At 59.6% G+C, this 45,596-nt stretch carries 39 protein-coding genes (1 of these 39 only partly in view); 23 read left to right on the forward strand and 16 right to left on the reverse strand.

Annotation, left to right across the window (positions count from 1 at the left end; translation table 11 throughout):
* From VF672_RS15900 to VF672_RS15925, 6 genes are all read left to right on the forward strand, one after another.
* On the forward strand, positions 1–253 hold the 3' end of the coding sequence (locus VF672_RS15900; RefSeq protein WP_331105519.1) for an OprD family porin. 1,127 nt of this gene lie to the left of the window's left edge; 253 of the gene's 1,380 nt are visible here — the last part of the coding sequence; its start codon lies beyond the left edge, outside the window; the stop codon is at positions 251–253.
* Between the two features lie 96 nt (positions 254–349).
* Positions 350–1,957, forward strand: coding sequence for an ABC transporter substrate-binding protein (locus VF672_RS15905; RefSeq protein WP_331105520.1), 1,608 nt, complete (start codon positions 350–352; stop codon positions 1,955–1,957).
* A 76-nt stretch (positions 1,958–2,033) separates the two neighbouring features.
* Positions 2,034–3,044: an ABC transporter permease subunit gene (locus VF672_RS15910; protein ID WP_065990182.1), complete on the forward strand. Its 1,011-nt coding sequence runs from the start codon at positions 2,034–2,036 to the stop codon at positions 3,042–3,044.
* An 11-nt stretch (positions 3,045–3,055) separates the two neighbouring features.
* The gene (locus VF672_RS15915) at positions 3,056–3,967 is read left to right on the forward strand and encodes an ABC transporter permease subunit (RefSeq protein ID WP_331105521.1); all 912 of its coding nucleotides are present in this window, start codon (positions 3,056–3,058) and stop codon (positions 3,965–3,967) included.
* A 10-nt stretch (positions 3,968–3,977) separates the two neighbouring features.
* Entirely contained in the window at positions 3,978–4,946 is a 969-nt protein-coding gene (locus tag VF672_RS15920) for an ABC transporter ATP-binding protein (RefSeq protein ID WP_331105522.1), read from the forward strand.
* Positions 4,946–5,920, forward strand: a complete 975-nt coding sequence (locus VF672_RS15925) for a peptide ABC transporter ATP-binding protein (protein WP_331105523.1) — start codon at positions 4,946–4,948, stop codon at positions 5,918–5,920. The genes VF672_RS15920 and VF672_RS15925 overlap by 1 nt, the downstream gene beginning before the upstream one ends.
* A gap of 81 nt (positions 5,921–6,001) precedes the next feature.
* On the opposite strand, the gene VF672_RS15930 is transcribed toward VF672_RS15925, so the two are convergent.
* Together VF672_RS15930 and VF672_RS15935 are read right to left on the reverse strand one after the other, a co-directional pair.
* On the reverse strand, positions 6,002–8,551 hold the full coding sequence (locus VF672_RS15930; RefSeq protein ID WP_331105559.1) for a sulfite reductase flavoprotein subunit alpha: 2,550 nt from the start codon (positions 8,549–8,551) through the stop codon (positions 6,002–6,004).
* A gap of 266 nt (positions 8,552–8,817) precedes the next feature.
* Positions 8,818–11,070: a TonB-dependent siderophore receptor gene (locus tag VF672_RS15935; protein ID WP_331105524.1), complete on the reverse strand. Its 2,253-nt coding sequence runs from the start codon at positions 11,068–11,070 to the stop codon at positions 8,818–8,820.
* 195 nt (positions 11,071–11,265) lie between these two features.
* On the opposite strand from VF672_RS15935, the gene VF672_RS15940 reads away from it, so the two are divergent.
* The 6 genes from VF672_RS15940 (at position 11,266) to VF672_RS15965 (ending at position 17,341) form a co-directional block, all read left to right on the forward strand.
* Positions 11,266–11,946 carry a Fe2+-dependent dioxygenase gene (locus VF672_RS15940; RefSeq protein ID WP_331105525.1) on the forward strand — a complete coding sequence of 227 codons (681 nt, stop codon included), beginning with the start codon at positions 11,266–11,268 and terminating at the stop codon, positions 11,944–11,946.
* A 3-nt stretch (positions 11,947–11,949) separates the two neighbouring features.
* Positions 11,950–12,756 (forward strand): tetratricopeptide repeat protein, encoded by an 807-nt coding sequence (locus tag VF672_RS15945; protein ID WP_331105526.1) that lies wholly within the window; start codon positions 11,950–11,952, stop codon positions 12,754–12,756.
* Between the two features lie 246 nt (positions 12,757–13,002).
* On the forward strand, positions 13,003–14,190 hold the full coding sequence (locus VF672_RS15950) for an alpha-xenorhabdolysin family binary toxin subunit A (RefSeq protein WP_331105527.1): 1,188 nt from the start codon (positions 13,003–13,005) through the stop codon (positions 14,188–14,190).
* Between the two features lie 2 nt (positions 14,191–14,192).
* Positions 14,193–15,191 carry an alpha-xenorhabdolysin family binary toxin subunit B gene (locus VF672_RS15955; protein ID WP_331105528.1) on the forward strand — a complete coding sequence of 333 codons (999 nt, stop codon included), beginning with the start codon at positions 14,193–14,195 and terminating at the stop codon, positions 15,189–15,191.
* 131 nt (positions 15,192–15,322) lie between these two features.
* On the forward strand, positions 15,323–16,468 hold the full coding sequence (locus VF672_RS15960) for an alpha-xenorhabdolysin family binary toxin subunit A (protein ID WP_331105529.1): 1,146 nt from the start codon (positions 15,323–15,325) through the stop codon (positions 16,466–16,468).
* A 96-nt stretch (positions 16,469–16,564) separates the two neighbouring features.
* Positions 16,565–17,341 carry a hypothetical protein gene (locus tag VF672_RS15965; protein ID WP_331105530.1) on the forward strand — a complete coding sequence of 259 codons (777 nt, stop codon included), beginning with the start codon at positions 16,565–16,567 and terminating at the stop codon, positions 17,339–17,341.
* A 54-nt stretch (positions 17,342–17,395) separates the two neighbouring features.
* Here VF672_RS15965 and VF672_RS15970 read toward each other — a convergent pair whose 3' ends face one another.
* Positions 17,396–18,559 carry a type III PLP-dependent enzyme gene (locus VF672_RS15970; protein WP_331105531.1) on the reverse strand — a complete coding sequence of 388 codons (1,164 nt, stop codon included), beginning with the start codon at positions 18,557–18,559 and terminating at the stop codon, positions 17,396–17,398.
* A 691-nt stretch (positions 18,560–19,250) separates the two neighbouring features.
* Here VF672_RS15970 and VF672_RS15975 point away from each other — a divergent pair.
* The 3 genes from VF672_RS15975 to VF672_RS15985 are packed head-to-tail and all read left to right on the forward strand — an operon-like array spanning position 19,251 to position 20,614.
* Positions 19,251–19,751 carry a type VI secretion system tube protein Hcp gene (locus VF672_RS15975; RefSeq protein WP_331105532.1) on the forward strand — a complete coding sequence of 167 codons (501 nt, stop codon included), beginning with the start codon at positions 19,251–19,253 and terminating at the stop codon, positions 19,749–19,751.
* 28 nt (positions 19,752–19,779) lie between these two features.
* Positions 19,780–20,175 (forward strand): polymorphic toxin type 44 domain-containing protein, encoded by a 396-nt coding sequence (locus VF672_RS15980; protein ID WP_331105533.1) that lies wholly within the window; start codon positions 19,780–19,782, stop codon positions 20,173–20,175.
* Positions 20,153–20,614, forward strand: coding sequence for a hypothetical protein (locus tag VF672_RS15985; RefSeq protein WP_331105534.1), 462 nt, complete (start codon positions 20,153–20,155; stop codon positions 20,612–20,614). The genes VF672_RS15980 and VF672_RS15985 overlap by 23 nt, the downstream gene beginning before the upstream one ends.
* A 200-nt stretch (positions 20,615–20,814) precedes the next feature.
* On the opposite strand, the gene VF672_RS15990 is transcribed toward VF672_RS15985, so the two are convergent.
* The 4 genes from VF672_RS15990 to VF672_RS16005 are packed head-to-tail and all read right to left on the reverse strand — an operon-like array spanning position 20,815 to position 24,356.
* Positions 20,815–21,984: an ABC transporter ATP-binding protein gene (locus VF672_RS15990; RefSeq protein ID WP_331105560.1), complete on the reverse strand. Its 1,170-nt coding sequence runs from the start codon at positions 21,982–21,984 to the stop codon at positions 20,815–20,817.
* An 11-nt stretch (positions 21,985–21,995) separates the two neighbouring features.
* Positions 21,996–22,649 (reverse strand): ABC transporter permease, encoded by a 654-nt coding sequence (locus tag VF672_RS15995; RefSeq protein ID WP_331105535.1) that lies wholly within the window; start codon positions 22,647–22,649, stop codon positions 21,996–21,998.
* Positions 22,646–23,614, reverse strand: coding sequence for a glycine betaine ABC transporter substrate-binding protein (locus VF672_RS16000; RefSeq protein ID WP_331105536.1), 969 nt, complete (start codon positions 23,612–23,614; stop codon positions 22,646–22,648). The genes VF672_RS15995 and VF672_RS16000 overlap by 4 nt, the downstream gene beginning before the upstream one ends.
* Before the next feature lie 28 nt (positions 23,615–23,642).
* On the reverse strand, positions 23,643–24,356 hold the full coding sequence (locus VF672_RS16005; RefSeq protein ID WP_331105537.1) for an ABC transporter permease: 714 nt from the start codon (positions 24,354–24,356) through the stop codon (positions 23,643–23,645).
* 333 nt (positions 24,357–24,689) lie between these two features.
* Between VF672_RS16005 and VF672_RS16010 the strand changes: the two genes are divergently transcribed.
* Complete coding sequence (locus VF672_RS16010) at positions 24,690–26,273, forward strand: peptide chain release factor 3 (RefSeq protein WP_331105538.1); 1,584 nt, start codon at positions 24,690–24,692, stop codon at positions 26,271–26,273.
* 190 nt (positions 26,274–26,463) lie between these two features.
* On the opposite strand, the gene ggt is transcribed toward VF672_RS16010, so the two are convergent.
* The 3 genes from ggt to VF672_RS16025 form a co-directional block, all read right to left on the reverse strand.
* Positions 26,464–28,131 (reverse strand): gamma-glutamyltransferase, encoded by a 1,668-nt coding sequence (ggt, locus tag VF672_RS16015; protein ID WP_331105539.1) that lies wholly within the window; start codon positions 28,129–28,131, stop codon positions 26,464–26,466.
* 167 nt (positions 28,132–28,298) lie between these two features.
* A complete protein-coding gene (locus VF672_RS16020; RefSeq protein WP_331105540.1) occupies positions 28,299–29,198 on the reverse strand; it encodes an NAD-dependent epimerase/dehydratase family protein in 900 nt (299 codons plus the stop codon).
* Positions 29,199–29,294: 96 nt separating this feature from the next.
* On the reverse strand, positions 29,295–30,251 hold the full coding sequence (locus VF672_RS16025) for a DMT family transporter (RefSeq protein ID WP_331105541.1): 957 nt from the start codon (positions 30,249–30,251) through the stop codon (positions 29,295–29,297).
* 113 nt (positions 30,252–30,364) lie between these two features.
* On the opposite strand from VF672_RS16025, the gene VF672_RS16030 reads away from it, so the two are divergent.
* A complete protein-coding gene (locus VF672_RS16030; protein ID WP_331105542.1) occupies positions 30,365–31,243 on the forward strand; it encodes a LysR family transcriptional regulator in 879 nt (292 codons plus the stop codon).
* 3 nt (positions 31,244–31,246) lie between these two features.
* Here the strand turns inward: VF672_RS16030 and VF672_RS16035 are convergent, their stop codons facing one another.
* The 3 genes from VF672_RS16035 to VF672_RS16045 all read right to left on the reverse strand — a co-directional run bounded on the left by VF672_RS16035 (position 31,247) and on the right by VF672_RS16045 (position 33,779).
* The gene (locus VF672_RS16035; protein ID WP_331105543.1) at positions 31,247–32,143 is read right to left on the reverse strand and encodes a LysR family transcriptional regulator; all 897 of its coding nucleotides are present in this window, start codon (positions 32,141–32,143) and stop codon (positions 31,247–31,249) included.
* A gap of 81 nt (positions 32,144–32,224) precedes the next feature.
* Positions 32,225–32,809, reverse strand: a complete 585-nt coding sequence (locus tag VF672_RS16040; RefSeq protein WP_331105544.1) for an NAD(P)H-dependent oxidoreductase — start codon at positions 32,807–32,809, stop codon at positions 32,225–32,227.
* Between the two features lie 205 nt (positions 32,810–33,014).
* Positions 33,015–33,779, reverse strand: a complete 765-nt coding sequence (locus VF672_RS16045; RefSeq protein WP_331105545.1) for a sulfite exporter TauE/SafE family protein — start codon at positions 33,777–33,779, stop codon at positions 33,015–33,017.
* Positions 33,780–34,035: 256 nt separating this feature from the next.
* Here VF672_RS16045 and argH point away from each other — a divergent pair, with 256 nt between their 5' ends.
* Positions 34,036–35,463, forward strand: coding sequence for an argininosuccinate lyase (gene argH, locus VF672_RS16050; protein ID WP_331105546.1), 1,428 nt, complete (start codon positions 34,036–34,038; stop codon positions 35,461–35,463).
* Between the two features lie 563 nt (positions 35,464–36,026).
* Here the strand turns inward: argH and mmsB are convergent.
* From mmsB to VF672_RS16065, 3 genes are all read right to left on the reverse strand, one after another.
* On the reverse strand, positions 36,027–36,914 hold the full coding sequence (gene mmsB / locus VF672_RS16055) for a 3-hydroxyisobutyrate dehydrogenase (RefSeq protein WP_331105547.1): 888 nt from the start codon (positions 36,912–36,914) through the stop codon (positions 36,027–36,029).
* A 64-nt stretch (positions 36,915–36,978) separates the two neighbouring features.
* Complete coding sequence (locus tag VF672_RS16060) at positions 36,979–38,505, reverse strand: CoA-acylating methylmalonate-semialdehyde dehydrogenase (RefSeq protein WP_331105548.1); 1,527 nt, start codon at positions 38,503–38,505, stop codon at positions 36,979–36,981.
* 56 nt (positions 38,506–38,561) lie between these two features.
* Positions 38,562–39,890: an MFS transporter gene (locus VF672_RS16065; RefSeq protein WP_331105549.1), complete on the reverse strand. Its 1,329-nt coding sequence runs from the start codon at positions 39,888–39,890 to the stop codon at positions 38,562–38,564.
* Positions 39,891–40,175: 285 nt separating this feature from the next.
* Between VF672_RS16065 and VF672_RS16070 the strand changes: the two genes are divergently transcribed.
* From VF672_RS16070 to VF672_RS16090, 5 genes are all read left to right on the forward strand, one after another.
* Positions 40,176–41,123: a LysR family transcriptional regulator gene (locus VF672_RS16070; RefSeq protein WP_331105550.1), complete on the forward strand. Its 948-nt coding sequence runs from the start codon at positions 40,176–40,178 to the stop codon at positions 41,121–41,123.
* A gap of 413 nt (positions 41,124–41,536) precedes the next feature.
* Positions 41,537–42,388, forward strand: a complete 852-nt coding sequence (locus VF672_RS16075; protein ID WP_331105551.1) for a sugar phosphate isomerase/epimerase family protein — start codon at positions 41,537–41,539, stop codon at positions 42,386–42,388.
* A 13-nt stretch (positions 42,389–42,401) separates the two neighbouring features.
* Positions 42,402–43,466, forward strand: a complete 1,065-nt coding sequence (locus VF672_RS16080; protein ID WP_331105552.1) for an isopenicillin N synthase family dioxygenase — start codon at positions 42,402–42,404, stop codon at positions 43,464–43,466.
* A gap of 74 nt (positions 43,467–43,540) precedes the next feature.
* Positions 43,541–44,359 carry an ABC transporter substrate-binding protein gene (locus VF672_RS16085; protein ID WP_331105553.1) on the forward strand — a complete coding sequence of 273 codons (819 nt, stop codon included), beginning with the start codon at positions 43,541–43,543 and terminating at the stop codon, positions 44,357–44,359.
* 164 nt (positions 44,360–44,523) lie between these two features.
* A partial coding sequence (locus VF672_RS16090; RefSeq protein ID WP_331105554.1) for an ABC transporter permease subunit occupies positions 44,524–45,596 on the forward strand: 1,073 nt, incomplete at its 3' end.

Below are 45,596 nucleotides of genomic sequence, written 5' to 3' on the forward strand. Positions count from 1 at the left end.
CAACATCTACCAGGCTCGCGGTTTCGACATCGACGGCACGCACTACAAAGGCACCGCCTACGACGTCTCGAAAATGGACGGTGAGACTCACTACGAATACGGTGTCGGCTCTTCGTACACGTTGCAGTCCGGCCCGCTGAAGGCTTCGACCATGCGTGCGACTTACACCACCCACCGCGCGAGCGCCAACCAGGCTGATGGCAACATCAACGAGTTCCGTCTGGTGACCACCATCCCGTTCAACATTATGTAATCAGCACCACAAATCGGCCTCGGGCTGCGCTTCTTACCGAACTTAGCGGCCCGATACCGACTCATTTATGGCTTCATCACTTGCGGAGTGCGTTACTTGAAATCGACATTCAAACTCGCCACATTGCGCAACGCGGTCGCACTGGCACTGTTCAGCGTCGCGATCGGCGTTTCGGCCAAGCCTCTGGTGGTCTGCACCGAAGCCAGCCCGGAAGGTTTCGACCCGGCGCTCTACACGACGGCCGTGACCGCCGACGCTTCGGCGGAAACCATCTACAACCGTCTGGTGGACTTCAAGCCGGGCTCGACCGAGATCGTTCCCGCGCTGGCCGATACGTGGGAGATCAGCGATGACGGCCTGACCTACACGTTCCACCTGCGCAAGGGCGTCAAGTTTCACACCACCGAATACTTCAAACCGACCCGCGACATGAATGCCGATGACGTGGTCTGGAGCTTCCAGCGTCAACTGGACCCCAACCACCCGTGGCATAAACAGTCGCAGGTCGGTTACCCCTATTTCGAGAGCATGGGTTTCAAAGAGCTGCTGAAGAACGTTGAGAAGGTCGACGACAGCACCGTCAAGTTCACCCTGACCCGCCGCGAAGCGCCATTCCTGGCCGACGTCGCCATGGCGTTTGCCTCAGTGTACTCGGCGGAATACGCCGATCAGTTGCTCAAGGCCAACAAGACCGAAAACCTCAACAGCCAGCCCATCGGCACCGGTCCGTTCGTCTTCCAGCGCTACGCCAAGGATGCTCAAGTGCGCTTCAAGGCCAACCCGGATTACTTCCGTGGCAAGCCACCCGCTGACACCCTGATCTTCGCCATCGCTACTGACAACAACGTGCGGCTGCAGAAGCTCAAGGCCAATGAGTGTCAGGTTGCGCTGTACCCCAAGCCTGACGATATTCCGAGCATCAAGAAAGACACCAACCTCAAGGTTGATGAGCTGAACGCGATGACCACGGCGTACATCGCGATGAACACCACGCACAAGTACATGAGCGACGTGCGCGTGCGCAAAGCGATTGAAATCGCGTTCGATAAAGAAGCCTACGTCAATGCCCTGTTCGGCAAAGGCAACGCTACTGTCGCAGTCAATCCGTATCCGGACACGCTGCTGGGCTACAACGAAGACCTGAAAAATCCTGCCCATGATTTGGACAAGGCGCGCGCCTTGCTCAAGGAAGCGGGTGTTCCCGAAGGCACCGTATTGACCCTGTTCACGCGCAACGGCGGCGGCCCGACCAACCCGAACCCGATGCTCGGCGCACAAATGATGCAGGCCGATCTGGCCAAAGTCGGCATTAAGTTAGATATACGCGTCATGGAATGGGGCGAAATGCTCAAACGGGCCAAAAACGGCGAACACGACATGGTGTCGGCCGGCTGGGCAGGCGACAATGGCGACCCTGATAACTTCCTGACCCCAAACCTCAGTTGCGAGGCCGCCAAAAACGGCGAAAACTACGCGCGCTGGTGTAATCAGAAGTTCCAGACGTTGATCGATCAGGCACGGGAAAAAACCGACCCGGCCGAACGTGCCGCGCTCTACGAGCAGGCTCAAGTGATCTTCAATCAGGACCTGCCATGGATCAGCATGGCCCACACCAAGATGTTCACTGCCATGCGCAACAACGTAGAGGGCTATCACATCAGCCCTCTCACCACTAATAACTTCGCTACCACCCAAGTGAAGTAGAAGAAGAATCCGGCGGGCTCTATTACCCAGAGACCCGCCGGTACACGCCTAACCGGCTGATGAGGTACACGAGAAGATGTTTAGTTTTATCGCTCGCCGAGTGGGGTTGCTCATACCCACCTTCTTCGGCATCACCTTGCTGACCTTCGCCCTGATTCGCCTGATTCCGGGCGACCCAGTCGAAGTCATGATGGGTGAACGCCGGGTCGATCCGGAAATGCACGCCCAAGCCATGGAACGTCTTGGCCTGAACAAACCCCTTTATGCGCAATACATCGATTACGTCGGCAAGCTCGCCCATGGCGATCTCGGCGAATCGCTGCGTACGCGCACGAGCGTGTGGTCCGAATTCACTTCGCTGTTCCCGGCAACACTGGAACTGTCGATTGCGGCGCTGATCTTCGCAGGCATTCTCGGGCTGCTGGCCGGTGTCATTGCCGCATTGAAGCGAGGGTCCCTTTTCGACCATGGGGTCATGGGTATCTCGCTGGCGGGTTACTCGATGCCGATCTTCTGGTGGGGCCTGATCCTGATCATGTTCTTCTCGGTCTCGCTGGGGTGGACCCCGGTGTCGGGTCGTATTGATCTGCTGTACGACATTCCCCCCAAAACCGGCTTCATGCTGATCGATACCCTGCTCAGCGATGAAGAAGGCTCGTTCATGGACGCCCTGCGTCACCTGATTCTGCCGGCCATCGTGCTGGGTACCATTCCGCTGGCGGTGATCGCCCGGATGACGCGCTCCTCGATGCTTGAAGTGCTGCGTGAAGACTACGTGCGCACGGCACGCGCCAAGGGCCTTTCGCCGGCTCGCGTGGTATTCGTTCACGGCCTGCGCAACGCGCTGATCCCGGTGCTGACCGTGTTCGGTCTGCAAGTGGGCACGCTGCTCGCCGGTGCGGTTCTGACCGAAACGATCTTCTCCTGGCCGGGCATCGGCAAGTGGCTGATCGAAGCCATCGGCGCCCGTGACTACCCTGTCGTGCAGAACGGCATCCTGCTAATTGCCTGCCTGGTGATTCTGGTCAACTTCGTGGTGGACATCCTCTACGGCTTTGCCAATCCACGCATTCGTCACCAGCGCTGAGATCCCTTTTTATGAGCACACCTACTCCCGTAGCAGCAGTCGATCAAAGCCTGCTCTACCCGTCTGTTTACAAAGAGTTCTGGCACCACTTCTCCAAGAACAAAGGCGCTGTGGCCGGCCTTGCGTTCATGCTGGTGATCGTGTTCTGCGCCCTGTTTGCGCCGTGGGTTGCCCCCCATGACCCGAGCGAGCAATACCGCGATTTCCTGCTGACCCCGCCGGTCTGGCTTGAAGGCGGCCAATGGCAATTCCTGCTGGGCACCGACGAACTGGGCCGCGACCTGCTGTCGCGCCTGATTCAAGGCTCGCGCCTTTCGCTGCTGATCGGTTTGTCGTCGGTGGTCATGTCCCTGATTCCGGGCATTTTCATGGGACTGATCGCCGGCTTCTTCCCGAGGGTTCTCGGCCCGACCATCATGCGTCTGATGGACATCATGCTGGCGCTGCCCTCGCTGCTGCTGGCTGTTGCCATCGTCGCGATCCTCGGCCCTGGGCTGATCAACACCGTCATCGCCATCGCCATCGTTTCGCTGCCTTCGTACGTGCGTCTGACCCGTGCAGCGGTCATGGGCGAACTCAACCGTGACTACGTGACTGCCGCGCGTCTGGCCGGCGCCACGCTGCCTCGCCTGATGTTCATCACCGTGTTGCCCAACTGCATGGCGCCGCTGATCGTTCAGGCAACACTGAGCTTCTCTTCGGCGATCCTCGATGCCGCGGCGCTGGGCTTCCTGGGTCTGGGCGTACAACCGCCAACGCCTGAGTGGGGCACCATGCTCGCTTCGGCCCGTGATTACATCGAACGCGCCTGGTGGGTGGTGAGCCTCCCGGGTCTGACCATTTTGCTCAGCGTGCTGGCAATCAACCTGATGGGCGACGGTCTGCGCGATGCGCTGGACCCGAAACTCAAGAACGCCGCCTGAGGAGGTTCGAATGTCACTCTTGGAAATGAAGAATCTAAACGTCCGCTTCGGCGACGCCACCGCTACCCCGGTCGTCGAAGGCCTGGATCTGCGTGTGGAAAAAGGTGAAGTGCTGGCCATCGTCGGCGAGTCGGGCTCGGGTAAATCCGTGACCATGATGGCGCTGATGGGACTGATCGATCACCCTGGCATCGTCACCGCCGACTCGTTGATCTTTGACGGCAAGGACATGCTCAAGCTGAATGCACGCCAGCGTCGGCAAGTGATCGGCAAAGACCTGTCGATGGTCTTTCAGGACCCGATGACCGCCCTGAACCCTAGCTACACCGTCGGCTTCCAGATCAAGGAAGTGCTGCGCCAGCACCTCGGCCTGTCGGGCAAAGCCGGGCATCAACGCGCGCTTGAATTGCTGAAAAAAGTGGAAATTCCGGGCGCTGAACAGCGCATGGACGCCTATCCGCACCAGCTTTCCGGCGGCATGAGCCAACGTGTTGCGATCGCCATGGCGATCGCGGGCGAACCGAAACTGCTGATCGCCGACGAGCCGACCACAGCACTGGACGTCACCATTCAGGCGCAGATCATGGACCTCCTCCTGGCCCTGCAAAAAGAGCAGGACATGGGGCTCGTACTGATCACGCACGACCTTGCAGTCGTCGCCGAAACCGCACAGCGCGTTTGCGTGATGTACGCCGGCCAAGCGGTTGAAGTGGGTCATGTTCCCCAGCTGTTTGTCGCTCCTGCGCATCCTTACAGTGAAGCGCTGCTGGCCGCGATTCCTGAACACAGCATGGGCGCCGAGCGGCTCGCGACGTTGCCCGGCATCGTGCCGGGCCGTTATGACCGCCCTCATGGCTGCCTGCTCTCGCCGCGCTGCCCGTACGTGCAGGAAAACTGCCGTCAGCAGCGTCCAGCGCTGGACCCTAAAGCGCAGAGCCTTGCGCGCTGCTTCTATCCGCGAAATCAGGAGGTCGCATAATGAGCGAAATCGTACTGACCGCTCGTGACCTTCACCGTCACTACGATGTGTCCCGCGGGCTGTTTAAACCACACGCCACCGTGCGCGCACTTAACGGTGTCTCCTTTGAACTGGAAGCTGGCAAGACGCTGGCCGTGGTCGGCGAGTCCGGGTGTGGCAAGTCCACCCTGGCGCGGGCGCTCACGCTGATCGAAGAGCCGTCTTCCGGCTCGCTTAAAATTGCCGGCCAGGAAGTCACCGGTGCGACCAAGGCCCAGCGTAAACAGCTGCGCAAAGACGTTCAGATGGTGTTCCAGAGCCCGTACGCGTCACTCAATCCGCGGCAGAAGGTGGGTGATCAACTGGGCGAGCCGCTGCTGATCAACACTCAGCTGTCCGCCGCAGATCGTCGCGACAAAGTGCAGGCGATGATGAAGCAGGTGGGTCTGCGTCCGGAGCACTATCAGCGCTACCCGCACATGTTCTCCGGCGGTCAGCGTCAGCGTATCGCGCTGGCTCGGGCCATGATGCTGCAGCCCAAGGTACTGGTCGCGGACGAACCGACTTCAGCGCTGGACGTGTCGATTCAGGCACAGGTGCTGAACCTGTTCATGGACATGCAGCAGGAGTTCAATACCGGCTACGTGTTCATCTCCCACAACCTGTCGGTGGTGCGTCATGTCGCTGACACGGTCATGGTGATGTACCTGGGTCGTGCTGCGGAGATGGGGCCAAAGGAATTCATCTACAGCCGCCCCCTGCACCCTTACACCCAGGCATTGCTTTCTGCGACGCCGACGATCCATCCGGATCCGCTGAAGCCGAAGATCAAGATTGTCGGTGAACTCCCTAACCCGCTGAGCCCGCCAAGCGGTTGCGCGTTCCACACGCGCTGCCCTTACGCGACAGAGCGCTGCATTACCGAAGAGCCGATGCTGCGTGACGTCGACCACCGCAAGGTGGCCTGCCACTACGCGGAGCAGTTTGTGGCCTGATGGCCGGTTGAGGGACTGAACGAAGAAAGCCGTTGTGCGTGAGCACAGCGGCTTTTTTTTGGCGTGCGGCGAACAGGCCCGCTAGTACACGTCCCGCCGATAACGCCCTTGCTCGATCAGGGTCTGCACGCGTTCTTCGCCGAGCAAAGCCTTGAGCGCCCCGTCAACGCCCGCCGCCATCCCGTCGAGGCTTCCGCAGACATAGATCACGGCGCCTTCTGCAAGCCACTGATGAAGCTCATCGGCCGCTTCGCGCAGAAGGTCCTGCACGTAAATCTTTTCTGTCTGATCTCGCGAAAACGCCAGGTCCAGGCGAGCTAGGTCGCCGCTCGCCGACCAGCTGTTCAATTCATCAGCGCAGTGGAAGTCGTGGGCCTGATTGCGCTCACCGAACAATAACCAGTTGCGTTGCTCATGGTGCTGGATTCGGGCTTTGAGCAAGCTGCGCAGCCCGGCCAGGCCCGTACCGTTCCCGATCAAGATAATCGGGGACGATTCGCTCGGCAGGTGGAAACTGCTGTTGCGGCGAATCCGCAGGTTGATCGCGGCACCTGGCGATGCGTGCTCGGTCAGCCAACCCGAACCCAAGCCCAGAGTGCCGTCGGGGTGCAGCTCCTGACGCACGATCAATTCCAGCACGCCGTCCTCGGGAATCGACGCGATCGAATACTCGCGCACCGCCAACGGCACCAACGCATCGACCAGTGCCTGCGCATGCAAGCCAACCAGATGGCTGCGATTGAGCGGCAACTGACGCGTGGACAAGGCTTGGCCGAGGGGCTCGCCCAAGCCGTCAACGATGACCTGCGTGTCAGCAGTGATGCCCAATCCGGACAGGAACTGCTGGACCGAGTCTGCCGGGTTGCGCGGCAAAACCTCGACCAGATCGCCGGCCTCCCAACCGGTAGCCGACTCACACGTCAGCCCCAGCAGGAACACTTTCGAACCTGCGCTCCCGGGGTTGAGCCACTGCCGAGCCACCAGTGTCCAGTTCTGATAATCCGGCGCTTGCCAGACGGTCGTGGGCGTGGTGCCCGTCAACTGGCCCAGTTGCTGTTGCCAGTGTTGCAGCGCCGCACCGTCGCCACTGTCTACTTCAACCGGCGCGAACAGCGTGCGTCCGCCCCGCTCCGCCAACCAGCCGTTCAGCCGCTGAGCGAACCCGCAGAACTGTTGGTACTGGCGATCACCCAGCCCAAGCACCGCGTAGTTGAGGTTCTCCAGCGCCAGCGGCCGGCCCAGCACTTTGCGCTCGAAACCACGGGCGCTGTCCGGGGCTTCGCCGTCCCCAAAGGTGCTGACCACGAACAGGGCGTTGCGGCTTTGATGCAGGTCCTGTTCGGTGATCTCCGCCAGGCGCTGCACCTTGACGGGCATGCCGGCGGTTTGCAACTGGCCTGCCGTTTGCCATGCAAGCTGCTCGGCGAACCCGCTTTGACTGGCGAAGCCGATCAACCAGGGCGTGCCCTGCCCGGCTGCCGACATCACCACGTCGCCGCGTGCGCTGCGAATGTCGCGCTTCTTGCGGCGACGGTCCAGATACAGCAGCCAGCCGGTGATAAAAAACAACGGCATCATCAGTGCGGCAACGGTCACGACGATGCGACCCGTGAGGCCAAAATAGCTGCCGGTGTGCAGCGCATAATTGCTGATCAACAGCTGACCGCCGAGGCTCTTGTCTGTGTAGCGCGACACTGCCTTTAGGGCGCCGCTGGCAGGATCCAGGGTGATCTGGTTCAGCGCCCGGGGGTGCGGCGCGGTTTTCAGGAGGTAGAACACAGTGGCCATCTGGCCGGGGGCCGCTGGCATGCGCAGGTTGTACGTTTTCAGGTCCGGGCCTGCGGCAGTCTTGATGGTCTGCCAGATGGCGTCGTAGTCCGGTGCAACAGCCGCCACTGACGAGGCGTCCTGCTGGGCCGCAGCTGGGCGCGGTCCGCCGCCTCGGCGTTGCTCGCCTGCCACAGGCGGGTCGCCGATGAGTTTGGTCACTCCGTTGCTGAACCAGTCGTAGGACCACATCAGCCCGGTGACCGCCAGCAGCAGATAAATGATCAGGCACCAGGTGCCGAACACCGAATGCAGGTCCCAGTTGAAACTGCGTCCCTTCTTCGCCCAGTCCAGGGTGAGCCAGACGCGCCAGTTCAACGGTTTGCGCGGCCAGCGCAAATAGAGGCCGGACAAACAGAAGAAAACCAGGATCAGTGTGCACGCAGCGGTGACCTGCTTGCCGTATTCCCCGGCAGCAAGGAACCGATGCAAATTGAGGATGAACCCGAACACATCCTGGCCGACGGCGTCTTCGGTGAACGCTCCGGTGTAAGGGTTGAAGTTGTGCATTTCGCCCCGACGCTGGCCGGGCGCAGGCTTGAACCAGACTTGGGCGATCCGGTCGCCGTCGACGTCGATGCGGAACATCGCCGCGGTGTCCTTGCCCTGCTCCTCGACCTTGGTGACCATCTCCGCCAGCGAAAGCCGCTGCGCCTGAGGCTGAACGAACAACACGTCAGGGTTGATCGCGTCGAGTATCTCGTCTTCGAAGGAATACAGCGCGCCCGTGACTCCCATCAAGGCAAGGACAAGGCCCGCCGTGATCCCGAAGAACCAGTGAATTTGAAACAGGACTTTCTTCAACACCCTCGACACCTCGTTAACCCGCCACGGCGCGCATTATGCGCAGAAACGGAATGCATTCTCATCTGTGGCTGATTCTTGATGCAAACCCTCCTGGAGGGACCGGGAGTGGGTGTTTCCATTTGCTCAGGCAGACCTTGTTTCAGGCGCTGAGGGTTTCAGCGCCTGTAGCGGCCATTCGCGAGCAAGCTCGCTCCCACGGAATCGGTGGATGTGCCGGTGCTGGCGAGCAAGCTTGGCCCATAGCGTCAGGGCATCACGCTGGATCAGAAGTGGAAGCTGGCACTCATCAGCGCCGTGCGGCCGGCGGCCATGTGGGCGTAGTGTGTGGTGAACACCTGATCGTAATAACGCTTGTCGGTGAGGTTCTGCACATTTAGTTGAAGGTCGACGTTCTTGGTCAGCGCGTACGTGGCCATTGCGTCGTAGCGCCAGTAGGACGGCACTTCCACTGAGTTGGCTTCGTTGCCAAAACGCGAATCGACGAAGGTCGCGCCGCCGCCCACGGTCAGCTTCGGCACCAGCTCGTAAGTGGTCCAGAAGGTGAAGCTGTTGCGCGGTGTGCTCGGCATGTGATTGCCCTCGTCCGCCTTGCTGGTCGCCTTGACGATCTCGCTCTCCATGTAGGTGTAGCCGCCGTAGACTTTCCACTTGCCGGTGATGTTGCCGCTGTAGGTCAGCTCAAGGCCATCGACACGCTGCTCGCCGTCCAGGACCTGAAACGTCGCGTTGTCAGGATCGTTCACCCGGGCGTTGGTCTTCTCCGTGCGGAACAGCGCTGCGGTCAGCGACAGGTTGTCGTCGAAGAAGTCCCACTTGGTGCCCAGTTCGTAGTTGCGGTTCTTTTCCGGGTCGAGGTTGGCATTGTTTGCCGCGATTTCCAGACCGCCATTGCCGCTCGTCTCACCCGACGGGTTGCTGGAGGTCGACCACGCGGCGTAGATGCTGCCATTGGGCAGCGGCTTGTAGGTCACGCCGACCTGGTAATTCCACAGCTGGCTGGTGTTTTCGCGTTTGAAGCTGCCCGCGACCGAGCCACGGCCTCCGGTGCTGTAGCCACTTGAGCGCACGTCGTAATCGTCATAACGCAGACCGAGGTTCAGCGACCATTGCTCGTTGAATTTCAGCGTGTCGAAAACGTAGGCTGCACTGGTTTTGGTGTCGGTATCGGTGTACGCCTGGCTGTCGGTAATGGTGCCGTTCCAGTCGTCCTTCGGCGAAGGATTGGACAGGCTCGTGCAATCGCCAGACGCCAACAGCGCTGCGTTGCACGTTGAGCCAATGGTGCCGCCGCTCGCGGAAAGCACGTTGTAGGCGCGGTTATGGGTGTCCTGATACGAAAATTCGAGGCCGGTCACCATGCTGTGCTCGACGAAGCCGGTATTGAATTTCGCTTGCAGGTCAGTCTGGTTGACGAAGCCGCTGGAGGTGGAGTTGCGGCTCTTGGCAGAGCGTGAAACCAGGCCGTTGGCGACGTTGCCGCGACTGTCGTCCGGGTTGGTGACGATGTAATCCAGCGTCGACCGCGACATGCGGAAGCTGTTGGAGATCGTCAGGTTTTCGTTGAGATCGTGCTCGATGCGGATCGTGCCGCTGTCGTTGACGCTCTTGCGATAGTCGCGGTCGGTCAGGCCGTAGAAATTGTTTTCGTTGACGTGCGCCGGCTTGTCGACCACGTACTTGCTGCGCCCGGTGCTGTTGGTCAGCGGGATGCCGTAGTCGGGCATGTCGTCCGTTGACAGGTGATAGTAATCGACCTTGACCCGCGTATCGGTGCCCAGACCGAACGCGAACGAAGGCGCGACGCCCCAGCGGCTGTTGTCGACATCATTGCGGCCGGCCACGTTGGAGTCATGCTTCATGAGGTTCAGGCGGAAAGCGGACGTGTCAGTCATCTGCTTGTTCACGTCCAGCGTGTAGCGCTGAGTCTGGTCCGAGCCAAAGGTGTAGCCGCCATTGAACGCATCGCCCAGGTGAGCGCCTTTGGTGATGAGGTTCAGACTGCCGCCTGTGGAGCCTGCGCCGGTGAAGGCAGAACCTGGGCCCTTGCTGACCTCGACCGATTCGACGTTGAAAATTTCCCGGCTCTGCGCCGCGACATCGCGCATGCCGTCGATGAAGACGTCACTTTCTGCGTTGAAACCGCGAATGATCGGGCGATCCGCGTTCGGATTACCGCCCTCGCCTGCACCAAAGGTGATGCCGGGGGTCGTGCGCAATGCGTCAGCCAGGCTCGTAGCGGCCGTGTCGCGGATGACTTGCTGCGGTATCACCGTGACGCTTTTCGGTGTTTCGCGAAGCGGGGCAGTGTACTTTTTCGAGGCCGACTCCTCGGTCTTGTAAGCGGTGTCGGCCCGCTCCCCGTCAATATTGGTGGCACCCAGATTCAGCGCGTTGTCCGATCCAGGCTCAGCAGCCTGCGCCATGTGGGCGACTGACATCGCTGCAAGGGCGACGCCGACTGCGCTGGCGATGGATCGCTGGGAATGTGCAATAACGGGTTGTGCGTGGCGCGGCATTTTCCTTCCCCAAGGCATCAGTAAGGCGGCGGAATATAGTTGAGACTGTTTCGCATTCGCACAAAACTTACATTCTTTACACTTTTCCATTACTCAATTTTCACATCGATCCATTCACGCGCGCAGGTGACGTTTTACAGGACCAATAAGAATCACTATCATCCGCCGCTTCATTCTGCTCACAGGTTGCGATTCATGCTCCTACATATCCCCGGTCTTTTTTCCCCCGAGGAAGTGCATCGCATCCGACAGGCCTTGGAAGAAACCCACTGGGCCGACGGCAAGATCACCGCCGGGCATCAGTCGGCCAAAGCCAAGCACAACCTGCAATTACCCGAAGGCCATCCGCTGGCGGTGGAGATCGGCGCGGCCATGCTTGATCGCCTGTGGCAAAACCCGCTGTTCATGTCCGCCGCCCTGCCCCACAAGGTCTTTGCACCGCTGGTGAATTGCTACACCGCCGGTGGCAGTTTCGATTTCCATATCGACAACGCTGTCCGTCAGGCGAAGGGCAGTCCAGAGCGCGTGCGCACGGATCTGTCATCGACGCTGTTCTTCAGCGACCCCGACGACTACGACGGCGGCGAACTGGTGATTCAGGACACCTTCGGGACGCGTCAGGTGAAGTTGCCCGCTGGAGACCTGCTTCTTTATCCGGCGAGCAGCCTGCACAAGGTCAACGCGGTGACACGGGGCGCGCGGTACGCTTCGTTCTTCTGGACCCAAAGTCTGGTGCGGGACGATGGTCACCGCACGCTGCTCTTCGAGATGGACGCGGCCATCCAGCAACTGAGCCGTGACGTGCCGGATCACCCCTCGCTGCTTCAACTCACAGGCACGTATCACAACCTGCTGCGTCAATGGGTCGAGGTCTGATTGATGACGTGGAATCTACGGCGTCATGAAGTGCTCGACGGCGAGCAGTTGCAGGCCATGCTGCACGCTGATCCCTCGAGCGCGGCAAAGGCAATCCTCCTCGCGGCGCAGGAAAACATCCTCGACGCTCAGGCCTTGCTGGGGCAGATCCTGCTCGACGGCAACGGCATCGAGCAGGACCCGGTGCTCGCGCTGACATGGTTCCAGATTGCCGCCCGCAAAGGTCATCCGATGGCACTCAACATGGTCGGTCGTTGCCATGAGCATGGCTGGGGCTGCGAGGCGGACGTCACCAGGGCCGCCGAACACTACCGGCTTGCCGCCGAGTCCGGGCTCGATTGGGGCTTTTATAACTTCGGTAATTTGCTGGCGACGGGCCGCGGTGTGAACAAAGACCAGGCGCGCGCGCTCGCCTGCTATCGCAAGGCAGCGCAGATAGGCCACGCCAAATCCATGAACCTGCTGGGTCGGTATCTGGAAGAAGGGCTGTGCTGCGAACGGGATCTCGCTGCAGCCCACGAGTGGTATCAACGTTCGGCGCAGGCAGGTGATTTTCGTGGGCAATTCAGTCATGCCGCAGTGCTGGCAGATCAGGGGCGCATCGAGGAAGCGGTGTCCTGGCTGAAAACCGCGCTCGCCAACGGCAATCTCAACTTCCTGCGAGTCAGTCGCAACACGCTGTTGCAAGCGGTTCATCCTCAGCTTCGAGCGCTGGCGCTGGATTACCATGAGCGAGCGTCGCAGTTGGGAAATGAGGCAGACGCGGCGCAATACCGTGCACTATTGAGGCTTCATAACCGCCAATTGTAAGATGCATTTTCCAAACACAGTTTCACAAGCAGCCCCCAATCATGTTTGAGTCCACCGTTTACGGGGACAACTCCCACAGTGTGACTGTGCGGGTGGAATCCTCCTACACACTCAGACTGCCTTTCTATTTTGACCGCTCCAAAAACACAACATACTCTCCCTCTCGTGCAGACCATTTAACCATTCTGCATCTGGCGTTTTAATGAATCCCAGATAATCACCACACGTCATTAAAGGATTAATGATATGTCTCAACTTATGGAAAACCTCGTCACCGACGCAGCGAGTGATCCTGCAAGCCTTTTCGGTTCATCGGTCGCAACAACCGAAAGCGATACCCGGGACACCGGGCTGATCCTAACCAAAGAGCAAGTCGTAAACCTCAAGAAGTATGAAATTGCCGGACTCGCGCTTCCCACTGAGCTGGATAAAATTATCGCTTATCTGGGCTATGAGACGGGCGCAGGTCTCGGCCTTGAGGCCGTTGACTTTCAGCAGACGTTCAAGATCATCAACGGCCACGCCAGATTGTGGAATCCGCTGCGGACTGACCTGCTGACCGTTAATACCAAGCTCGTGGTATTCGCCGGTTCCATCCAGGTCTATGGCGAAAGCATGAAAGAAGTCTTCAATGATATCGCGGCATTAGGCCTGATCGAAAAATACAACATCAAAACGCTTGAAGACCTGCGCAAGGTCGAGCGCCAGCAGGGAATAAAATTCCCTGACATCGAAGCGGAAGACCGCAACGATCTGGGTTATTTCCTGGATCAGATACTCAACAAAGTAAAAGAGCAAGAGACCGAAGCGCTTGCAATTAAACAGCGCCTGGATTCATTCGGCCGACAATTGGCTCAGCAGGTCGGCCCGGCCATCAAGCTCAAATTGTCGCTCATCGACAACAACGGTCTGAGCAGCGAAATCAAAGCGCTTCAATTAAAAATCGATAACCGCGCATTGGCTATTGAAGAAAAAAACAAAGAATACAAAGAGATGGTCAAGCAGGCCATCAGTGCAGTCATTGGCAATCTGGTCATGATGATTTACTCGAGCGTCCAGGCCGAAAAAATTCGCAAGGAGCGCAATAAGCTCACCGAACAGCAGGAAGCTGATATCGCACTGATGACGAAGAAAGACCAGATTCTGGCCTCGTTGGGCCGTATACGGATGGACTTCCAGAACCTGGATCTGATTGTGATCGATGCCGACATCGCCACCAAAAACCTGATCACTGTCTGGAATTCGCTTGGCACATTCATCGCCGCTTCTGCCACCGAGGTTGACGGCATCCACGACGGTCTGACCATGCGCAGGTTCCGCAACCAATTCAATCTGGTGGTTACACCTTGGGAAACCATCGAAGCGGACGCGAAGAAATTACAACACGTGTTCGCAGAAGCGGACCGCGAATTCAGAGAAGACTACGGAGTTTAAACATGAATAACATTTCCCGATTTCCAGGCAGCCCAGACTACCCGGAGCTGAACGTTCAAGCGTTCAAACAGGCGAAAGCCAATGCTAACGACGCAACCATTGAAATGAAGAGGCTTTTCATTCAGACACAGTATCTGCCGTCGTTGCACAGCCGAGTCTCTGACCAGGACAAGGCGATGCGTGATGCTGACTTCAGACTTCGGGACGCTGCTCAATCGCTGGATACCGTTCTAGGTATCCAGGTCGGCACCCTCAGAGAGCTTCAAGAGGAGCTCCAGAATGCGCCTGAGTCTGACAAAGAAGAAATCATTGAAGACATCGTCCTTCGGGTTCAGACCATCATGGACACCGTGGGTAAGAAAGAGCTCACGCTCCACAACCTGATCCCGGCCATGGCAAGCCCGATCGATCGAGCGGCCACTGGCAAGTACATCACACAGCTTGAAGCCGATCAGGCGCGATTGCCGGCAGAAGTGCTGGAGATCAAAGCACGGCAGGATGCGCTGGAAGAAAAACGCAAAGCGCTGACCGACGCAATGGCATTGATCGAAGCCGGGGGATTCACCGAGCTGGCCAAAGACACCGCGTTAACTGCTCAGGAACTGGTCAAAATGGGTATGACCCCGCCCCAGTTGATCGCCGTCGAAGCCGCAATCGGTCTTGCGCAACAGGTGCTGCAACGGGCCGAAAGCCTGATCAACTACCTGGGTATGGTTGAAGCCCGTAACGTCCTCCGCAAACAGATCGATGACCTGATCAACAGCACTTACGCAAAGACCAGTGAGTTGCGTCTGGTCACGTTGAAGAAAGAGCTGATATCGGAGTGCCATAACTTCGACGACCATCGTGCACAGTACATCGCCGAGTTCAAGAAATGCGTCGTGTCCAAACGTGCCTTCCTGACCACTCACAACAATGTAAACGGTGGCGATCAGGACGCGGTCGCTCAGTTCACCGTTGACGCACTGTCGTTGGCAAAACACTTGAAAGTCATGGCCTGACTTCATCTGCCAACGCGCAACAACGCAGGCCGGGAAGTACAAGGGATGTTCTTTCCGGCCCCATACCGGAGTGCCTGGCTCAAGCCAGGCCTCCCCGCCCAGGCGATTCATTTCATTAAAGGATTAACGATATGAAATCATCCGGAGCAATGGATGACGCACCCGTTCGCGATGAGAAACTTGACCTGGCAGAGCGCCTGCCCGGCATTTTGATTTCCGCTGCAGCGCGCACGGCAAAAGACGCCATTCGCACGCCAGGCCTCTTCCTGACCAAAGCACAACTGATTGATTTATTGCGGTATGCAACCCACGCTCTCGCGCTTCCCATCGCCCTCAAGGATGTTGTCTGGTATCTCGGCTATGAAACAGGCGCCGGCCAGAATCTTGAAGCCAGGGATTTTCAGGCGAGTTTCAACCGTATTCATCTTCACGCCGCACAATGGAATCCACTTCGTACCGACCTGATGAACGTCGGCAGCGAGTTGTGGGTATTCGCCGATCAGATGCAAGTTTACGGAAACGGCGTACGACAGCTTTATAACGAGATCAAGGCAAAAGCTGCAGAGACGCTTGACCCGGCGGATCACGACGATTTTCTGCATTACGTTGAGCAGGTCGCAGCGCTGGTTTTGCATCGTCGCAACGCAACCGAAACACTCAAGCGTCGGCTCGATGCGTTTGCGCAGGAGTTGTCGACACGGGTAATGCCCGACGTCCAGCTCAAGTTGAGGAGTATCGACAGCAACAGTGTGCCGACCGACATCAAAACGCTACACGACGCCATCAACAGACGTGCCGCAGACATCGAAGAAACACAGCGGGAATACAAGGCGCTGATCAAGAAGTCGGTGGGGGCCAGTTTTGCCCTGATCGGTCTGGGTATATACCACGGCGTTGAACCAGACAAAGTGCGCAAAAAGATCAATGCATTGCGTCTGGAACAAGAGAACAGCATTCGTCTACTGGAGCAGAAAAACAGGATTCACGCCTCGCTGCAGCGCGTTCGTCAAGATCTGCATGATCTCGGCCTGATCATTCTGGATGCCGACATTGCCACTCAGAACATGGTTGTAGTGTGGAACGGTCTGCATATCTACCTGACTCACTCGGTTCAAGAAGCGGGCAAAATCGACAGCGCGCTGTCACTGCGCCGCCTCATGAACGCTTTCAATCTGGTGGCTGAACCCTGGACCCGGATAAAACGGGAGGCGGACACGTTGCTCAACGTGTTCAAAGAGGCAGACCGTGAGTTCCGCAAGAACTATGGACATCAATGACAGAGCGGATTCGACGTTTGGACATCAGGCGAAACGCTAGGCGACTTCGCAGTGGCGACGCATCGAGTTCGGGCTGTAACGCCATGGAGGCGAAAAATGACAACACATCTCATCCAATACGACGACGTGGCTTATCTTGGATTCAACATCGGCTATCTGGAAAAGCTTCCGCAATACATTGAAGCCTTCAAGATCAAGCTCGATTTGGTGCCTGAAGCCGAATACGGTAAATACAGGGAGCCAGCGATGGATCAGGCTGTCATCACCGCTCGGCGAGGCAGCACGCTCTGGAGCAGCAGCGTGAAGCAAATTCGTGCGCTCCATCAGGACACGAAAAAGACGCTGACGGACATGATTGCACTGCTGGACAGCAAACCGTTTAACAGCCGAATCGCGCAGCTCACCCAGGAGCTGCTGCGCCACGAGGCAGAGTTCAAGCGGCAACAGGCGGAATGCGACCGCATCATCGAATGCGCCAGCCAGACCGTTCCACGATTCATGGATTTCATGAACGTGAGGACATATGAATACGCAAAACGAAAAGGACTGCTGGTCAAGGCCAAGTCCAGAAAAGTTCTGGAGACACTGGGCAGCGCGGTGACAGACGAGGGCAGTCTGGCTTCGGCAAGGAGCACACTGGAATGGCATCGTCGCGCCTACAACACGGCGATCCTCTCGGCAGGGAACATGGGGGCCTATTGTTCGCGTTTGTCCGGCCTCTTGAGCGCCACCCTCCGGGAGATCCAAGCGCTCAAGGCCGATCAGCCCGCTCGCCGCATGGCCGTCTCGTGCCAATCAGCAGCAAGTTCAGCACGCGAGTCCCTGCGCCTGATCAACCACACCTTCGACAATATTCTTCGATTCAGTATTTGAACCGCAAGAAAAACGGCACCTTACTGGGTGCCGTTTTCTCGTTACCACTGACGTTTACACGTAGAAAGACTTCAGCGGCGGGAAGCCGTTGAACTCAACCGCGCTGTAACTGGTGGTGTACGCGCCGGTGGACAGCCAATACAAGCGGTCGCCGATCGCCAGGTTCAGCGGCAGGCCGTATTTGTAGTTCTCGTACATGATGTCAGCGCTGTCGCAGGTAGGACCGGCAATGACGACTTCTTCCATTTCGCCTTTCTTCTCGGTCCAGATCGGAAACTTGATGGCTTCGTCCATGGTTTCGATCAGGCCGGAGAATTTGCCCACGTCGGTGTACACCCAACGCTCGACGGCCGTGCGGGATTTACGCGAAACCAGCACCACTTCGCTGACCAGGATACCGGCATTGGCGATCAACGAACGGCCCGGCTCCAGAATGATTTCCGGTAGGTCATCACCGAAATCTTCTTTCAGATAGCGAATGATTTCTTCAGCGTAGGTTTCCAGACTGTTGGTGCGGGTAATGTAGTTGGCCGGAAAGCCACCGCCCATGTTGATCAGCTTGAGGACGATGCCGTCTTCTTCTTTCAGACGCTCGAAGATCACTTTCACCTTGGCGATCGCGGCGTCCCAGACGCTGATGTCACGCTGCTGCGAACCGACGTGGAACGAAATGCCGTAAGGCACCAGGCCCAGCTCACGGGCAAGAATCAGAAGGTCCATGGCCATGTCGGTCTGGCAACCGAACTTGCGAGACAGTGGCCAGTCAGCGGTGGTCGAACCCTCAGTGAGGATGCGCACGTACACTTTGGCGCCCGGCGCAGCCTTGGCGATGTTGCGCAGGTCAGCTTCGGAATCGGTGGAAAACAGGCGCACGCCCTTCTCGTAGAAGTAGCGAATGTCTCTGGATTTCTTGATGGTGTTGCCGTAGCTGATGCGATCCGGGCTGACGCCGCGGTCCATCACCTTATCCAGCTCGTAAATCGAGGCGATGTCGAAACTGGAGCCCTTCTCCTTCAGCAGATCGATGATTTCGACCGCCGGGTTGGCCTTCACGGCGTAGTAAATGCTCGCGAATTCGAAGCCTGCACGCAGGTCGTCGTAGGCCTTGCTGATCATCGCGGTGTCGATGACCACGAACGGGGTTTCTTGCGTGTCGGCAAACGCCTTCATTTTTGCGAAGGTGTTTTTCTCGAAATAGTCTTCGACCTGGATCGACATGCGGGGACTCCTGTTGGCAAACGGTAAAAAACAATGGGTGTGAGCGCGTGGCTCCTGAACGTCCTCCGTATCCCCACTTTGGTTCGCCTACTTCCCAAGGCTGCTCGGCCGAAAGCAAAAAGGCCACCCGGTGATACGCCACGGTTGGCCTTGCTGTCTCGTCGTCAGTACTTGAGCCGGATGGATCGTTTCCAGCATGGACGTTCGGCGCGAACTGTAGGACCTGAGGGACCGGAGATCAACTAAAAATGTCGCGTTTCTGCCCGTTTTTGCCAGACGGGAATCCACGCCCATTCAATCAACCCGTAGTAACCGACCGATGTGACAGGGTGATGTTCCCCCAGCAGGGCAAATGCGCATTTGGGATGAGGGCTACCGCTCTGTCAGACGCCGGCTACGCGATCTTCAGAAACACCCTTCGCGGCGTGCTTCCCTCCTTCCAGATCAGCAACAGCCCCCGGCCGTTAGGCTCGACATCATTCGGCCTCGCTACGAACACGGCACGTCGCGAAGCACCTACTTGGGACTCGGGTCATGGATGATTTGTGCCAGCACTACAGCAGCTACGTCACTTCCGGTACGTCCCTAATCTGAAGCGCGACCGAATCGTCGACTGCATTCAGTGTGCGGTCGCCGCAATGAAGTAAATGCCCTCAACCATCAAAGATCTAAACTTATCGAGGAATTGACCATGTCACTAGATGCCTATTTACAGATTGAGGGTGTTCCAGGCGAAACGCTCTCCGAGGGGTATGAAAACTGGATAGAACTTCAAGATTTCGATCTCTCTGCCAGCCAAACGGCTTCCGCAACATCGACCTCAGCTGGCGGTGCGACTTCAGGCCGGGCTTATATGAGCGATATGCTTGTTCGAAAAGCGGTTGACAATGCAACGCCTAAACTTCATGAGGCGTGCTGTAGCGGAAAGCACTTTAAACAGGTATCCGTGCATCTATTCCGTGCGGGAGATCCAAAAGTCAAATACCTCGAAATAAAACTAGAAGAGGTCATCATCAGTTCTTTCACAATACTAGGCAACGGTGATCATGAAAGCAGCTTTCCGAGCGAACTCGTTGCGCTAAACTATGGAAGAATTCAGCTTATTTATGCAAAGCAAAGTCGACAGACGGGACAGACCGCGGGCCAGATTGCCGGCGGCTGGGATGCCATCAGCAACAAGATATTTTCGTAATTCGCAAGCCAACTTGCAGGAGCAAAAAATGAATTACGAAATGCCCGATATCATTCCTCCGGGTGTAAATGTGGACGTCAACATGAAGATCGCGAATGAGCAATGGAACCGAGATCCTGCCACGGGGGCATTCATGAGTTGGTTTTACTACAAGGTTCGTAATCGCAGCCCGTGGGATTACAAGCAGCAAAATCCTGCTTGGGAAGATTTCGGAAACTTTCACTACGGTGCCGTCGGTACAGCCGGGCAGCTGAGCGAGCAGCTTTTACTAAGAGCGGCCGGATATGCCCAAAAGCAAGCGAAGACACAAAAGATTGATCACAATTGGGGCTATTGGTTCTGGCTTCCTCCATACGGGGATGACCCTAAAGACCAGAGGTGGATAAAAATGGGGATCTTGTATGCAAAATCCAAAGGATACTAAACTCAAACTCACCTACAAACATGCATTCTGGATGCTTGTAGCGATTTTGATTTTCAATGCTTCATTCGGCGATTTCTTTGAATTCGGAAGCGACGCTGACGAGATAGTTTTGAAACGACAGCTCCCGCAGGGGGACTGGCTGTACATTACCCGTTATGGCGCGATGGCTACTGACGCGGACACCTTGCGTTTTTTTATCAGCAAACCGCTAAAAGGCGATGATTCAGACGTACTCGAACAACTCAACAACGCGAGCGAATTCATGATTACGGACAGCACGTTGGAAAATGTTCACATCCAAGACACATCCAATGGAGTAGGCATAAAAGTGAAGGGAGCAATCTATCGCTATTTCAGTAAGGAGTATGTCGCTGAAGGTAATGAATTAAGAAACTATCGAATCACATTGACCCAACTGGACGACAGTTCAACAAACTGACGCATGACCGGACCCTCCTTCCAGTTTGGAAAAACCTGAACGACACACATCTAAACGGAAGATCGAGGTTTTGAAGGAGTCTGGACAAGAACCCTAATTTTTTAAACAGGTTGGTAGGAAGCTGACTTGTCCCCGCTTACGAATCAACGACGCTACCGTCAACAGCGGCCCAGGCACCCAGCGCACCCGGGCCATCCACGTTAGTTGGCGGCCGCCTGCTCCACCAACTCCGCCGGCGAAACGATGCTGGTCTTCATCCCGCGCGACTGGCCGGAGCTCAGGTAAGCCGCAATCGACTCCTGCGTCACTTCACCCAGGAACACATTCTCGGCGTCCAGCACCGGCAGCCACGAGCGGTTGAACTCGTACATGCGCGACAGCAGAATGCGCAGGTGCTCATCAAAGGCTGCGGTGGCATTGAACGGACGCAAGAATTGCTCGCATGTGCCGGTCTGACGGTGCAGGTCGCGGCGACGGACGTAGCCCATCGCTTTGTTCTCGGCGTCGGTGACGACCACGTAGCGGCGGTCGTTTTCGTCCATGATTTCCAGTGCATCGGCGACCGGGGTTTCCGGACTGACGGACGGCGCGTTGTCCGCCGCGTCCTCTGCCTTGACCAGCAAAAGTCGCTTGAGGGTGCTGTCCTGACCCACGAAGTTGCTGACGAAATCGTCCGCCGGGTGCGCCAGCAGCGTGTCCGGGTGGTCGATCTGCAGCAGCTTGCCAGCGCGGAAGATAGCGATCTTGTCACCCAGCTTGATGGCTTCATCGATGTCGTGGCTGACCATGATCACGGTCTTGTTCAGCGCGCGCTGCATTTCAAAGAATTCGTTCTGGATCATCTCCCGGTTGATCGGGTCGACCGCCCCAAACGGTTCATCCATCAACAGCAGAGGCGCGTCTGCGGCGAGCGCACGAATCACCCCGATCCGCTGCTGCTGCCCACCCGACAACTCGCGTGGGTAGCGATGCAGATACTGCTTGGGTTCCAGCTTGATCATGCTCATGAGTTCGCGGGCGCGGTCGTGGCATTTCTGCTTGTCCCAGCCCAGCAGCTTGGGCACCACGACGATGTTTTCTTCGATGGTCATGTTGGGGAACAGACCGATCTGCTGAATCACGTAGCCGATGTTGCGGCGCAGGGTGACTTCGTCCAGCCCGGTCGTGTCCTCGCCATTGATCAGCACTTTGCCGGAGGTCGGCATGATCAGCCGGTTGATCATTTTCAGCGTTGTACTTTTGCCGCAACCCGACGGGCCCAGGAACACGCAGATCTCGCCTTCGTTGACGGTCAGGCTCACTGAATCGACAGCCTTCACTTCCTTGCCGTTGCTCTGGAAAGTCTTGGTGAGGTTCTGCAGCTCAATCATTTGTTTGGCGATCATTTCAGGAGTCCTTTTGGAGTCAGCGAGCGTTGCAGCCATTGCAGAAGCAGGTCGGCGAAGATGGCCAGGATGCTGACCAGTACGGCGCCGACGACCAGCATCGACATGTCGCTGCGGCTGATGGAAGCGAGGATAAGTACGCCCAGACCGCCGGCGCCGATGGTGGCGGCGATGGTCATGACACCGATGTTCATGACCACGGCGGTGCGTACGCCGGCGAGGATCACCGGGACGGCGATCGGCAGCTCGACCATGCGCAGGCGCTGGCCGAAGGTCATACCGATGCCCTTGGCGGCTTCGCGAATGCCGGGCTCGACGCCGGTCAGCGCCAGGTAGGTATTACGCATGATCGGCAGCAGCGAATAGAGAAACACTGCGGTGATCGCCGGCATCGGGCCCAGGCCCTGACCGAATCTGGAGTAGAACGGCAGCAGCAAGCCAAACAGGGCGATTGACGGGATGGTCAGCAGCACCGTGGCGCTGGCTTGCAACGGCCCGGCAAGGGTCGGGAAGCGCGTCATCAACACGCCCAGCGGCACGCCGACGAGGATAGCCAGCGTCACCGCAATGCCGACGAGGGTGATGTGTTGCAGAGTCAGGTGCATGACCTGATTCCAGTCCAGATGGGAGAAAGCGCTGAGGAAACTCATGGTTTCTCCTCCTGTTTTGCGGCCGGCGCCGGCGGGACCGGTACGCTGTCGGCGGAAGGATTGATCGGATGCTCGCGCAGGAATTCAGCCGCCACGACGGTAGGACTTTCATGGTCAACGTCAATGCGTGCATTCAGCGTGCGCATCGTCTGGTTATCCAGCAGCGCAGCGAGCGGCTTGAGCAAGTCGGCCAGCTCCGGGTGCTTATCCAGGTACTCTTTGCGGATCACGGGCGCAGCGGTGTAGTCCGGGAAATAGTGCTTGTCGTCCGCCAGCACCTTGAGTTCGAAAGCGTTCAAACGACCATCGGTGGTGTAGACGAGACCGGCGAAAACCTGCCCGTTGCGCAGCGCGGTGTAGACCAGGCCCGCGTCCATCTGGCGGGTGTTCTCACGCCCCAGGTCCATGCCGTAATGCTTGACCATGCCCACCAGACCGTCAGAGCGATTGGCGAACTCGGTGTCCAGCGCAACGATGTGGCCCTTGTCAGCCTCAGCCTTGAGCACCGTGGTCAGGTCAGACATGTTGTTGATGTGCGGATACTGCTGCGCAATCTTGTCCGGCAGCGCCAGCGCATAGGTGTTGTTGAACTTCGAAGGGGACAGCCAGACCAGGCCCTTCTTCGCGTCCAGTTCCTTCACGCGCTGATAGGTCTGCTCGCTGTCGAGTTTCTCATCGACATGGTTGTAGGCAACCAGCGATACGCCGGTGTATTCCCACAGCAGATCCAGCTGGCCGCTTTCCTGAGCACTGCGCGCCAGGTTGCTGCCCAGGCCGCCGGTGATCTGGACCTGATAGCCCTTGTCGCGCAGGTATTGCGCGGTCAGTTCGGCGAGCATCGTCTGTTCGGTAAACACCCGCGCGCCAATCCGCAGCACGGGCATTTCAGCCGCTGCATCAGCGGCGTGAACGAAACCGGACAGCAACATCCCGACGCCCATGATTAATGTGCATAACTTCTTCATACCAATTCCTTTCTCAGCGGGGCTCGACTTATCGAGCCAGGCCGCGTTCCAGCCAGAGACGGCTTGCCAGGGTCACGGCGCCATCAAGCAACAGCGCCAGCAACGCGGTACACGCGGCGCCCAGCACCAGTTGCGGCTGATTGTTCAGGGCGATACCGGGGAAAATCAGGCTGCCCAGGCTGTTCGCGCCAATGAGGAACGCCAGCGGTGCGGTCCCGACGTTGATCGCCAGCGCCACACGTACCCCGCCGATGATGATCGGCACGGCGTTGGGCAGCTCGACACGCCACAGCACCTGGCGAGGTGTCATGCCGATGCCGCGAGCGGCTTCTTTAAGGGAACCCTGAACGTTTTTCAGGCCTTCGTAAGTGTTGCGCACGATGGGCAACAACGAAGCGAGGAACAAAGCGAAGATCGCCGGACCGCTGCCGATGCCCAGAATACCCAGAGCGATGGCCAGCACGGCGAGAGGAGGAACGGTGTTACCGATATTGAAGATCTGCATGAAGCGTTCGGCACGGCCAACCATGGTCGGTCGGCTCAGGACAATGCCGGTCGGGATTCCGACCACCAATGCCGCCAGCATCGAAGCCAGCACAAGCACCACATGGGCTTGCAGATAAAACAGCAGGTCATCCTGATATTGCCGGATGGTACTGATGCCGATCCATTGGACCAGCAGGGCCAGGAGTGCGATGACAATCACACCTCCCAACAGCCCCTTGCCATAGCGATTTGCCACGGGCGGACTCCTTATTTCAGTCGGCGAACGTCAGGCGTGGGACTGGCCTTTTCAGGCAGCACGCGAACGTCCGCGAAGAGCAGCGGGTGGGTCGCCGGAAAGGCGGGAGCCTCGGCGAAAACACAAGCCATGAGCGCAGCTTCGTCAAGCTAACTTGCTGATTTTGCAACCCTTGGCGTCTTTCGATACCTGGGAATGGACGTCTCCTTAACCGCAAAGGTTCCCACGTGAGGGGGCATCTGGCCACCCTTTATTGTCTGAACGGTTCGGTTATTGCTTTGGTTTGGGCTATAATCGGCGCCCTTTTTTGAATCACCTCTCGGGCGATTTCCCATGACCAGACAGGCCGCCGAAGTCGCGAAACGCCGCACTTTCGCCATCATTTCCCACCCCGATGCGGGTAAGACCACCATCACCGAAAAGCTCCTGCTGATGGGCAAGGCCATTTCCGTCGCCGGTACCGTGAAGTCGCGCAAATCCGACCGTCACGCCACCTCCGACTGGATGGAAATGGAGAAACAGCGCGGTATTTCCATCACCACCTCGGTCATGCAATTCCCGTATCGCGATCACATGATCAACCTGCTCGACACCCCGGGCCACGAAGACTTCTCCGAAGACACCTACCGCACGTTGACCGCCGTCGACTCGGCGCTGATGGTGCTCGATGGCGGTAAAGGCGTTGAGCCCCGCACCATCGCGCTGATGGACGTCTGCCGGCTGCGTGATACGCCGATTGTCAGCTTCATCAACAAGCTGGACCGGGACATTCGCGACCCTATCGAACTGCTCGACGAGATCGAAGCGGTTCTGAAAATCAAGGCCGCGCCGATCACCTGGCCGATCGGTTGCTACCGCGACTTCAAGGGCGTCTATCACCTCGCCGATGACTACATCATCGTGTACACCGCCGGTCACGGTCATGAGCGCACCGACGTCAAAATCATCGAGAAGCTCGACTCGGACGAAGCACGCGCGCATCTGGGTGATGAATACGACCGCTTTGTCGACCAGCTGGAACTGGTGCAAGGCGCCTGTCATGAATTCAACCAGCAGGAATTCCTCGACGGCCAACTGACCCCGGTGTTCTTCGGCACGGCGCTGGGCAACTTCGGTGTCGATCACGTGCTTGATGCCGTGGTGGACTGGGCACCGAAGCCACTGCCCCGCGTTGCCAACGAACGTACGGTCGAGCCGGTCGAGGAAAAGTTCGCCGGTTTCGTGTTCAAGATTCAGGCGAACATGGACCCCAAGCACCGCGACCGCATCGCGTTCATGCGCATCTGCTCGGGCAAGTACGACAAGGGCATGAAAATGCGCCATGTGCGCACTGGCAAGGATGTGCGCATCGGCGACGCGTTGACGTTTTTCTCCAGCGAGCGTGAACAGCTGGAAGAAGCCTACGCCGGCGACATCATCGGCCTGCACAACCACGGCACGATTCAGATCGGCGACACGTTCAGCGAAGGCGAAGCGCTGAGCTTCACCGGCATTCCGCACTTCGCCCCGGAGCTGTTCCGCCGGGTGCGCCTGAAGGACCCTCTAAAGTCCAAGCAACTGCGCCAGGGTCTGCAGCAACTGGCCGAGGAAGGCGCCACCCAGGTGTTCTTCCCCCAGCGCAGCAACGACATCATCCTCGGCGCCGTCGGTGTGCTGCAGTTCGATGTGGTCGCCAGCCGTTTGAAGGAAGAATACAAAGTCGAATGCGCCTACGAGCCGATCACTGTTTATTCGGCGCGTTGGATCGAGTGCAGCGATAAGAAGAAGCTCGAGGAATTCGAGAACAAGGCGGTGGAAAACCTGGCTGTGGACGGCGGCGGTCACCTGACCTACCTCGCGCCGACGCGGGTCAATCTGGCCCTGATGGAAGAACGCTGGCCCGACGTGAAATTCCGCGCAACGCGGGAGCATCATTAAGGCTCACCCCGTCATGTGATCGTTCCCACGCTCTGCGTGGGAATGATCGCCGGCCAAGGGCAACTGACCTTGGTCCGCATCAACGCCAACCTGTGGGAGTGAGCTTGCTCACGAAAGGGGCGCAACAGGCGATCGTGTTTGCCTGATCTGACGCCTTCGTGAGCAAGCTCACTCCCACGGGGGGCAGCTGTTACTTCGCCACCATCCCCACGCCTCGCCCACGCGGATCGGACGCGGTTTCGACTTTCGTGCCGTCGATCTTGATCGCCTGCACGTTGCCCATGGACCAGCCCTGATCCTTCAGCGTGTAGCCCATGGTCGTCAGCTCATTGGCCACAGGGGCCGCGAGCGGCGCGAATTTCTCGGTATAGATCGTGTCCTTGGGCAGCAACTGATGATGAACCCGCTGCGCCGCAACGGCGTCTTTGAGTGGCATGTGGAAATCGTAAATGTTGTTCAGCACCTGGAACACAGTGGTGAAAATCCGTGAGCCGCCTGGCGTGCCCAACACCAGCGTGACTGCGCCGTCGCGCGTGACCAGGCTGGGGCTCATCGAGGACAGCATGCGCTTGCCAGGCTCAATGGCATTGGCATCACCGCCCACCACGCCGAACGCATTGGCAACGCCCGGCTTGGCGCTGAAATCATCCATCTCGTCGTTCATCAAGAAGCCTGCGCCCTTGACCACCACGCCGCTGCCGTAATCCCAGTTCAGGGTGTAGGTGTTGCTGACCGCATTGCCCTTGGCATCAACGATGGAGAAGTGCGTGGTCTGGTGCGACTCAAGCCCGGCCTTGACGTTCTCTGTGGGCGAGATCGCCGTTGGATTGACCTCATGGGCGCGCTTGGCCAGGTAGGCGTAATCGGTCAACTGGCTCACCGGCGCCACCGAAAAGTCCGGATCGCCCAGGTAGTTGGCGCGATCGGCGAACACGCGCTTTTCAATCTCGGCCAGCAAATGGATGTAGCGCGCCGAATTAAGCGGCACGTCTTTGAAGTCGTCGGACAGCTGCTGCTTCATGCCAAGCAGTTGCGCCAGCGCGATGCCGCCGGAGCTGGGCAGCGGCGCGGTGTAGAGCGTGTTGCCGTTGAAATTCACGTGCAGCGGCTTGCGCCAGATCGCCTTGTAATCCTGCAGGTCCTGCCGGGTGATCAGGCCGTTGTCGTGCTGCATCTGCGCCACCAGCAGGTCTGCCGTCTGACCCTGGTAAAACTCGTTGGCGCCCTTGTTGGCGATGCGTTCAAGGGTCTTGGCCAGCTCCGGCTGACGAAACGTCTCGCCCGCCTTCATGTTGCCGAAGTAGTCGGCAAAGTTGGTCTTGCCGTTGAGTTGCTTGATCGCTTCGGCACCATACATGTACTGCTTGTCGGCGACCGTGAAGCCATTTTTAGCGTAGCCAATGGCAGGGGCCAGAAGCTCTGCCCACCGCAGCTTGCCGAATTTCTGATGCGCTTCCCACAGCCCCATCACGGTGCCGGGAACGCCAGAGGCGCGCGCGCCGACCAGACTCATGCCGGGGATCACCTCGCCTTTTTCGTCCAGGTACATCGTGCGCGTGGCCGCTTTCGGCGCGGCTTCGCGGTAGTCGAGAAAGTACGGCCTGCCGTTCATGAACAGGGTCATGAAGCCACCCCCGCCGATGTTCCCCGCCTCCGGGTAGGTGACCGCCAGCGTGAAGGCCGTGGCCACAGCGGCATCGACCGCGTTGCCGCCCTTCTTGAGAATCTGCGCAGCAACCTGAGCACCGTACTGGTCCGGGGACGCCACGGCGCCGCCTTCCAGCACGACGGCATATACCGGCGAACTTGCGGCGAAGATCACCGACAGAGCAAGGGCTTTAAAGGTCACTGCACGCATGGGGCTTCCTTGATGACAAATGCGACAGCTTGTTACTGATGGGCTGTCTGGAGGCTGAAGAGACTAACGGTCCGGCTGCCCATTAATGATGAAACTTCCCGCAAACGCAAACGGCCACCCGCAGGTGGCCGTGGCATCCATGGGCGGATGCGCTCGAACAGCTGCGCTTAGCCCTTGACCATGTCGTGCTTGATCCAGTCCAGCACCGACGTGTTTTTCGGTACCCAACCCAGCAGCTCCCGCGCATTCTTGCCACGCACGCGGCTGTTTGAACCCAGACCGTAGTTGGCCATTTCGTAGCCCCATTCAGCTTCGGCGTCCTTCAGTGGCCAGTCCTGCGCCGGACCCAGGCCCAGTGCCTCTGCAATGGCGTTACTCATGTCACGGAATGAAGCCTCGCCGCTCTCCACGAAATAGAACGTGCCGGCCGGCGTCTTTTCAAGGGCCAGCGCGTAGAGCTCGACGACGTCCTCGATATGAACGTTCGACCAGATGTTGCCGCCCGAGCCGACATGACGCACCACACCGCTCTTGCGCGCCTGTTTGATCAGTCGCGGCAATTGCACGCTGTCACGGTGGACGCCCAGACTGTGGCCGTAAATCAGCGAATTGCAGAGCACCGCCGACCGCACGCCGTCTTTCGCCGCCGCCAGCACCAGGTCATCGATGGCCACCCGGGCGGCCTTGTCCGGCGTGGCTGTCGGCAGTTGCCCTTCGTAATAGAGGTTGTCCGAACCTTCGCCGCCCGAGGCGTCGCCGACGATGCTTGAACCGCTGGTGTGCAGGAACGGCTTGTCGGTGCCGCGCAACGCGGCGATCAACGCCTCGACCGCGCCGCGGTGGTCGCTGCTCGCCGCATTGATCACGCCGTCTGCCTTGCGGGCCTGCTCGGTCAGAATGACCGCGTCGTCCAGAGTGCCGATGACCGGAACGATGCCGAGCGACGTGAGCTCAGCGGCCTGCTCGGCGCTGCGCACCAGACCGGTAACGTGATGGCCTTTGTTGAGCAGACCGGTTGCGATGGAGCCACCGATGAAGCCTGCGGCGCCAGTGATGAAGATGTTCATGGGGTCACTCCCGTGTGGCGTGAATGTGGGAGCGAGTATCGGCCTGTCATTCGTTGTGAAAAAGGCACGCGGGGCCAAATGACTCTTGCGCTGCGATCACGAATGTTTCTGCACGACGGGAAACACCACCGCCCTCTCCCGCCGCAGGTTCAAGGCCAGAACACTGGCCAGCACCACCATCGAACCCACGATCACCGTTGCCGACGGCATCTCGCCCAGCATCACCGAGGCAATGGCGATGGCCATCGGCGGCGTGAGGTACAAGCTCATCGAGGCGCGGCTGACGTCCATGTGCTTCAAGACATAGGCCCAGGCCAAATACGCCAGCGCGCTGGGGAACAGACCCAACACACCCACCGCCACATTGGCCCGCAGCGGCGCATTGACGATTTCGCCGATCAGCCCAGGCAAGTAAACCAGCAGGAAAACCGTGCCCGCCCAGACCGTGTAACAGACCATGGTCAGGCCGTCATACCGATGGCTGTGGCGCTTTTGCAAAGTGAAATACACGCTCCAGGAAAACGCCGCCACGAGAATCAGCAGCCCGCGCGCATCCATATGACCGATGCCACGATCACCGGTGACGACAATCGCCGCGCCCACCAGACCGAGTGCAACGCAGCCCCAGCGCCAGGCGCTGACCCGCTCCTTGAACAGGAAATGCGCCAGCAACGCTGTGAACAAGGGTGTTGACTGCACCAGCACGCTGGACGCCCCGGCACTGACGCCTGCCTGGCCGAAGTTGAGTGCGATGTGGTGCAGGCTGACGGCGAAAAAACCCAGCACCGCCAGCAACGGCAGGTCTTGCAGACGCGGCAACGAGATGCGCAGCGAGGAGGCGATGAGCAACATGAAGACCGACGCGATCAGGAAACGCAGCAGCGCCAGATGCCCGGGATCGTAGGCCTGTAGACCAATGCGAATGCCGGTCGGCGAGAACCCCCAGCAGGCGATCACGAAGAACGTCGCGAGCGCCACTTTCACGCCCTGCCAAGGCAGCCCGGCATCAGCCGTTGCATCCGCATGTAGAACGGGTTCACCCGCGACGCTCATATCCATACTCCTTGTCGGCAAGCCCGGTGCGTGCCCATGGCTGCGAGTATCGAAACAACTTATGCTCACCACAACCGAACAATAATGACTCAACCCCTCACTTTGGGTGATGAATGGAACTGGCTCAGATCCGCATGTTCAAGACTGTTGCCGACACCGGCAGCATTGCGCGTGCAGCCTTGATGTTGCACTGCGTGCCGTCGAACATCACCGCGCGCCTCAAGGCGCTTGAGGCCGAACTGGGCACCGAGTTGTTCTACCGTCAGGGGCGCGGCCTGCGCATCAGCCCGGCAGGAGAAATCTTCCTGACCTACGCAGGCAAGATGCTGAGCCTGGCCGAGGAAGCCAAACGCGCCGTGCATCCGGATGCGGCGCCGTCGGGGCCGCTGCGCATTGGCGCCATCGAGTCCTCGGCCACGGCGCGGCTACCGCGGCTGCTGGCGCGCTTTCATGCGCGTTATCCGCAGGTGTCGCTGGAACTGACGACCGGCACCGGCACGCAGCTGCTCGAAGCGACGCTCAACCAGAAGCTCGACGGCGCCATTGTCGCCATCGACGTCAAACGTCCTCGGCTCAAACGCACGTCCATGTACCGGGAGGACCTTGTGCTGATCGCGGCCGAGTCGTTGGGGCCGATACGTAGCGCGGCGGATCTGCAGGGCAAATCCATCTTCATGTGGCCCGAAGGCTGCCCCTACCGCGCGGCGCTGGAACGCTGGTTGCAGCACAATGGCCAGGCGCAACCCATCGTCAGCATCGCCAATTACGGCACGATCGTCGGTTGCGTCAGTGCAGGCGCTGGCGTGGCGCTGGTGCCCAAAGGGGTTTACGAGCAGTACCAGAAAGGCTCGGGCTGGGTCGGTTATGAATTTCCTGAACTGACCTCCATCGACAACCTGTTTTACTGGCACGAGAATGCCGAGCACCACCCGGCACGCGAGGCGTTTGTGGCGATGTTGCGCGCGGAATTCAGTGGCGCTGGCGAGGCCTGACGCTCAGGCGGCGTACTCCGCTAGCTTCTCCTGGATGAAATCCAGAAAGCACTGAATCCGCAACGCCAGCTGCGAGTTGCGGTAGTACACCGCGTGGATCGGCTGGCGATAGCCACTGTTGGCCTGGGGCAAAATCACGTTCAGACGTCCCTGTCGGATGTCTTCATGGGTCATGAAGTGCGAAAGGCACACGATGCCCTCCCCCGCCAACGCCAATTGCCGCAAGGTTTCGCCGCTGGAAGCCGAGACGGTCGGCTGGATGAACAGCCGATCCCCGTCGGCATGGCGCAACGGCCAGTGATTGAGGGTTTCGGTCTGGGTAAAGCCGAGCAGCGAATGGCCGCTCAGCGCCGGCACGGTTTTCGGCGTACCGTGCTTTTTGAGGTATTCAGGGCTGGCGAGGATGTTCAGCGGACTGCTGCCGAGCGGGCGGGCATGAAGGGTTGAATCGGCCAGAGCGCCAATGCGGATCGCCACATCCGTGCTCTGTTCCAACAGATCAATGATCAGATCGTTGCTGTTCAGCTCCAGCTGGATATCCGGATACAGCGCACGAAACTCGGCGACGTACGGGACGATGGAATGCAACATGAACGGCGACGCGGCGTTGATACGCAGGCGACCCGACGGCGTCTGTTGGCGCACCGACATACGCGCTTCCAGTTCTTCCATCTGATCCAGAATCTGCTTGGCCCGTTCGAGGAAAAACTTGCCCTCCTCGGTCAGGTCCATACGCCGCGTCGTGCGGTTGATCAGTGTTGTGCCCAGCTTGCCTTCGAGTCGCGACAACGTCCGGCTGATGGCCGAAGGCGTCTGCCCGACCTGTTCGGCAGCGGCTGAGATCGAACCGCTTTCGATCACGGTGACAAACACCTGCAACTCATCTGACCTGGCTTTCACTGTTGTCTCCCGCTCACAAGAGGCCGGATATTAGCGCGCTCGCGCGCAAAAGCGGCACGCAAGCTTGAAGCTCGCTGCTGCTCAGATCCCAAACACTGCTGCCAGATGCGCTTCGTAACGTTTTACGTCCGCGTCGATGTCAGGCCTCTTCATCACGTCCACCGAAAGGAAGGTCGGCAGACCGGTCATGCCCAAGAACTGGTTGGCCTTGTGAAACGGGAAGTAAACGGCATCGACGCCCTTGGCTTCGAAGAAGTCCGACGGGTCGTCGAAGGCTTGCTGCGGCGCGTTCCAGGTGGCCGAAATCATGTACTGCCTGCCGTGCAGCAAGCCGCCGCTGCCGTACTTCTGCGATGCGTCGGAGCGAGTGCGACCGTCGTTGGCGTACAGGCTGCCGTGACCTTCGGTCAGCACTTCATCGATGTACTTTTTCACGGTCCACGGGGCGCCCATCCACCAGCCTGGCATCTGCCAGATGATGACCTCAGCCCAGAGAAATTTCTGCACTTCCTCTGCCACGTCGTAGCCGCCATCGATGAACGTCTGCTGCACATCGAAACCGGCATGGTCCAGAAGCGCCAGCCCGGCTTCGTGCAGCGTGGTGTTGTAACGGCCGTCAGAGTGCGCGAATTGTTTGCCGCCGTTGAGAAACAGTACTTTTTTCATATCAAGCCTCGTCCGTGTCAATCGGCCCGCCCATGGCGCAGCCGGATTGAGGAGCATCAATGGGAATGGACGGCAGGATATCGGCAGGACAAGGCAGGAGTAAGCCGCCAGGGAGCAAAATACATTTGCGCCAACATCACGAATCGGACAGGTATTAGTGAATTTCTACGGCCGCTACAGGCGGTGACACGCCGACGTCTGTCGATCAGCCAGCGATCATCAGGTGCGTGCCCAAAAGCGCCATGCCGATGAAGAACATCCGCTTGAAGAGCAACGCGCTGATGCGTTGACGCAGCCACTGACCGAACATCATGCCGAGCAGCGCGGGCAACAACGCCAGCAACGAGGCGCCCATTTCGGCGCTGCCCACTGCGCCGTTCCAGAACAGGCCCGCGCCCAGTGCCAGGGTCGAGACGGTGAACGACAGCCCCAGCGCCTGCACCAGTTCATTGCGGTCCAGCCTCAGCCCCTGGATATAGGGCACCGCCGGAATGACGAAAACCCCGGTGGCCGCAGTGACCAGGCCCGTGATGAATCCGCACAATGGCCCAAGCCACCGCTCGGCAGCAGGCGGCACCGTCAGCGTGGGCAGAAACAGGCCGCACAGCGCATAGACGAACAGCGCGCCGCCCAGCGCCTTCGCCATGCCATGCCCGGTGCCGAGCCCCAGCGCGTATGAACCGAGCATCGTGCCGATGGCGATCATCAGCAGCAGCGGCCACAACCGTGCGCACAGCCTGCGCAGATGCCCGCCGGTTGCCAACTGCCAGAGGTTGGTCAGGGTCGATGGAATCAGCAGCAGCGCCGCCGCCTGGGTCGGCAGCATCATAGCGCCAAGCAAGCCCATCGCCAGCGTCGGTAGGCCCATGCCGATCACGCCCTTGACCGTCCCCGCCAGCAGAAACGTCAGCATCACCAGCGCTGACAAGGTCCAGCCGAGATTTTGATAAAGCGATAAGAAATCAGTCATGGGCGCATCCTGCGAATAGGTCGACGAAGGGAAACAGCGGGCATTGCAATCGACGCCACTTCAACACATTCCGGCCAATGCAGTATGGAAAATGGTCACTTCCGCACGGCTTTATAGCGATCGAATACCGCAGCTTTCCATTTCTGCCAACCCGACTTGCCATTTGTGATGTTTCACCAGTTGCCGGTTTTTTCTAGGATCCCCCGACGTCGTCGACGCCTGGCTCGCCAGCAATCACGTTTGAGGGGGAATGGATATGTCCGATGCAACTGAGCGTCTCTGGGGCGCACGCTTCAAGTCCGCGCCGGCCGAAGCGATGGCTAACCTGTCACGCTCACCTGCCGTTTATTTCCGCATGACGCCCTACGACATCGCGGGTTCAAAGGCCCACGCCCATGAGCTCGAACGCGCAGGCTTACTGGACGCAGGGGAAACCCAGCGCATCATCGACGCGCTGCAATCGATTGACGAGGACTTCGCCGTCGGCAAGATCCAGCCGATTCCCGCCGACGAGGACGTGCACACCTTCATCGAACGACTGCTCACCGAACGCCTCGGCGCGCTGGGCGGCAAGCTTCGCGCCGGGCGTTCGCGCAACGACCAGACGGCCAATGACATGCGCCTGTTTCTGCGCGACCGGATCCGTGTGCTGACCTTATCCATCCTCGATCTGCAGCAGGCATTGGTCAGTCAGGCCGAGGCGCATGTCGAAACGATTGCGCCCGGTTTCACCCACTTGCAGCAAGCGCAACCGATCGTGTTCGGTCACCATTTGATGGCCCATGCCCAGGCGATTCATCGTGACATCCAGCGTCTGCAGGACTGGGATCAGCGCTTCAACCTTTCCCCCCTTGGCGCCGCCGCCATGGCCGGGTCCGCCATCGCCCGCGACCCTCATCGCTCGGCGGCGGAGATGGGTTACGCCGGCCCGTGTGAAAACTCCATCGACGCCGTGGCCAGTCGCGATCACGTGGCCGAGTTCCTGTTCTGCGCGAGCATGTTGGGGATCAACATTTCGCGCATGGCCGAGGAGTTCTGCATCTGGACGTCGCGGCAGTTTCGCTGGGTCGAGCTGGACGATGCCTACGCAACGGGCAGCTCGATCATGCCCCAGAAAAAGAACCCGGACATCGCCGAGCTGGCCCGGGGAAAATCTGGCCGTTTGATCGGCTCGCTGACGGCCATTTTGTCGGTGCTCAAGGCGCAGCCGCTGTCGTACAACCGCGATTTGAGCGAAGACAAGCACGCCATATTCGACGCCCTGGACACGCTGAATCTGGTCCTCCCGGCGTTCGCCGGCATGGTACGGACGATGAAGGTGCGCAAGGACGAGTTGCTGCGGCAGGCGCCACTGGGCTTCACCCTGGCCACCGAAGTCGCCGACTGGCTGGCCGTACGCGGCGTGCCCTTCAAGGAAGCCCACGAGATCACAGGACAACTGGTGCAGCTGTGCGAGGCGCAGAACATTGGACTGCCTGAGTTGACGCCGGCAATGCTCGCCGACACCGACCCGCGCCTGACGCCGGAGGTCCTGGAGAACCTGACACTGGAGGCCGCACTGGCGGCGCGCAGCGGTTGGGGCGGGACGTCACCGGTGCGGGTCGTTGAGCAGATCGACCGGTTCAAGGCGCACTTGGTGGCGCAGGCCCAGTGGGCTAAGGACTACAGCGGACCGCGAGGTTGATGGTCAGGCGTCACGCTGCGATATTGCGGTGCTAGTGCTGGCCTCTTCCCGGCTAAAGCCGGTCCCACTAACTGACCGCATGCACCTTGTGGGACCGCGTGCACATGTGGGACCGGCTTCAGCCGCGTCACGCCGCAATATTGCGGTGCTAGTGCTGGCCTACTCCCGGCTAAAGCCGGTCCCACCGACTAACCGCGTGCACTTTGTGGGACCGGCTTCAGCCGGGAAGGCGTCAGGCGTCACGGCGCAATATTGCGGTGTTAGTGCTGGCCTCTTCCCGGCTAAAGCCGGTCACACTGACTGACCGCGTGCACTTTGTGGGACCGGCTTCAGCCGGGAAGGCGTCGGATGTCACTCCGCGATATTGCTGCGTTAGCACGGGCCTCTTCCCGGCTAAAGCCGGTCCTACTGACTGATCGCATGCACCTTGTGGGACCGACTTCAGCCGGGAAGGCGTCGGATGTCACTCCGCGATATTGCGGCGTTAGCACGGGCCTCTTCCCGGCTAAAGCCGGTCCCACTGACTGACCGCATACACATTGTGGGACCGCGTGCACCTACGTTCAGCCCTTCTTGATGTATGCCTCAACCACTGCCGAGAAGTCCTTGCCGCCGTCGCCGCGCAAACTCATGGCTTGATACAGCTGCTGCGCCAGCGCGCCCATGATCACCGGTTGGCGCGCAGCTTTGGCGGCCTCGGTGGCCAGGCCCAGGTCCTTGAGCATCAGCTCCGCGCCAAACCCTCCGGTGTAGCCGCGCGACGCCGGAGCGGTTTCCACGACGCCCGGCCACGGGTTGTACATTTCCGAGCTCCAGCAGCGTCCGGTCGAGCTGTTGATAATGGTCGCCAGCACACCGGTGTCGATGCCCAGGCTGTTGCCCAACGCCATGGCTTCTGCCACGCCGATCATGGAAATGCCCAACAGCATGTTGTTGCAGATCTTCGCGATCTGACCGGTGCCGACGTCGCCGCAATGGACAATATTGCGGCCCATCTGCGCAAGGATCGGCTTAAGCACCGTGAAGTGCTCAAGGCTGGCGCCGACCATGAACGTCAGCGTCCCGGCCTGTGCCCCGCCGGTGCCGCCTGACACTGGAGCGTCGCCGACCAGCACGCCTTGCTTCGCTGCAGCGGCTGCGACATCGCGAATGGTCTGCGGATCGATGGTGCTGCAATCCACGGCCGGTACCCCTGCGCCGATGCCGGCCAGCACACCGTCGTCATTCAGGTACACCGCGCGAACGTGAGCGGCCGCCGGGAGCATGGTGATGACCAGATCCGCGCCTTGAGCGGCATGCCTGGGCGACTCACTGATGCGGCTGCCCATTTCGGCCAGCTCCGCCAACACCTGTTGGTTAAGGTCAAACAAATGCAACTGGTGCCCGGCGCGAATCAGATTCCGGGCCATTGGCGCACCCATATTACCCAGGCCGATGAATGCGATCTTCATTGTTGTTCTCCTTGTTCAGTTCCAGTGGCCACGGGCAACGCGCGCCCGCAAGCGCGCGCTGGACTCAACGCAAATTGATCGTCGTGTTCACGCCGTCATTCACGCTGTCGTCATCGAACCAGCGGCTGGTGACGGTCTTGGTCTGAGTGTAGAACTGCACCACCTGTTTGCCGTATGGCCCCAGATCCCCGAGCTTCGAACCGCGTGACCCGGTGAAGCTGAAGAACGGCACCGGCACAGGAATCGGGATATTGATACCCACCTGGCCCACGTCGATTTCGCTCTGGAATTTACGCGCCGCCGCACCGCTCTGGGTAAACAGACCGACGCCGTTGCCGAACGGGTTGGCGTTGACCAGCGCGATGGCCTCATCCAGCGTGTCCACTTCCAGCACCACCAGCACCGGCCCGAAGATTTCCTGAGTGTAGATCTGCATCCCGGTGGTCACGCCCGTGAACAGCGTCGGCCCGACGAAGTTGCCGTTTTCGTAGCCGGCCACCGTGATGGCGCGACCGTCCAGTTCAAGGGTGGCGCCTTCCTGAACGCCGCTTTCAATCAGATCAAGGATTCGCTGTTTCGCACGCTTGGAAATAACCGGCCCGACGTCGGTGCCCGGTTCGCTGCCCGCATTCACCTTCAGCTTCTGCGCCAGCGCTTTTAGGTCGGGGAGCCACTGCTTCGACGCGCCGACCATCACCACCGCCGATGTCGCCATGCAGCGCTGACCCGCCGCTCCAAAACCTGCGCCGACCAGCGCATTGAGGGTCTGCTCGCGATTGGCGTCGGGCAGCACCACCGCATGGTTCTTCGCGCCCATCATCGACTGCACACGCTTGCCGTGCTTGCCAGCCAAGTCGTAGACGTGGGTGCCCACCGCCGTCGAGCCGACGAAGGACACCGCCTTGATGTCCTTGTGCGTGCAAATCGCGTCGACCACCTCTTTGCCACCATGCACAACGTTCAGCACGCCCGGCGGCACGCCCGCCTCGACGGCCAGCTCCACCAGCAGCATGGTCGACATCGGGTCCTGCTCGGACGGTTTCAGCACGAAGGTGTTACCGCAGGCAATGGCCATCGGGAACATCCACAGCGGAATCATCGCCGGGAAATTGAAGGGCGTGATTCCTGCGCACACACCGATCGGCTGACGCAGCGTGTAGGTGTCCACGCCACCGGCGACGTTCTCGGCGAATTCGCCCATCTGCAAGGTGCCGATGGAGCACGCATGCTCCACGACTTCAAGGCCACGGAAAATATCGCCTTCGGCGTCGGCAATGGTCTTGCCCTGTTCGGCGCTGAGCACGACGGCGATGCGCCTTGAGTGTTCGCGAATCAGCGCTTGCAGCTTGAGCATGATGCGCATGCGGGCGCCAATCGGCGTGTGCCGCCAGGTGGCGAACGCTTTTTGCGCGGCAGCGACGGCGGCATCAACCTCAGCGGCGGTCGCGAATGGCACATGGGCCAGCACTTCCTGGGTCGCGGGATTGACGACGTCCAGCCACTCGCTGGTTTGCGAATCAACCCATTCGCCGCCGATCAGCAGCTTCACGCGGGCCACCGTGGTGTTGTTTTGGTTCAGTGAGACGTTCATTGCCTAATGCTCCATTCGAGGCAGCGCGCCGACGTGGGCGCGCTGAAAATCGGGGTTCAGCCTGCGCGATGGCGAGGCGGATCGCGCTTCATCAGCGCGGTACACACCAGCGCCACCAGCGCCATGCCGATCAGGTAGGCGATCACGTAGCGCGGACTGCCGCCGCCCATGGCCAGCAATTGCGTCGCGATCATTGGTGCAAATCCGCCGCCCAGGACGCCCGCCAGTTGCACCGACACAGAAATGCCGCTGTAGCGGATTTCCGCCGGAAATTGTCGGGCGAACAAGAGCGATTCCGGCGCATACAGGATCGGGAAGACCACGCCCACCGCCAGCACCATCGCCCACCACACCAGTTGCGGTTCGCGGGTGCCCAGCATGGCGAAGAAGGGATAGACGAAGGCGCAGAGCAGCAGAAGCCCGGCGAAATACAGACGTTTCTGACCGACCTTGTCGGAAAGGTGGCCACACAGCGGCATCGTTACCAGAGACAGCGCCGCGCCGGCGGTAATCGCGCTCAACACATCAGCACGAGGGATGAGCAACTGGTTGGCGGCGTACGCCAGTGCGAAAGTCACCGACATGTAAAACCAGGCGTTCTCGGCGGTGCGCGCGCCGATGATGGTCAGGGTTTCTTTCGGGTGCTCGCGGAAGACCTTGAACAGCGGCACCTTGACGGCGATGTTGTCTTTTTTGAGCTTCTCGAAATCGGGCGACTCCGGGACCTTCAAGCGAATCAGCCAGCCCACCCCCAGCAACACGACGCTGGCCAGAAACGGAATCCGCCAGCCCCAACTGAGCATGTCGGCCTCCGGCAATTTGGCGACCATGCCCATCGCCAGCGAGGCCAGAACCAGCCCTGCACCCACACCGGTTTGTGGCAGGCTGCCGTAGAAACCCTTGCGGCCTTCGGGCGCATGTTCCACCGCCATCAACACTGCCCCGCCCCACTCACCACCGACCGCCATGCCCTGCAGAAAACGCATCGCCACCAGCAACACGGCGGCCCAGTAGCCGATCTGCTCGTAGGTGGGAATCAGGCCGATGATGATGGTCGGGATGCCCATGAGCATCAGGGTGAACAGGAGCATGGATTTGCGCCCGATCTTGTCGCCGAAATGGCCGAACACGATGCCGCCCAATGGCCGACCGAGAAAGCCCACGGCGTAGGTAGCGAACGCCGCCAGCACACCGATGATCGGGTCCAGCGCAGGGAAGAAGATTTTGTTGAAAATGAGGGCGGCAGCCGTGCCGTAGAGGAAAAAGTCATACCACTCGATGGTCGTGCCAGCCATGCTCGCCGCGCCGGCAAGCCGGTAGGATCGAGCGTTTTTCACGGGGCCGGCATCGAGTGCGCCGACGTCCGCCGTAATAGCGTTCTTCATAAACTCCTCCGCTTATTTATTGTTGTGCAGGGTGTTATGGCGTGTGTTTTCTGAATGTATTTGAACCTGGAACTGGCCCTCGATGGATCACTGATTCTGTAAGAGCCGGCTCGCTGGCGAACGCGTCAGGTCACTGACGCCGGTGCTCATGACACAACCCGGTTCGCCAGCAAGCCGGCTCCTACAGGCCTTGTCGTTGCTGGGCTGCATGGGTTGGATACGGCCGCGCTTCGGAGTATAGATGTGCAAACTTCTAATAAGAACGCACATAAAAGCAGGTCCGACATGCAAAAAAACATCACCTCCCTGAGCGCATTGAACTGGGATGACCTGAAGTTTTTTCTCGAAGTCGCGCGCACGCGCAAGGCCAGTTCTGCCGCCAAACGCCTCGCCGTGGACTACACGACCGTGTCGCGACGGATCAGCGCGCTGGAAACTTCACTGGGCACGCTGCTGTTTGAAAAGTCCCGCAGTAACGGCTTTATTCTCACCGCCGAAGGTCAGCGATTGCTGGGCGCGGCCGAGTCCATCGAAAGCACGCTGCATATTGCCTGCGAGCAGGTTTCCGGTTCCGGAGTCGCGCTGTCGGGTCACGTGCGCATGGGCTGCACCGAAGGCTTCGGCAGCTTTTTCATCACCCCTCAGCTGAGTCACTTCACCGATACGTACCCGGCCATCTCGGTGGACATCCTGCCGCTGCCGCACTTCATCAGCCTGTCCAAGCGCGAGGCCGATATCGTCATCGCGCTGGAGCGTCCGGAACACGGCCCTTATGTGTGCTGCAAGCTGTGCGATTACAGCCTCAGGCTCTACGCGACGCAGGACTACCTGGACAATCACACGCCCATCCTCAAAACCGAAGACCTCGCCGACCATCCGTTCATCAGCTACGTCGATGACCTGGCTTTCAGTTCGCAATTGCTCTACCTCAGTAACCTGTTACCCGGCGCCCACGCAACACTGCGCAGCACCAGCGTCATCGCACAGTACGTCGCCGCGCTGCAGGGCCGCGCGCTGGCCATCCTGCCGTGCTTTCTGGCGGCCCAGGACGCTCGATTGCTGCCGGTGCTGGAAAGTGAGGTGAATATCACGAGGCAGTTCTGGATGTACTGCCGCGAGGATTTGCGCAAGCTCAAGCGGATCACGCTGCTGTGGGATTACATCCGCGCGGCCACCGAGCGTAATCAGGCGTTTCTGTTGGGCAAGACGGATCGGATGACGTTTGTGGATTAGACCCGCGAAGACTATGTAGGAGCGTGGCTTGTCCCGCGATCGGCGACGCAGTCGTCGTCCCGGCTGCCATGGTATGTCAGGGGAAAATACGTCTGCTGCTCCTGCTGCCGGTGCCCGGCAGATCGCGGGACAAGCCACGCTCCTACGGGCGTACGCGCAGGATTGGCCGTCTAGAGGGGCCCTCCCCGGCATAGTTCAGAAATCTCTGAACTATGCATTTGAGCTTTCCTATTCTTCCCGTTCATCGGCCGAACCTAAGATCGGCCCCAATAAAGGAGCCCGTCCCGTAGAGACCCGGCCCGAAGATTGCCTTTTCTGATGTGACTGCCGTTGTAACCCGTCTCGGCCTGGCCGTGGCGCAGCCTTTTCTCGGTCACACGTCAGCCGCACGACGCAATCTTTGAGGACGCTCGATGAAACTGGAAGTCTTTCGCACGCTCTGGGGCTACCGCGCCAGCAAGGCCCAGGCGCTGGAGGAGCTGCTGGAAGCCGGGTTCGACGGCATGGAGGCCCGCCTGCCGCTCACGCCTGCCGAGCGCGCGGAATTTGGCGCATTCCTGCGAGCAAACCACGTGCCCTACATAGCCACGGTGTTCACCGCCTATGACGTCCTCCCGGAGCAATCGGCGACGACGGCGGAGCACCTCAACGATCTGGAACAGAAGCTCGCCTGGTCGACAGAACTCGCGCCGCGCTTCGTCAACGTTTTGGCCGGCAACGATCGCTGGCAATTGTCCCAACAGGTGGACTTCTTCGGTCAGGCGCTGGAGCTGTCGCGCACGCATGGCCAGACAGTCGCCTTCGAAACCCACCGCGCGCGCTCGCTATTCAATCCGTGGGTCACCCTCGAACTGATCCGCCAATTGCCTGACCTGCGCTTCACCAGCGACATCAGCCACTGGATCGTCGCCTGCGAACGGTTGCTTAACGACCCCGAAGACGACCTCAACGCGTTCGTGGAGCGCGTCCATCACATTCAGGCTCGCGTCGGTTACGACCAGGGCCCGCAAGTCCCTCACCCCGCTGCCCCCGAATACGCCCGCGAACTGGCTTTTCATCAGCAGCATTGGGAAGCCGTCTGGCGATCCCAGCAAGCGCGCGGCTATCAGGTCAGCACGATGACGCCCGAATTCGGTGCCGACGGCTACTTGCACCATTTGCCCTTCACCAATGTGCCGGTGGCCGACCTCTGGTCGCTGAACGTGTGGATGGGCCAGACCGAACGCGAACATTTCCAGCGCTTTACCCATACAACAAGCCGATAAGGAGCGTTTCGTCATGCCTGATCCGTCGCACGCGGCAGCCCCGAAGGTCGCCAACTTCAGCAGCATCCCGGTGGTCGATATCGCCGGGCTGTTCAGCCCCGACATTGCCCAGCGCCAGCGCGTCGCCGACGACCTGGGCAAGGCAGCACGCGAAGTGGGCTTTCTGTACGTCAAGAACCACGGCATCGCGCCTTCCTTGATCGAGGGTCTGCGTCAGGCAGCCAAAGACCTGTTCGCCCAGTCGCTCGATTACAAGATGCAGCATTACATCGGCACCTCACGCAGCCACAAGGGCTTCGTGCCCGAGGGCGAAGAGGTCTACGCCAAGGGCAAGCCGGATCACAAGGAAGCGTTCGATATCGGTTTTGAAGTGGGCGATGACGACCCGCTGGTGATCGCCAAAACCCCGCTGATCGGCGCCAATGAATGGCCCGACCTGTCTGGCTTCCGACCTGCCGTGGAAGCGTATTACGCAGCGGTGTTTGCTCTGGGCCGCCGGCTGTTCGACGGCTTTGCGCTGGCGCTGGGCCTGGAAGAAGGCTACTTCGAAGCCATGGTCACGCGCCCGCCCTCCAAGCTGCGCTTGATTCATTACCCGTTTGACGGCGCCGCACAGGACGCGCCCGGAATTGGTGCGCACACCGACTACGAGTGCTTCACCATGCTGCTGGCGGACAAGCCCGGACTCGAAGTGATGAACGATCTGGGTCAGTGGATCGACGCGCCGCCTCTGGACGGCGCGTTCGTGGTCAACATCGGCGACATGCTGGAGGTCATGACCGCTGGTACGTTCGTTGCTACTGCACACCGGGTACGCACCGTCAGCGAGGAGCGGTATTCGTTTCCGCTGTTCTTCGCCTGCGACTTCCACACCCAGATCAAGCCCCTCGCGCAGTTTGACAAGGGCACTGCCGACTACGAAGAAATCACCATCGGCGAGCACATGTATGGTCAGGCGCTGCAGACCTACCAGTACCTGCGGCGCAAGGTCGAGAGCGGCGAACTCAAGCTGTACGAAAAGGCGCGAAAGCCGTCGAGCTTCGGCCACCTGAAGAACCAGACGCAGGACGCGTCGTGATGCGATGCGTCGCCCTGCCTCGCCCGAATACCCAGCACACCCACCCCTACCTTCCTGACGTGGAGTCACCGACGATGCGCAACACTTTGAACACTGCCGCCCGCTTGACCGTGCTTGCCTCTGCCGTGCTCGGCGCATCCCTCCTCGCTGCCACTGCCGCACAGGCGGCCACCACCGTCACGCCCGGCCAGTTCAAGGTGGGCATGGAAATCACCTATCCGCCATTTGAGTCCTACGATGAGAAAAAGAATGTCGTCGGTGCCGACCCGGACCTGTCGCGCCTGCTCGCCAAGCACCTGGACCTCAAGCCCGAGTTCATTGACACCAAGTTCTCCAGCCTGATCCTCAGCCTGAATGCCGGTCACTACGACGCAATCATTTCGGGGATGTACATCACCCCGGAGCGCCAGACCCAGGCCCAGACCATTCCCTACGCCGTGACCGGCGCGGCGATCATGGTGCTCAAGGACAGCCCGCTTAAACCCAAGGTGCCGGAAGACCTGTGCGGGCTGAAGATCGGCCTGGAAAAAGGCACCACGTGGGTCACCCAGTTCAACAAGCTGTCTGCCGAATACTGTGTGCCGAAGGGCAAAGGTGCGGTCGCCGTCAGCGAATTCCCGTCCGCACCGGAAGTGACCCAGGCCCTGCTGTCGGGCAACGTTCAGGCACAAGTGGAAATCGACGGCGCCGCCGGCATGATCGCCGAACGCACCAAGGGCCGCGTCGTGGTCAGCACCGAGCACTCCATCTACCAGCAGACGCTCGGCATCTACGTGAAGAAGGGCAATGACGAGTTGTATCAGGCATTGCTGAAGGCTTTCGACGAGACGAAGAAGTCCGGCGAATACGCTGCTCTGCTGAAGAAGTACAACCTGGAAGAACCCGCAAACTGACGGCTTGATGCGTCACCCCGCGTAGGAGTGAGCTTGCTCGCGATTGACCGTGACAGACGATGAAGGTGTGTCGGCTGTACCGACGTCATCGCGAGCAAGCTCACTCCTTCGGGGATCGCATTTGATAAGAGAATCCCGCCGGGCTCAGCCCCGCTGAGGTATGTATGCAATTCGAATGGTCCTACTTTTTTTCGCTGTTCTCGGTCGCTGACTTCTGGGAATCCTGCATCACCGTGATCGAACTCAGCGCGCTGGGCTGGTTCATCGGCATGCTCCTGGGCTTCCTGCTGGCGTCGGCCAAGCTCTCGACCGCGCGCTGGATCAGCGTGCCGGCGTCGATTTATATCTGGTTCTTCCGCAGTGTCCCGCTGCTGGTGCTGGTGGTGTTTACCTACAACCTGCCACAGATGTTTCCGGCCACCCGCGACGTGCTTTCCAACCCTTTCTATTCCGGCCTTCTGGCGCTGGTCGTCACGGAAGCGGCGTACATGGCAGAGATTCATCGGGGCGGGCTGATCTCCGTCGCGAAGGGTCAGAAAGAAGCGGGCCGTGCGCTGGGCGTCGGCCTGATTGGCATGCAGCGGCTGATCGTCATTCCCCAGGCGTTTCGTATCTCCCTGCCGACGCTGGTGAACGAATACATCACTGTGGTGAAACTGACCTCGCTGGTGTCGGTGATTTCCCTGACCGAACTGCTGACCGTGGGCCAGCGCCTGTATGCGCAAAACTTTCTGGTGATGGAAACGCTGTCGGCCGTCGCGGTGTATTACGTGATGATCGTAACGGTCTTTGGCTGGCTGTTTCACTGGCTGGAGCAGCACCTGGAGCTGAGTAATCGCAAGCCGCAGACGCTTGACGACTCCGCCCTTGGCCGCCTGCGCGCCAGCCTGGTCGCGCAGCCGGCGGTGACGCGCCAGCCGGCAAGCGGTTCGGGTTCGGCGCCGGCGCTGCAACTGGTCAACCTGCACAAAAGCTATGGCCAGCATGACGTGCTCAAGGGCATCAACCTGGACGTGGACGCCGGTCAGGTCATCTCCATTATCGGCCCGTCAGGCTCGGGCAAAACCTCGCTGATCCGCACCGTCAATAGCCTGGAAACCATCGACAAGGGCGAGATCATCTTGTTTGGCGAGGGCTACATTCATGCGGGCGACAATCCCAACGCGGCGCAGATCCGCCGTGGCGTGCAGCGCATTGGCATGGTGTTCCAGAACTTTAACCTGTTCCCCCACCGCAC

The sequence above is a fragment of the Pseudomonas sp. genome, from assembly GCF_036387035.1.
Lineage (GTDB): Bacteria > Pseudomonadota > Gammaproteobacteria > Pseudomonadales > Pseudomonadaceae > Aquipseudomonas.

Coding starts and splice junctions, on each gene's coding strand:
- VF672_RS15910 (WP_065990182.1), top strand. CDS start 2,034: ATGTTTAGTTTTATCGCTCGCCGAGTGGGGTTGCTCATACCCACCTTC.
- VF672_RS15915 (WP_331105521.1), top strand. CDS start 3,056: ATGAGCACACCTACTCCCGTAGCAGCAGTCGATCAAAGCCTGCTCTAC.
- VF672_RS15920 (WP_331105522.1), top strand. CDS start 3,978: ATGTCACTCTTGGAAATGAAGAATCTAAACGTCCGCTTCGGCGACGCC.
- VF672_RS15925 (WP_331105523.1), top strand. CDS start 4,946: ATGAGCGAAATCGTACTGACCGCTCGTGACCTTCACCGTCACTACGAT.
- VF672_RS15935 (WP_331105524.1), bottom strand. CDS start 11,070: ATGCCGCGCCACGCACAACCCGTTATTGCACATTCCCAGCGATCCATC.
- VF672_RS15940 (WP_331105525.1), top strand. CDS start 11,266: ATGCTCCTACATATCCCCGGTCTTTTTTCCCCCGAGGAAGTGCATCGC.
- VF672_RS15945 (WP_331105526.1), top strand. CDS start 11,950: ATGACGTGGAATCTACGGCGTCATGAAGTGCTCGACGGCGAGCAGTTG.
- VF672_RS15950 (WP_331105527.1), top strand. CDS start 13,003: ATGTCTCAACTTATGGAAAACCTCGTCACCGACGCAGCGAGTGATCCT.
- VF672_RS15955 (WP_331105528.1), top strand. CDS start 14,193: ATGAATAACATTTCCCGATTTCCAGGCAGCCCAGACTACCCGGAGCTG.
- VF672_RS15960 (WP_331105529.1), top strand. CDS start 15,323: ATGAAATCATCCGGAGCAATGGATGACGCACCCGTTCGCGATGAGAAA.
- VF672_RS15965 (WP_331105530.1), top strand. CDS start 16,565: ATGACAACACATCTCATCCAATACGACGACGTGGCTTATCTTGGATTC.
- VF672_RS15970 (WP_331105531.1), bottom strand. CDS start 18,559: ATGTCGATCCAGGTCGAAGACTATTTCGAGAAAAACACCTTCGCAAAA.
- VF672_RS15975 (WP_331105532.1), top strand. CDS start 19,251: ATGTCACTAGATGCCTATTTACAGATTGAGGGTGTTCCAGGCGAAACG.
- VF672_RS15980 (WP_331105533.1), top strand. CDS start 19,780: ATGAATTACGAAATGCCCGATATCATTCCTCCGGGTGTAAATGTGGAC.
- VF672_RS15985 (WP_331105534.1), top strand. CDS start 20,153: ATGCAAAATCCAAAGGATACTAAACTCAAACTCACCTACAAACATGCA.
- VF672_RS15990 (WP_331105560.1), bottom strand. CDS start 21,984: ATGATTGAGCTGCAGAACCTCACCAAGACTTTCCAGAGCAACGGCAAG.
- VF672_RS15995 (WP_331105535.1), bottom strand. CDS start 22,649: ATGAGTTTCCTCAGCGCTTTCTCCCATCTGGACTGGAATCAGGTCATG.
- VF672_RS16000 (WP_331105536.1), bottom strand. CDS start 23,614: ATGAAGAAGTTATGCACATTAATCATGGGCGTCGGGATGTTGCTGTCC.
- VF672_RS16010 (WP_331105538.1), top strand. CDS start 24,690: ATGACCAGACAGGCCGCCGAAGTCGCGAAACGCCGCACTTTCGCCATC.
- ggt (WP_331105539.1), bottom strand. CDS start 28,131: ATGCGTGCAGTGACCTTTAAAGCCCTTGCTCTGTCGGTGATCTTCGCC.
- VF672_RS16020 (WP_331105540.1), bottom strand. CDS start 29,198: ATGAACATCTTCATCACTGGCGCCGCAGGCTTCATCGGTGGCTCCATC.
- VF672_RS16025 (WP_331105541.1), bottom strand. CDS start 30,251: ATGAGCGTCGCGGGTGAACCCGTTCTACATGCGGATGCAACGGCTGAT.
- VF672_RS16030 (WP_331105542.1), top strand. CDS start 30,365: ATGGAACTGGCTCAGATCCGCATGTTCAAGACTGTTGCCGACACCGGC.
- VF672_RS16040 (WP_331105544.1), bottom strand. CDS start 32,809: ATGAAAAAAGTACTGTTTCTCAACGGCGGCAAACAATTCGCGCACTCT.
- VF672_RS16045 (WP_331105545.1), bottom strand. CDS start 33,779: ATGACTGATTTCTTATCGCTTTATCAAAATCTCGGCTGGACCTTGTCA.
- argH (WP_331105546.1), top strand. CDS start 34,036: ATGTCCGATGCAACTGAGCGTCTCTGGGGCGCACGCTTCAAGTCCGCG.
- mmsB (WP_331105547.1), bottom strand. CDS start 36,914: ATGAAGATCGCATTCATCGGCCTGGGTAATATGGGTGCGCCAATGGCC.
- VF672_RS16060 (WP_331105548.1), bottom strand. CDS start 38,505: ATGAACGTCTCACTGAACCAAAACAACACCACGGTGGCCCGCGTGAAG.
- VF672_RS16065 (WP_331105549.1), bottom strand. CDS start 39,890: ATGAAGAACGCTATTACGGCGGACGTCGGCGCACTCGATGCCGGCCCC.
- VF672_RS16070 (WP_331105550.1), top strand. CDS start 40,176: ATGCAAAAAAACATCACCTCCCTGAGCGCATTGAACTGGGATGACCTG.
- VF672_RS16075 (WP_331105551.1), top strand. CDS start 41,537: ATGAAACTGGAAGTCTTTCGCACGCTCTGGGGCTACCGCGCCAGCAAG.
- VF672_RS16080 (WP_331105552.1), top strand. CDS start 42,402: ATGCCTGATCCGTCGCACGCGGCAGCCCCGAAGGTCGCCAACTTCAGC.
- VF672_RS16085 (WP_331105553.1), top strand. CDS start 43,541: ATGCGCAACACTTTGAACACTGCCGCCCGCTTGACCGTGCTTGCCTCT.